Annotated in this window: 49 protein-coding genes and 1 tRNA gene (1 of these 50 running past the window's edge); 43 read left to right on the top strand and 7 right to left on the bottom strand. The window is 67.0% G+C overall.

Annotated elements, in window-relative coordinates; genetic code table 11:
* Together BLR49_RS03235 and BLR49_RS03230 are read right to left on the bottom strand one after the other, a co-directional pair.
* Positions 1-292 carry the 5' portion of a hypothetical protein gene (locus tag BLR49_RS03235; RefSeq protein WP_143013685.1) on the bottom strand. The gene continues 239 nt to the left of window position 1, outside the view, so 292 of the gene's 531 nt are visible here — the first part of the coding sequence; its start codon is at positions 290-292; its stop codon lies off the left edge, out of view.
* Positions 277-708 carry a hypothetical protein gene (locus tag BLR49_RS03230; RefSeq protein WP_092533152.1) on the bottom strand — a complete coding sequence of 144 codons (432 nt, stop codon included), beginning with the start codon at positions 706-708 and terminating at the stop codon, positions 277-279. Before BLR49_RS03230 ends, BLR49_RS03235 begins: the two co-directional genes overlap by 16 nt.
* A 204-nt stretch (positions 709-912) precedes the next feature.
* On the opposite strand from BLR49_RS03230, the gene BLR49_RS03225 reads away from it, so the two are divergent.
* Positions 913-1,545 carry a TetR/AcrR family transcriptional regulator gene (locus BLR49_RS03225; RefSeq protein WP_092533149.1) on the top strand — a complete coding sequence of 211 codons (633 nt, stop codon included), beginning with the start codon at positions 913-915 and terminating at the stop codon, positions 1,543-1,545.
* On the opposite strand, the gene BLR49_RS03220 is transcribed toward BLR49_RS03225, so the two are convergent.
* Positions 1,535-2,881, bottom strand: a complete 1,347-nt coding sequence (locus BLR49_RS03220; protein WP_245690378.1) for a TrkH family potassium uptake protein — start codon at positions 2,879-2,881, stop codon at positions 1,535-1,537. The genes BLR49_RS03225 and BLR49_RS03220 overlap by 11 nt on opposite strands.
* A 373-nt stretch (positions 2,882-3,254) precedes the next feature.
* Here BLR49_RS03220 and BLR49_RS03215 point away from each other — a divergent pair, with 373 nt between their 5' ends.
* The 3 genes from BLR49_RS03215 to BLR49_RS03205 all read left to right on the top strand — a co-directional run bounded on the left by BLR49_RS03215 (position 3,255) and on the right by BLR49_RS03205 (position 5,157).
* Positions 3,255-3,497 carry a helix-turn-helix domain-containing protein gene (locus BLR49_RS03215; protein ID WP_092533143.1) on the top strand — a complete coding sequence of 81 codons (243 nt, stop codon included), beginning with the start codon at positions 3,255-3,257 and terminating at the stop codon, positions 3,495-3,497.
* A gap of 191 nt (positions 3,498-3,688) precedes the next feature.
* Positions 3,689-3,787: a 30S ribosomal protein bS22 gene (locus BLR49_RS03210; protein WP_003792170.1), complete on the top strand. Its 99-nt coding sequence runs from the start codon at positions 3,689-3,691 to the stop codon at positions 3,785-3,787.
* Positions 3,788-3,864: 77 nt separating this feature from the next.
* Positions 3,865-5,157: a UDP-N-acetylmuramate dehydrogenase gene (locus BLR49_RS03205; protein WP_092533140.1), complete on the top strand. Its 1,293-nt coding sequence runs from the start codon at positions 3,865-3,867 to the stop codon at positions 5,155-5,157.
* Positions 5,158-5,165: 8 nt separating this feature from the next.
* Here the strand turns inward: BLR49_RS03205 and BLR49_RS03200 are convergent, their stop codons facing one another.
* Complete coding sequence (locus BLR49_RS03200) at positions 5,166-6,185, bottom strand: adenosine deaminase (RefSeq protein WP_092533137.1); 1,020 nt, start codon at positions 6,183-6,185, stop codon at positions 5,166-5,168.
* Between the two features lie 159 nt (positions 6,186-6,344).
* Between BLR49_RS03200 and BLR49_RS03195 the strand changes: the two genes are divergently transcribed.
* Positions 6,345-7,592 carry a protein kinase family protein gene (locus BLR49_RS03195; protein ID WP_092533134.1) on the top strand — a complete coding sequence of 416 codons (1,248 nt, stop codon included), beginning with the start codon at positions 6,345-6,347 and terminating at the stop codon, positions 7,590-7,592.
* Between the two features lie 146 nt (positions 7,593-7,738).
* Positions 7,739-9,193 carry an alanine/glycine:cation symporter family protein gene (locus BLR49_RS03190; RefSeq protein WP_425425748.1) on the top strand — a complete coding sequence of 485 codons (1,455 nt, stop codon included), beginning with the start codon at positions 7,739-7,741 and terminating at the stop codon, positions 9,191-9,193.
* Between the two features lie 722 nt (positions 9,194-9,915).
* Here the strand turns inward: BLR49_RS03190 and BLR49_RS03185 are convergent.
* Positions 9,916-11,130, bottom strand: a complete 1,215-nt coding sequence (locus BLR49_RS03185; RefSeq protein WP_092533128.1) for a pyridoxal phosphate-dependent aminotransferase — start codon at positions 11,128-11,130, stop codon at positions 9,916-9,918.
* A 174-nt stretch (positions 11,131-11,304) separates the two neighbouring features.
* On the opposite strand from BLR49_RS03185, the gene BLR49_RS03180 reads away from it, so the two are divergent.
* From BLR49_RS03180 to BLR49_RS03155, 6 genes are all read left to right on the top strand, one after another.
* Positions 11,305-11,377: transfer RNA gene (locus tag BLR49_RS03180), tRNA-Trp, on the top strand.
* 94 nt (positions 11,378-11,471) lie between these two features.
* Positions 11,472-11,708, top strand: a complete 237-nt coding sequence (gene secE, locus BLR49_RS03175) for a preprotein translocase subunit SecE (RefSeq protein ID WP_092533125.1) — start codon at positions 11,472-11,474, stop codon at positions 11,706-11,708.
* 73 nt (positions 11,709-11,781) lie between these two features.
* Complete coding sequence (gene nusG, locus BLR49_RS03170) at positions 11,782-12,513, top strand: transcription termination/antitermination protein NusG (RefSeq protein ID WP_092533123.1); 732 nt, start codon at positions 11,782-11,784, stop codon at positions 12,511-12,513.
* Between the two features lie 201 nt (positions 12,514-12,714).
* A complete protein-coding gene (gene rplK / locus BLR49_RS03165; protein WP_092533120.1) occupies positions 12,715-13,146 on the top strand; it encodes a 50S ribosomal protein L11 in 432 nt (143 codons plus the stop codon).
* An 82-nt stretch (positions 13,147-13,228) separates the two neighbouring features.
* Positions 13,229-13,918 carry a 50S ribosomal protein L1 gene (gene rplA, locus BLR49_RS03160; RefSeq protein ID WP_092533118.1) on the top strand — a complete coding sequence of 230 codons (690 nt, stop codon included), beginning with the start codon at positions 13,229-13,231 and terminating at the stop codon, positions 13,916-13,918.
* Between the two features lie 249 nt (positions 13,919-14,167).
* Positions 14,168-16,606, top strand: coding sequence for a serine/threonine-protein kinase (locus tag BLR49_RS03155; RefSeq protein ID WP_092533115.1), 2,439 nt, complete (start codon positions 14,168-14,170; stop codon positions 16,604-16,606).
* A gap of 14 nt (positions 16,607-16,620) precedes the next feature.
* Here the strand turns inward: BLR49_RS03155 and BLR49_RS03150 are convergent, their stop codons facing one another.
* Positions 16,621-18,210, bottom strand: a complete 1,590-nt coding sequence (locus BLR49_RS03150) for an OmpA family protein (RefSeq protein WP_245690345.1) — start codon at positions 18,208-18,210, stop codon at positions 16,621-16,623.
* Positions 18,211-18,681: 471 nt separating this feature from the next.
* Between BLR49_RS03150 and BLR49_RS03145 the strand changes: the two genes are divergently transcribed.
* From BLR49_RS03145 to BLR49_RS03045, 24 genes are all read left to right on the top strand, one after another.
* A complete protein-coding gene (locus tag BLR49_RS03145; protein WP_092533112.1) occupies positions 18,682-19,137 on the top strand; it encodes a hypothetical protein in 456 nt (151 codons plus the stop codon).
* A 147-nt stretch (positions 19,138-19,284) separates the two neighbouring features.
* A complete protein-coding gene (locus tag BLR49_RS12950; protein ID WP_143013684.1) occupies positions 19,285-20,061 on the top strand; it encodes a hypothetical protein in 777 nt (258 codons plus the stop codon).
* Positions 20,058-20,816, top strand: a complete 759-nt coding sequence (cpaB, locus tag BLR49_RS03140) for a Flp pilus assembly protein CpaB (protein ID WP_092533109.1) — start codon at positions 20,058-20,060, stop codon at positions 20,814-20,816. The genes BLR49_RS12950 and cpaB overlap by 4 nt, the downstream gene beginning before the upstream one ends.
* Positions 20,813-22,507, top strand: a complete 1,695-nt coding sequence (locus BLR49_RS13835) for a CpaE/TadZ family protein (protein ID WP_092533106.1) — start codon at positions 20,813-20,815, stop codon at positions 22,505-22,507. The genes cpaB and BLR49_RS13835 overlap by 4 nt, the downstream gene beginning before the upstream one ends.
* A 5-nt stretch (positions 22,508-22,512) precedes the next feature.
* Entirely contained in the window at positions 22,513-22,917 is a 405-nt protein-coding gene (locus BLR49_RS03130; protein ID WP_245690343.1) for a TadE/TadG family type IV pilus assembly protein, read from the top strand.
* Entirely contained in the window at positions 22,908-24,191 is a 1,284-nt protein-coding gene (locus tag BLR49_RS03125; RefSeq protein WP_092533100.1) for a TadA family conjugal transfer-associated ATPase, read from the top strand. Before BLR49_RS03130 ends, BLR49_RS03125 begins: the two co-directional genes overlap by 10 nt.
* On the top strand, positions 24,188-25,114 hold the full coding sequence (locus BLR49_RS03120; RefSeq protein ID WP_245690341.1) for a type II secretion system F family protein: 927 nt from the start codon (positions 24,188-24,190) through the stop codon (positions 25,112-25,114). The genes BLR49_RS03125 and BLR49_RS03120 overlap by 4 nt, the downstream gene beginning before the upstream one ends.
* 2 nt (positions 25,115-25,116) lie before the next feature.
* A complete protein-coding gene (locus tag BLR49_RS03115) occupies positions 25,117-26,010 on the top strand; it encodes a type II secretion system F family protein (protein ID WP_092533097.1) in 894 nt (297 codons plus the stop codon).
* Positions 26,011-26,074: 64 nt separating this feature from the next.
* The gene (locus tag BLR49_RS03110; protein ID WP_176765747.1) at positions 26,075-27,211 is read left to right on the top strand and encodes a sensor histidine kinase; all 1,137 of its coding nucleotides are present in this window, start codon (positions 26,075-26,077) and stop codon (positions 27,209-27,211) included.
* Positions 27,208-27,846 carry a response regulator transcription factor gene (locus tag BLR49_RS03105; protein ID WP_092533093.1) on the top strand — a complete coding sequence of 213 codons (639 nt, stop codon included), beginning with the start codon at positions 27,208-27,210 and terminating at the stop codon, positions 27,844-27,846. Before BLR49_RS03110 ends, BLR49_RS03105 begins: the two co-directional genes overlap by 4 nt.
* Positions 27,847-28,011: 165 nt before the next feature.
* Positions 28,012-28,230, top strand: a complete 219-nt coding sequence (locus tag BLR49_RS03100) for a hypothetical protein (protein ID WP_092533090.1) — start codon at positions 28,012-28,014, stop codon at positions 28,228-28,230.
* A 116-nt stretch (positions 28,231-28,346) separates the two neighbouring features.
* Entirely contained in the window at positions 28,347-29,903 is a 1,557-nt protein-coding gene (locus BLR49_RS13570; protein ID WP_245690339.1) for an OmpA family protein, read from the top strand.
* Between the two features lie 37 nt (positions 29,904-29,940).
* Positions 29,941-30,636 (top strand): hypothetical protein, encoded by a 696-nt coding sequence (locus BLR49_RS03090; protein WP_143013683.1) that lies wholly within the window; start codon positions 29,941-29,943, stop codon positions 30,634-30,636.
* A gap of 74 nt (positions 30,637-30,710) precedes the next feature.
* A complete protein-coding gene (locus BLR49_RS03085; protein WP_092533084.1) occupies positions 30,711-31,778 on the top strand; it encodes a hypothetical protein in 1,068 nt (355 codons plus the stop codon).
* Positions 31,775-32,470, top strand: a complete 696-nt coding sequence (locus tag BLR49_RS03080) for a hypothetical protein (RefSeq protein ID WP_143013682.1) — start codon at positions 31,775-31,777, stop codon at positions 32,468-32,470. Before BLR49_RS03085 ends, BLR49_RS03080 begins: the two co-directional genes overlap by 4 nt.
* The gene (locus BLR49_RS03075) at positions 32,467-33,486 is read left to right on the top strand and encodes a hypothetical protein (protein ID WP_143013681.1); all 1,020 of its coding nucleotides are present in this window, start codon (positions 32,467-32,469) and stop codon (positions 33,484-33,486) included. Before BLR49_RS03080 ends, BLR49_RS03075 begins: the two co-directional genes overlap by 4 nt.
* Positions 33,462-34,175 carry a hypothetical protein gene (locus BLR49_RS03070; RefSeq protein ID WP_143013680.1) on the top strand — a complete coding sequence of 238 codons (714 nt, stop codon included), beginning with the start codon at positions 33,462-33,464 and terminating at the stop codon, positions 34,173-34,175. Before BLR49_RS03075 ends, BLR49_RS03070 begins: the two co-directional genes overlap by 25 nt.
* A 99-nt stretch (positions 34,176-34,274) precedes the next feature.
* A complete protein-coding gene (locus tag BLR49_RS12945) occupies positions 34,275-35,711 on the top strand; it encodes a Flp family type IVb pilin (protein ID WP_143013679.1) in 1,437 nt (478 codons plus the stop codon).
* Entirely contained in the window at positions 35,708-36,358 is a 651-nt protein-coding gene (locus BLR49_RS12940) for a hypothetical protein (RefSeq protein WP_143013678.1), read from the top strand. The genes BLR49_RS12945 and BLR49_RS12940 overlap by 4 nt, the downstream gene beginning before the upstream one ends.
* Positions 36,358-36,966: a hypothetical protein gene (locus tag BLR49_RS03065; protein WP_143013677.1), complete on the top strand. Its 609-nt coding sequence runs from the start codon at positions 36,358-36,360 to the stop codon at positions 36,964-36,966. The genes BLR49_RS12940 and BLR49_RS03065 overlap by 1 nt, the downstream gene beginning before the upstream one ends.
* Before the next feature lie 95 nt (positions 36,967-37,061).
* Entirely contained in the window at positions 37,062-37,985 is a 924-nt protein-coding gene (locus tag BLR49_RS03060; protein WP_092533069.1) for a hypothetical protein, read from the top strand.
* Positions 37,986-38,791: 806 nt separating this feature from the next.
* Positions 38,792-39,250 (top strand): hypothetical protein, encoded by a 459-nt coding sequence (locus tag BLR49_RS03055; protein WP_143013676.1) that lies wholly within the window; start codon positions 38,792-38,794, stop codon positions 39,248-39,250.
* Positions 39,251-40,305: 1,055 nt separating this feature from the next.
* A complete protein-coding gene (locus BLR49_RS03050; RefSeq protein WP_143013675.1) occupies positions 40,306-40,677 on the top strand; it encodes a hypothetical protein in 372 nt (123 codons plus the stop codon).
* Positions 40,670-41,110, top strand: a complete 441-nt coding sequence (locus BLR49_RS03045; RefSeq protein ID WP_092533060.1) for a hypothetical protein — start codon at positions 40,670-40,672, stop codon at positions 41,108-41,110. The genes BLR49_RS03050 and BLR49_RS03045 overlap by 8 nt, the downstream gene beginning before the upstream one ends.
* A 324-nt stretch (positions 41,111-41,434) precedes the next feature.
* Here BLR49_RS03045 and BLR49_RS03040 read toward each other — a convergent pair whose 3' ends face one another.
* The gene (locus tag BLR49_RS03040) at positions 41,435-41,812 is read right to left on the bottom strand and encodes a DUF192 domain-containing protein (RefSeq protein WP_092533057.1); all 378 of its coding nucleotides are present in this window, start codon (positions 41,810-41,812) and stop codon (positions 41,435-41,437) included.
* A 165-nt stretch (positions 41,813-41,977) separates the two neighbouring features.
* Between BLR49_RS03040 and BLR49_RS03035 the strand changes: the two genes are divergently transcribed.
* From BLR49_RS03035 to BLR49_RS03005, 7 genes are all read left to right on the top strand, one after another.
* Complete coding sequence (locus BLR49_RS03035) at positions 41,978-43,549, top strand: OmpA family protein (RefSeq protein WP_245690337.1); 1,572 nt, start codon at positions 41,978-41,980, stop codon at positions 43,547-43,549.
* Positions 43,550-43,837: 288 nt separating this feature from the next.
* Complete coding sequence (rplJ, locus tag BLR49_RS03030; protein WP_092533054.1) at positions 43,838-44,359, top strand: 50S ribosomal protein L10; 522 nt, start codon at positions 43,838-43,840, stop codon at positions 44,357-44,359.
* Between the two features lie 100 nt (positions 44,360-44,459).
* Positions 44,460-44,846, top strand: coding sequence for a 50S ribosomal protein L7/L12 (gene rplL / locus BLR49_RS03025; protein ID WP_092533051.1), 387 nt, complete (start codon positions 44,460-44,462; stop codon positions 44,844-44,846).
* 1,058 nt (positions 44,847-45,904) lie between these two features.
* Positions 45,905-49,423 carry a DNA-directed RNA polymerase subunit beta gene (gene rpoB, locus BLR49_RS03020; RefSeq protein ID WP_092533048.1) on the top strand — a complete coding sequence of 1,173 codons (3,519 nt, stop codon included), beginning with the start codon at positions 45,905-45,907 and terminating at the stop codon, positions 49,421-49,423.
* Between the two features lie 132 nt (positions 49,424-49,555).
* A complete protein-coding gene (locus BLR49_RS03015; RefSeq protein WP_092533045.1) occupies positions 49,556-53,521 on the top strand; it encodes a DNA-directed RNA polymerase subunit beta' in 3,966 nt (1,321 codons plus the stop codon).
* Between the two features lie 198 nt (positions 53,522-53,719).
* Positions 53,720-56,488: a hypothetical protein gene (locus BLR49_RS03010; RefSeq protein WP_176765746.1), complete on the top strand. Its 2,769-nt coding sequence runs from the start codon at positions 53,720-53,722 to the stop codon at positions 56,486-56,488.
* Between the two features lie 129 nt (positions 56,489-56,617).
* A complete protein-coding gene (locus BLR49_RS03005; RefSeq protein ID WP_092533039.1) occupies positions 56,618-57,514 on the top strand; it encodes a hypothetical protein in 897 nt (298 codons plus the stop codon).
* Positions 57,515-57,671: the final 157 nt, after the last annotated feature.

Genomic DNA, 57,671 nt, shown 5'->3' with positions numbered 1-57,671 from the left:
AGTGGTCCTGTGCTCCGGCGAGCAGCAGAACGTCGGCGCGCACCTTGGCGGACACCTCCCGGGTGTGCAGCCGCCCAGCGAACCGTAGGAATTGTGCCGGTGAATCGGTGCCGGTCACCCGCATCCCCTGTTCCAATCCCCATTGGAGGACGGGCCGCCTGCTGGCGACTGCGAGCGTCCGGTTCATCAGACGGCGCGGAGATCCGGCGAAGATCCGGCTTGCGCGCGGAGGCGTCGGCACCGCCTGCCGCACGACGACGTCGAGGAAGTCATCGATCACGTCCCAGGCCACGACCCGCCCGCCCCGAGCCCCCGAGCGGGCAGGTCGTATGCGGGCAGGGCGGCGCCGTCGCAGGGCACACGGACGGGGGACAGGTCGAAGCGCTGCCGCATGAGCTCCACGAAGCGCTCGCGGATGGGGAGTTGGCGCGGGTCGTCGCCGGGCATGAGGAACTGGGCTGCGCGCTCATAGACGACGGCGTCGAACTCCTTGCCCGCCGCCCGGGCGCCGCGCGCCAGGTGCAGGTACGCCCCGACCCAGCCGGAATTCGTGTGCGACAGCGGCGAAAGGGTACGGATCTCCTCAATCGCCCGCGGGCCTATCAGTTCCGCCCAACGGGTGGCCTGAAAGGCCTGGTCGGTGGGGGCCGGGAATCCCGGCGCGCCCACGGGTGTGCCATCAGGGTCGAATGCGTGGGAGGTGGTCATCGACTCTCTCCTGTCGAAAACAATCGCTGCTATTTGCCCGGGGGTGTCAGGGGTGGAGGGGAGGTGTGTCAAAACAGTCGTTGCGATTTAAGGTGTCGACTCGTGCTCGGGCAGGCCGGCGTCGTCGCGCCGTATCCGGCTCTTCCGGTTCGGGGCGTGACAGCGGGGCAGCCCCGAGCCGGACGCTCCGCATATCCTGGCCGCATGCCGCGCGTCACCCAGTCCTATCGAGACCGTCAAACCGCCCGCATCGTGGCCGCGGCGGAGGCATGCTTCGCCAGGCGCGGCTTCGACGGTGCCTCAATGGATGAGATCATCGCCGAGGCCGGCATGTCCTCCAGCACCGTCTACCGCTACTTCCCCGAGGGGAAGCGGTCCTTGATCCGTGCGGTGCTCGGCCAGGCCGTCGATCCCGTGGTCGAGTGGGTGACGCAGCTGTCCGCGGCGGAGGAACTCCCACCGTTCGAAGCGGCCTTCGTGGACGCCGTCGAGCAGGCCTGGAAGTACAAGCAGGGCGAGGCCGGTCGCGCCGAGCTCCAAGTCGCCATCTGGGCGGAGCTGGTGCAGCAGCCGGACCTGCGGGCCATCAACGCCGAGCGCTACGCCCGCGTGCGCGCCGAGATCGCCGGAATCCTCGGGCGCTGGCAGGAGCGCGGCGACATCGCGCCGGGTGTAGACCTGGGGGCGGCCGCCGCCGTCGTGCACAACGCGGCCATGGGCCTGCTGGTCCAGCAGATCGTCACGGGCGAGTCGGGGCGGTTCGACGACGACGTAGCCGCCACCGCGCGCGCTCTGACCGACCTGCTTGGCGGCCGAGGAGAGCCCCTCAGCCGATGAGGGGGCGCTCGGCGGGCATGCGGATCACCCGGCGGCGCTCGCGCAGCGCCAAGGCCGAGGCCGCGGTCATGGTGCCCACGCGTCCGATGAACATCAGCACGATGATGACGTACTTGGCCCCCGGCGGCAGGATGGGGGTGATGCCGGTGGACAGGCCCACGGTGGCGAAGGCGCTGATCGCCTCGAACAGGATGCGATCCAGGGTGAGATCGGTCAGCTCCAGCAGCGCCAGCGAGGCCACTCCGACGATGCTCGCCCCGATGAACGCCACGGCCACGCTCAGTCGCACGGTGGACAGGGTGATGCGGCGGCCGAAGGCCTCAATGTCCTGATCGCCGCGGGCCTCTGCCAGGATCGCCAGCACCAGCACCGCGAAGGTGGACACCTTGATGCCGCCCGCCGTGGATGCGGAGCCGCCCCCGATGAACATCAGCGCGTCCTGCAGCAGCCAGGTCGACTCGTGCATGTGCTCAGGGGCGATCGTGGACAGACCCGAGGAGCGGGCGTTGACGGAGTTGACCAGGGCGGTCAGGATGCGCCCGCCCGTCGACAGCGCCCCGTAGGTGTTGGGGTTGTTCCACTCGAAGGCACCGATCGCCACCGCCGAGAACGCGCTGAGCGCGGTGTAGGTGGTCAGGGTGAGCTTGCTGTGCAGCGTCAGCTGCCGGGGCCGGCGGCGATTGCGGAAGACGTCGCGGATCACCGGGAAGCCGATCGCCCCCAGGAAGGTGCCCAGCACGATCGGCAGTCCCACCCACCAGTCGCTGGCGTATGGGGACAGCCCCTCCGGCATGACCACGAATCCGGCGTTGTTGAAGATCGACAGCGCCATGAAGAACGCGTACCAGGCGGCATGCCCCAGGTCGAGTCCGAGAGTGAGGAAGCGGGGCAGGAGCACCAGCATGAGCACCGCCTCGACGCCGAAGGCCGTGTAGGCGACGGCGCGCAGCAGCGACATGACATCGCCCATTCCGGACATCTTCTCCGACGCCGCCAGCATGCGCTGGGTCAGCCCCAGATGCCGGGACACGGCGAATGACAACAGCGAGGCGAGCGTCATAATGCCCAGGCCGCCAATCCCAGCGCCCAGGATGATCACCAGTTGCCCGAAGGGCGACCAGTAGGTGGCCGTGTCCACGGTGGTCAGCCCGGTGACGCACACCGCCGAGGTGGCGGTGAACAGGGCGTCCACGAAGGGGGCGCGCTCGCCGCTCGCGGTCGCTACCGGCAGGCTGAGCAGGGCGGCGATGCCGGCGACGATGATCGCGAACACGGTGAGCGCCAGGCGTGCGGGCGAGAAGCGCGCCACCCGCTCGAAACGGCTGCGGAGCCCCATGCGGGCCAGCAGGCGGCGTATCGCGGAGGACTCCTCCTGAGCGGCCAGCTCACGTGCGAGGTCGTCCGGGCGGTCCGGATCCAGCGGGTCGGTGGGTTCGGCGGTTCCCATCATGGCGGCATTGGACACAGAGCCATTGTGGGCCATGGTGAGCCATGACGTGTACTGCGACGAGCTGTGCAGCCCCCGGCGTCGCCCGCCCGGGCGCGACGGATGTGTGAGATGCGGCGCGCGTGACAAATGGGGGAGGAAATAGCCTGTGCGACAGTTGGGACACAGGTTATATTGGACCCGTTCCAAAGCCGCGCGGGGTCGTGTACGGTCCGGCCCCCTCTTCGCGTCCACTCCGACCTGACGACAGGACACCACAGCCATGGCATCGGGCACCTCGACCCCACCCAGCGCCTCGGGCGCCCCCAGCTTCCTCACTGTGGCCGAGGTCGCAGCCATGCTGCGCGTATCGAAGATGACCGTGTACCGCATGGTCCACTCCGGCGACCTGCCCGCCATGCAGGTCGGGCGCTCCTTCCGCGTCCCCGAGCGTGCGGTGCAGCAGTACCTGGCGGCAGGCCTGGGTGACTGGGGCCACGAGGACTCCGCGTCGACCGGATCCTGAGACCCGCTACAATCCCACCGTCACCCGTGTGGTTGGGCACTGCCCGTCGTCGCTCCGGCTGACCGCCAGCACTGGCGGGCGGCCCCGTGAGTGCCGACGCATCCGGCGCCCGGCCACCACGCTCGTCCAACTACGCGCCGGCGCCGCCGGCCGCGCGAGCAGGCCGGCACGAACAATAACGAGGAGCCTCAATGGGATCTGTCATTAAGAAGCGTCGCAAGCGCATGGCCAAGAAGAAGCACCGCAAGCTGCTGCGTAAGACGCGCCACCAGCGCCGCAACAAGAAGTGAAGTGATCTGTGCCCGGGGCCCGTTCCCCGGGCACGCACGTTGTCGGCCCGGGCAGCCGACTTTTGAGCGGAGCACACATGCAACTACCCCCCGACGTCGGCCGCTTCGGCCTGAGCACCCCAGCGCCGCTGTCCGGCACCGAGGCGTGCACAACGCCGATCTCCGTGCACGCCGACCCCGCCGACTGGCCCGCACCAGTCCCGGCGCTCGCCCGCCCGCTGGGTGAGGAGGCTCCGGCCGGGCGGGCACCGGCGCTGGCCGAGCTGACGACCCTGCGCGTGGGCGGCCCGGTAGGCAGATACGTCGAGGCCCACACCGAGGCCGAGCTGATCGACGCCGTCCGCCAGGCCGACGCCGTCGGCACCCCCCTGCTGGTGATCGGGGGCGGCTCCAACATCCTGGCCGCCGACGCGGGTTTCCCCGGGGTAGTCGTGCGCGACGCCCGTCGGCAGGTCACCCTGTCCGCCGACGACCGCTGCGGGGGAGTGGAGTTCACCGCCACCGCCGGCACCACCTGGGACGACCTGGTACGCGAGGCCATCGCCAACCAGTGGGGCGGCTTCGCGCCCCTGTCCGGGATCCCCGGCACCGTCGGCGCCGCCCCCGTGCAGAACATCGGCGCCTACGGTGCGGAGGTCGCCGAGCTGCTCGCCTCTGTGCGCGTCTGGGACCGGGCCGAAGGGCGGCCCGTCCAGCTCCCGCTGGCCCGCCTGCGCCTGGGCTACCGCGACTCCGACCTCAAACGGTCCCTGACCGACGCCGACATCGGCGGCGGACGCACCTGGGGCCCCACCGGCCGCTGGGTGGTGCTGTCGGTTACCTTCTCGGTGCGGGCCGCATCCCTGTCCGCACCCATCGCCTACGCCCAACTGGCCCGCACCCTGGGAGTCGAGGTGGGCGAGAGGGTGGACGCCCGGGCGGTGCGCGATGCCGTCCTCGAGTTGCGCCGCTCCAAGGGCATGGTGCTGGACGACGCCGACCACGACACCTGGTCCGCGGGCTCCTTCTTCACCAACCCCATCCTGACCAGCGAGCAGGCGGAGGCCCTGCCCGCCGCCGCCCCCCGCTTCCCGGTGACCGACCACTCCCGGGCGGTGGCGGGCACCCGGCAGGCGCCCGTGGTCGAGGGCCTGGTCAAGACCTCAGCAGCCTGGCTCATCGACCATGCCGGATTCGGCAAGGGCTTCGCCCTGCCGGAGGCCGGAGCCGACCCCGCCGCCGGCCTGTCCACCAAGCACGTGCTGGCCCTGACCAACCGCGGAGGCGCTCGCGCCGCCGACCTGACCGCGCTGCGCGACGCCGTCGTCGCCGGGGTGCACGAGCGCTTCGGCGTCACGCTCGTGCCCGAGCCGGTACACGTCGGCTTCTAGCCGCCCGCTCAGGCGTCCGCGGCCAGCCAGGCGTCCACCTGTGCCAGCCAGGCCTGCTTGGAGGAGGGCGAGGCCAGCGAGGCGCGGATGGAGCCGCGCGCGAGTTCCGCCAGGGCGGCGTCGTCCAGCCCGAGCCCGCGGGCGATCTCGTACTGGTTGACCAGCCGGGACTGGAACAGCAGCGGGTCGTCGGCGCCCAGCGCCACCTGGGCGCCGTGCTCAAGCAGCGTGCGCAGCGGCACGTCGCCAGGCTCCCGGTACACGCCCAGGCACACGTTCGACGCCGGGCACACCTCCAGGCTCACGCCCGCCGCGACGACGGCGTCCAGCAGGCCGGGGTCCTCACTGGTGCGGATCCCATGGCCGATCCGGGTGGGGCCGAGGGCGGAGACGACGTCGCGCACGTGCTCGGGTCCCAGCAGCTCCCCGCCGTGGGGGAGGGAGGCCAGCCCGGCCCGACGGGCGATCGCGAATGCCGGCCCCCAAGCCGAGGTCTGGCCCGCCCGCTCGTCATTGGACAGTCCGAAGCCGACGACGGTGCCGGGCTCATCCCCCGCGTAACGGGCCGCCAACCGGGCCAGCGTGCGGGCGTCCAGGGGGTGACGGATACGGGAGGCGGCCACAATCACCGCCACCTCGACCCCGGACAGGATGGTGGCCTGCCTGGCGGCGTCGAGGATGATCTCCAATGCGGGGGTGATACCGCCGACGAAGGGCGCGTAGGAGGTCGGGTCGACCTGAATCTCCAGGCGCCGCGAGCCCTCGGCGGCATCGTCCAGCGCCGCCTCCAGCACGATGCGGCGCATGATCTCCTCGGTGACCACCAGGTGACGGGCGGTGTCGTAGGCCCGCTGGAAACGGAACCAGCCGCGGTGGTCCGCGGGCACATGCAGCGGATCGCCCTCCAGGAAGGAGGCCGGCAGCCGAGCGCCTGCCGAGGATGCCAGCTCGATCAGCGTCTCCAGGCGCATGGAGCCCGTGAAGTGCAGATGCAGGTGTGCCTTGGGCAGGGCGGCGAGGTCGCGCATGGCGGGATTGTGCCACCACCCGCGCAGACACCGGCGCGTGCACGCTCCCAGGCGCGGCAGGCCGCGGCGCCTTGGCGACGGCAGTTGCGGGCCGAACGCTGACCGGATCGAGTTGTGCTTTCGGCCGGTCGGGGGAGGCCGGTGGGGCAGACTGTTCCCATGAGCACCGTCATGGCCGGTCATGAACCCGAGGAGGTCGCCCTGCTCACCGGGGGGCGTGCCGCCTCCGTGCTGGCGGCGGCGCTGGCTCCGGTAGGCCAGCAGCTCATGAGCTGGGAGGTCCACTCGGTGCACCACCGGCCGGGTGCCGGGGTCTCGGTCGGGTACACCGCCGTCGTCGCCCGCCCGGACGGCGCTCGCGCCACCGAGTATCTGTGCGCCACCACGGCGCGTCTGTCAAACCCGCAGGCAGCGGGCCTGACGCGCGTGGCCCCCACCGGCGGGAACGGGCCGATCGTGCACGTCTGGCGGCATCCGGCAGATCCGGAGCTGCCCGCGCTCGCGGTGGCCTGCACGCCTTCGCTGCTGTCTCAGCGCCTGGGCACCCCGGTCAAGGCCACCATGGTCGCCTACCGGCCCACCCGCCGCGCCGTGGTGCGGGTGACCTACCCGGACTCCTCAACCGCCTACGCCAAGGTGCTGCGTCCCAGCCAGTCCGCGGCCTTCGCCGAGCGGCACCGGATGCTGCGCGCGGCGGGCGTACCCGCGCCGGACGTGCTGCGCGATGACCGGGACGGCCTGGTGCTGCTGTCCACCGGCCGGGGCGTGGCCCTGTCCGGGCTGCTCTCACGCGGCATGGATGAGTCACAGGCGGTGCGCGTGTTCAACGGGCTGTCCGGGCTGCTGGACTCCCTGCCCGCCGCCGCCCTCCAGCTGACCGCCCACCCGGCTTGGGCCGAACGCGCGCGTCACTATGCGCACGCCGCCGCCACCGTCCTGCCCGAGCACATGGCCCGCGCCCGCGCCATCGCCGAGGGCGTCGAGCAGTTGATGGCCGCGTCAGACCCGGGGCCGGTCGTCCCGGTCCACGGCGACTTCTACGAGGCGAACGTGCTCATGGAGGGGGAGCGGGTCGCCAGCCTCCTGGACGTCGACTCCCTCGGGCCCGGCCGCCGCGTGGACGACCTGGCCTGCCTGCTCGGGCACGTCAGCGTCCTGGACCACCTGGCGCCGGCGTCCTACCCGCATCTGCGGCCGGTGCTGGAGACCTGGACCCGTCTGGCGGAGCGGCAAGTGGACCCGGTTGCGCTGCGCGCTCGCTGCGCCGGCGTGGTGCTGTCCCTGGTGGCCGGTGCTCGCCGAGAGGACGGCGGTCCGTGGCGCGCCGACGCCGAGGGCCGTCTGGCTCGGGCCGAGTCCTGGCTGGCACAGGCGCGGGAGATCCAGGCGCGCCGCGGCGCCCACTGATCCGAGGACGGCGGGGTGGGGGCCACGTTGTGGACAGTCACATGCTCGTAACTGCGCACCTGCTTAACCTGTGTGCGCCGGTGCTCGCCGGCGGAAAGGCAGATCCCGTGCTCACTTCCCCCACTCCCGTACTGTCACTCGCCACTGTGACCGCGGCGCCGGCGTCGGCCCTGCGCCCGGCCGGGTTCAGCGAGGCCCTGTCCGCAGCCGACGACTTCCTATGGGGTCCGTGGCTGCTGATCCCGCTGCTGCTGGGCACCGGGATCTGGCTGACCCTCAGACTGCGCGCCGTCCAGCTGCGCAAGCTCTTCCCCGCGCTGCGCTTCGCCTTCGTGGACCGCAGCGACGGCGAGGTGGACACGGCCGAGGGCGACATCTCCCACTACCAGGCGCTGACCACGGCGCTGGCCGCGACCGTCGGCGTCGGCAACATCATCGGCGTGGCCACCGCCATCCACCTGGGCGGTCCCGGCGCCCTGTTCTGGATGTGGGTGACCGCCTTCTTCGGCATGGCTTCGAAGTACTCCGAGGCCTTCCTCGCCGTCCGCTTCCGCACCACCGACGCCAACGGCCAGAAGTCCGGCGGCCCCCAGTACTACCTGCAGCACGCGATCAAGGGGCGCCTGGGCACCGCGCTGTCGGTGTTCTTCGCCGTCGCCACGCTGTTGGCCTGCTTCGGCATCGGCTCGATGACCCAGTCCAACTCGGTCGCAGCCCAGCTGCAGCACTCCTTCGGGGCTGATCCGGCGCTGGTGGGCATCATCATGGCGATCGCCATCGGCGGCGTGCTCCTGGGCGGGATCGAGTCCATCGGCCGCGTCACGGCGGCCTTCGTGCCGATGATGATCGTCTTCTACGTGGGCGGCTGCTTCTACATCCTGGCCGTCAACATCACGGCGATCCCGGCAGCGCTCGCGATGGTGTTCGCCGACGCCTTCACCGGGCACGGCGCCGTCGGCGGCTTCGCCGGCTCGACCATGCTCATGGCGTTGAAGTACGGGATGGCCCGCGGCATCTTCTCCAACGAGTCCGGCATGGGATCGGCTGCCATCGCCGCCGCTGCGGCCAAGACCAACCACCCGGCTCGTCAGGGTCTGGTGTCCATGACCCAGACCTTCATCGACACCTTCGTGGTGGTCACCTGCACCGGCCTGGTGGTGCTGTCGACCGGTGCCTGGACGGGCGCCGACCCGGCCACCATGACCGCGAATGCCTTCACCACCGGGCTGCCTGGAGAGTGGGGGCACTACATCGTGTCGGTCTCGCTCATCTTCCTGGGGTGCTCGACGATCCTGGGCTGGGCCTACTACGGCGAGCGCTGCATCGTGCGGCTGGTGGGCGTGCATGGGGTGCTGCCCTTCCGCCTGTTCTTCACGGTCCTGATCTTCCTGGGCACCGTCACCAGCCTGGATGACGTGTGGACCTTCGCGGACATTGCCAACGGGCTCATGGCCATCCCCAACCTGATCGGCCTGGTGCTGCTGTCCGGCCTGATCGCCCGCGAGACCAAGGCCTACCTCGCCCAGGATCCGCACCTGCGCCGCCCCGGGGAAGAGTTCACCTCCGTCCCGGAGCATGCGGAGGCGATTGTCGAGGCCTGAGCGGCGGACTCGCCCATGTATGGCTGTCAGCCCCCGGGGCTTGACAATTCAAGCCGCCACCGCCCTACACACCTGGCCCGCCCGCATCAGCGAACTCGAACGCGGCAAACACCACGACCGCCACCTCGCCACCACCTACGACCAATACCTCACCACCGCTTGACACACATAGGAGCATCACTTTGGGCGTCCGCGTGTTGGTGTATGCCCCGCCATGCATACGACCACACCTCCAAGCCGAAAGAGCCTGACGGCCCCAAAACGCGTCAGGGTGTGGAAGCGGAGGCTGGATCGCCCCGTTGTGCCGTGGCGTCTGCGACGGGCGACTCGGGGCACTGGACGGCGATGAGCGCCCAACTGGATGCGGAACCTGCGCCCCGGCCTCGCGGCCTTTCGGGGTGTGACTCCAAGACGGTGATGGTGCAACCGAGTACTTCGGCGGATGAACCGACATCTATCTGTGTGTGTGGAACTGCTTCACCTCCCCTGGTGAAATGGACCCACACGGCTTCGGCGTTTGTGGCTCCGAGAACTAGAGACCAGTCATTTCCTCTTCCGGGTTGGTTCTCCACGTAGCCCGTGGCCTGGCTGCGCAGCGCCTCTACCTCGGGGGCAAGCTCCGGGGCGCCCTGGGGTAGTGGCCACCAGAACATGTAAACCACCGCCGCGGCGATGACGGCCAGTATGCCGATCGCCGCGGCCAGTAGCCGTTTGCGTAGCACTCAGTCGACCTCGGCCAGCAGCTCCTGCATGCGGGTGACGCCCTCGGTGATGGCGTCGTCGCTCATGGCGTAGGACATGCGCAGGAAGCCGGAGGGGCCGAAGGCCTCACCGGGCACCACGGCCACCTCGGCGTACTCCAGCAGCAGCTCGGCCAGTGTGGCGGAGGAGTCGATCACGTGCCCGCGCAGCGACTTGCCGATCAGCGCCTCCACGCTCGGGTAGGCGTAGAAGGCGCCCTTGGGCGTGGGGACCTTCACCCCGTCGATCTCGCCGAGCATGGACACGATCAGCTGACGCCGCCGGTCGAAGGCGGCGCGCATGTGCTCCACCGCGGAGAGATCGCCGCCCACGGCGGCGAGGGCCGCGCGCTGGGAGACGTTGGCCACGTTGCTGGACAGGTGCGACTGGAAGTTGGCGGCCGCCCGGATGACGTCGGTGGGGCCCATCATCCAGCCCACGCGCCAGCCGGTCATCGCATAGGTCTTGGCGACCCCGTTGAGCACCACCGTCTGGTCGGCCAGTTCGGGCACCAGCGCCACGATGTGGGCGGGCTTGGCGTCGTCGTAGAGCAGGTGCTCGTAGATCTCATCGGTGACCACCCAGATGCCGTGCTCCAGCGCCCACTGGCCGATGTGGGTCAGCTCGGCGGTGGTGTAGACGGCGCCGGTGGGGTTGGACGGCGAGCACAGCAGCAGCACCTTGGTGCGCTCGGTCCGGGCGGCCTCCAACTGCTCGAGCGTGACCTTGTAGTCCTGCTCCGCGCCGGCGAACACCTCCACGGTGGTGCCGCCGGCCAGGGCCACTACCTCCGGGTAGGTGGTCCAGATGGGGGTGGGCATCAGCACCTCGTCGCCCGGGTCCACCAGTGCGGCGAAGGCCTGGAAGACGGCCTGCTTGCCGCCATTGGTGACCAGGATGTCCTCCGGCGAGACCAGGTAGCCGGAGTCCCGCAGCGTCTTGGCGGAGATGGCCTCGCGCAGTTCGGGCAGCCCCTTGGCGGGGGAGTACTTGTGGTTGACCGGGTCCTGGGCCGCGGCCACGGCGGCGGCGACGATGTAGTCCGGGGTGGCGAAGTCCGGCTCGCCCGCGCCGAAGCCGATGACCGGCCGGCCCGCGGCGCGCAGGGCCTTGGCCTTGGCGTCGACAGCGAGGGTTGCCGACGGGGAGATGGCGGCCAGACGGGCGGATACACGACTCCTGGGTGCAGTACTCACGGGCAGATAGTCTCATGCTCCCACCGGAGGGCGGCACCGCTGTCCCGCTATGCGGCGTGAGGTGGCGAGGCTCTCAGGTGTTGCAGTCCGGACACCGCGCCGCGGACGTGGCGCAGCCCACTGAGCTGGAGTTCGGTATTCGCCGCGCAATGTGGCAAGATGGGTGGCCGCTGAAGGGCAGTGGCGCAATTGGTAGCGCACCGGTCTCCAAAACCGGCGGTTGTGGGTTCGAGTCCCGCCTGCCCTGCTGAGAACGGCGGATCTGTCGGGAGATCCCGTCGGCTCCGTCTTCTCGCCCGTCAGGGCGTGACCGGACCGTCGACCCCGAGGATCACGAGAGCATGAGCAACACTGCCAGCGCCGCGAAGGGCGTGCGGAAGCAGAGGCGCGGCCCCTTCTCCCGCATCTCCCTGTACTTCCGGCAGGTGATCGACGAGCTCCGCAAGGTGGTCTGGCCCACCCGGAACGAGCTGTGGACCTATTTCGCAGTGGTGGTCGTGTTCATCCTGGCGATCATGCTGTTCACCGGGGTTCTCGACGCCGTCTTCGACCGGCTCGTCATGTGGGTCTTCGCCTGACCGCCCGATCCACTTCCCGCCTAAAGTCAGTCGCCGCCGTCGTCATATTCCAGTCCGAGGAGAGAGAAACACCGTGTCCGAGGAGAACATCCCCGAGGAGCCCGCCGTCGACCAGGCGGAGGCCGCCGCGCCGCAGGACCAGCCTGCCGAGATCGACCCGGTCGAGGAGTTCCGCAAGCAGATGTCCTCGCTGCCGGGCGAGTGGTACGTGCTGCACACCTACTCCGGCTATGAGCGGCGCGTCGCCGCGGACATCATGGCGCGCGCGGAGAACTTCGAGCTGGAGGACTATGTCTTCGACGCCGTCGCCCCCATGGAGACGGTCATCGAGATCAAGAACGGCAACAAGAAGAAGGAGGTCTCGCGGGTCCGCATCCCCGGCTACGTGTTCGTGCGTATGGACCTGGATGACCCGGAGACCTCCGAGCAGGTGTGGCGCACCATCAAGGACACCCCTGCCGTCACCGGCTTCGTCGGCGATCGCTACGACCCGGTGCCGCTGACCTTCGAGGAGGTCGTCTCCCAGCTCGGCCCCACTCCCGAGGAGGTCGCCGCCAAGCGCGCCGCGGCCGCCACCGCCGCCCCCGAGGAGGGCGCCGGCACCCAGGTCGCCGCCGACGGTCAGGTCTACGAGGTCGCCTTCTCCGTGGGCGAGTCCGTCATCGTCACCGATGGTCCCTTCGAGTCGCTGCCCGCCACGATCTCGGAGATTCACCCCGACACCCAGAAGCTGCAGGTGCTCATCTCCCTGTTCGGCCGCGACACCCCGGCCGAGCTCGCCTTCAACCAGGTCGCCAAGATCTGACCGCCGCTCCCGCCCCGGCCGTCCCGGTCGACGGCGGGATGCGGCGGCCCATGCATGTGAGACCGCCCACCGGGTGTCTCGCAGGTGTGCGCGCGGGTCTAAGATGGGCGCTCGCGTGCCCGGTACGCGCCCGCGTACCAACGCAACCACTCGCTGCACGGCAGGTGTGCAGCAATCCGGACAAGAAAGACCAAGTTACCCATGGCTCCTAAGAAGAAGGTCGCCGGGCTGATCAAGCTCCAGATTCAGGCCGGCCAGGCCAACCCCGCCCCGCCGATCGGCCCCGCGCTCGGTCAGCACGGCGTCAACATCATGGAGTTCTGCAAGGCCTACAACGCTGCGACCGAGTCCCAGCGCGGCAACGTCGTCCCGGTGGAGATCACGGTTTACGAGGACCGCTCCTTCACCTTTGTGACGAAGACTCCGCCGGCCGCCGAACTCATCAAGAAGGCCGCAGGCGTATCCAAGGGCTCCGCCAGCCCGCACGCGGACAAGGTCGGCTCGCTGACCCAGGCCCAGCTGCGTGAGATCGCCGAGACCAAGATGCGCGACCTGAACGCCAACGACGTCGACTCCGCCGCCAAGATCATTGCCGGCACCGCCCGCTCCATGGGCATCACCGTCGAGGCCTGAGACCAGTCCCTCGACTCCTCTAATCCATTATGCGTGGAAGGGCCTGCGCGGCCCGTTCACCACGACTGCTAAGGAGAAGCAGATGACTAAGCGCAGCAAGGCTTACCGCGCCGCCGCGGAGAAGATCCAGTCCGGGATCCTCTACACCCCGGCGGAGGCTGTGAAGCTGGCCAAGGAAACGTCCGTGACGAAGTTCGACTCCACCGTGGACGTCGTGTTCCGCCTGGGCGTTGACCCCCGCAAGGCCGACCAGATGGTGCGTGGCACCGTGTCCCTGCCGCACGGTACCGGCAAGACCGCCCGCGTGGTCGTCTTCGCCCAGGGTGAGCGGGCCGAGCAGGCCCTCGCCGCCGGCGCCGACGAGGTTGGCGGCGACGAGCTCATTGCCAAGGTCGCCGGAGGCTACACCGACTTCGACGCCGCCGTCGCCACCCCCGACCTCATGGGGAAGGTCGGTCGCCTGGGCCGGGTGCTCGGCCCCCGCGGCCTGATGCCCAACCCCAAGACCGGCACCGTGACCATGGACGTGGCCAAGGCCGTGTCCGACATCAAGGGCGGTCGTATCGAGTTCCGCGTCGACCGCGCGGGCAACCTCAACTTCATCATCGGCAAGTCCTCCTTCACCGAGGAGCAGCTGGCCGAGAACTTCCAGGCCGCGCTGGAGGAGGTGCTGCGGCTCAAGCCGTCTGCCTCCAAGGGCCGCTACATCCTTAAGGCGACCATGGCGACGACGATGGGCCCCGGCATCCCCATGGATGTCGCCAAGCTCTGAATGCTCTGAGCGCTAGCGCGCACTGAGTCGGCGGGTCGGCTCCCCACGCGGGGGTCGGCCCGCTGTCTTCGCGTCCCCGGAACCGGCCGCACCCCTCGCCGAGATCGGTAGAAGTCACGTGCCGAGTTCGGTAGATATGGTTCCGGACTGATCGTCATCCGAACGAGACTTTCCGTTTAGGATGTCCCACAGGCGGCAGGACCGAGGAGTCCGCCCCGCCCCGCTTCCCCCACCCTCGAGGAGACGCCCATGCCCCCGACCGACGATGCCGCCCAACGCCTCGGCAGCTCCTATGTGCTGGATACGCGCATAGGCGCGGGCGCGCAGGGGGAGGTCTGGCTGGCCCACCGCACCGACGCTCCCGGCAGCCCCCTGGCGGTCAAGCTGCTGCGCGCCGATCTGCTGGAGGACGCCGGCGTCGTCGAGCGCTTCATCCGGGAGCGCGCCACCCTGATGCGCGTGTCCTCCCCCTACGTGGTCGGCGTGCAGGACATGGTGGTCGAGGGCAGCCGCTTCGCCATCGTCATGGACTACGTGGGCGGCGGCAACCTGCGGAGCCTCCTTAACGAGCGGGGCGTGCTGCCGCCCGCCGAGGTGGCCCGGGTCGGGGCAATGCTGGCTCTGGGACTGGCTACCGTGCACGATGCGGGCATCGTTCACCGCGACATCAAGCCCGCCAACGTGCTCATCGCGGCCGGCTCGGGGGAGGCCGCGGGGGAGTGGACGCCCCGGTTGGCCGACTTCGGCGTCGCCCGCATCTGCGACACGGTCGCCTCCTCCCACGCCACCGGCGCCATCGGCACCCCGCTGTACATGGCGCCGGAGATCCTTGACCCCGCCGCCCCCACGCCCGCCGCCGACGTCTACTCCCTCGGTGTGCTGCTGTACGAGGCGGCCTGCGGCATCACCCCGTTCGTGGGTGCCCCCACCCAGGTGCTCGCCCAGCACGCCCGGCGGGCCCCCGGCCGCCCCGACGGCGTGCCCGACGCCCTGTGGGGCGTGCTGGAGCACATGCTCGCCAAGCAGCCCGCCGCCCGCCCCGGTGCCCGCGAGGTCGCCGCCATGCTGGAGGCCGCCGTCCCCGAGTTGGTCGGTGCGGCGGCGGCACCGCGACGATCCACTCCACCGCCGTCGGCGCCGGCTCCCGTTCCCTATGTGTGGGCCGACGACGGCACCCTGCCAGACACAGCGCCGGCGCCTCTCAGCGCGGGTGGGCCCGGTGCAGGGACGCCGCCGACCGCGCCGCTGGCGGTGGCCCCGACCGTGGTCGCGGCCCACGAGCCCGCCAGGCTTGCCGACGTACCGGCGCCCAACGAGGCCGATGTGCGGACCCGGATCACCGGTGCACCGCAGCCGGCCTCTCCCATGCCCCCGTCGTCGCCATCGGCCGACTGGGCCCCGCCGGATACGGCGGGCGGCGCAGGCCATGGGAGTCGTGCGGGAAAGGGCGGCCGTCGTGGGGGGCGAGGCGTGCTGATCGGCGTGATCAGCGCCGTCGTCGTGGTCGCGCTGGCAGTGGGCGGGCTGCTCATCTGGCGACACCGTGCTGCGGCCGCACCGGCGACCGCCGTCGCCGCCCTGCCCGCCCAGGCGGACCCGGTCGAGCTGCAGCGGCTGACTGACGTCAATGACTACCGCATCTCTCCCGACCACGGCGCGCTGGCGGCGCAGACCAGCTACCGCTACTGGTCGCTGTACGACCTGGACGCCGCGAATCAGGCCCCGGTCTGGTCAGGCGACTGCGACTCGGCGGGCTTCTGGACCAGCAACAGCTTCCTGTGCGTCCAGGATGAGACCGTGCACCTGGTCGGCCTGGACGGAGCAGATACCGGTGACGCCATCTCGCTCGAGGACCGCACCTGGCTGGGAACCAGCGGAAGCGCCGCCATCGTGGTTGACGGTTACTACTCCGGCTCGCTCGTGGCCCTGGATGCCAGCGGTGAGCAGCTGTGGCGCCGTGACGGCGGATTCCGCAAGGCACGCGTAAGCGCGGGCTTCGTGCTGACCTACGAGACCGGTTCGGGGCGGCTGCTGGTGCTGTCCGCCGAAACCGGCGAAGTGCTGCTGTCCGAGGCGGCCGAGGACGCCCCCGACTTTGACTCCTTCCTACCCGGCGGCATCGGCACCGACGTCGGCACGCAGGCCTTCTACAAGGTGGAAGGCAATGCGACTACCGTCTACGACGCCACCGGCACCGAGGTCGGCACCGTGGACGGGGCCGACACTCGCTCGGACTGGGTGGTCTCCGGCGAGGTGAGTGCGGAGGAGCTCGTGGCCTTGTTGCGTAGCGTGGTGGATGAGGGCGGCGTGCGCTTGCGCGGCTCCGGCGTGGAGGCGGGGATCAACGTCAATACGGTCGCCTGTACGGCCACCGGCCCCGGTGGGGTCGCCTACGCCGTGCCCGAGCGCACCGAAGGAGAGGCCTGCATCATCGCCCCGAAGGGTCTCATCGGCAAGGACGAGGGCGTGCTGTTCACCATGGGACAGCCCTCTTCGCGCAAGGACGCCACCGGCGACAACGTGATCGCCTACGACCTCGACGGCGGCGAGCAGCTCTGGCAGGTGGCGGGCACCCTGGTGGGGGTGCTCCCGCCGTCGGACAACGCAGCCGGCAAGGCCGCGGGCGTCCCGCGCATCCTGGTGGCCGAGGGGGCCGACCTGGTCGTACACGGGCTCGTCAAGCAGTGAGACGCCGGGCCCGCTCAGGCCTGGGCGACCGGGATGTCGGTCAGGCGCGCGGCCAGGTTCTTGCCGGGCAGGTCCAGGGTTACGGTGTCGGCACCCGGGTAGGGCCAGACGACCGGCAGGCGCATGGCCTCGCCGGGAACGATGTTGCGCACCCGCCGGTTGGTCACCGGGACGTACTCGCTCTCGGCATCCAGATAGTTGGCCGCCAGGTAACGTGCGCCGCCCGCCAGCAGCGTCGGATTGTGGGCTGCGGTGAAGGAGGCCGGCCAGTGCAGGATCTGCAGTTCATTGGGCAGGGCGAACAGATTCACCGTGATGGACACATCCTCCTGCGCGCTCAGTAGGAGCGATCCGGTCACATAGTCGCCCACGCGCGTCACGCTCTCCATCGACAAATGCACCGTCTGATCACTTATGCGCACGTCCACGCCGTCGGCGCCCGTGCCCGCCGGGCCGACGGAGCGGGGCATCTGCCCCGGTGACGCGTCGGCCTGGTCGGCCGGGGGAGTAGCTGCCGTCGACAGGGCGCTCGCCTCCGCGGGGTTCTTCGGAGTCATCAACACTTCGACTCTCCGGTTGGCGGCGCGCGCCTCGTCCGAGGTGCCCTCGGCCCGGGGCTCGGACTCGCCCTTGCCCGTGACACTGGTGTCCCAGCTGGACAGGTCCGTCAGCTCGCCCAATCGGTCGGCGACCGCCTGGGCGCGCTGCTCAGAAAGGGTCCGGTTGTAGTCCTCCTCGTCGACGTCGTCGGTGTGACCCGTGACCGACAGCTTCCCGCCGGACGGGTAGCGAGTCAGCTGCTCGACCACCTTCGCCAGGACCTCGTCCGCCTGTGCCGACAACTCGGTCGAGTCGGAACCGAAGGTCACGTCGCCGGAAACCGTCACGGTCGTCGACTCCTCGTCGACGTCGGTGTCGTAGGAGCCGTCGGTGGCGACCACCAGCGAACTGAGCCGGTAGGGACCGGGATCGGCCTCACGGTCGATCTCCGCCACGCTGAGCACCTCGCCCGCTTCGAAGCCGGCGTCCTCGGGGCTCACCACGGGGACGCCCACCGCCACGCCGACGCTCGGGAGGAACAGCTCAACGGTTTCGACGTCGTCGCCGACCGCCTCGAAGACCGGGAACACCTCCACCGAGGACAGCCGGGAGATGGTGTCGAACAACCCGTCCGAACGGTCCCCGAGCTCGGGGAAGACTAGAGACTGGCGCAGCGACAGCAGCCGCATTCCACGCATCGTGTAGGGGGAGGATCCGCTGAAGGCCGAGGAGAGGGTGAACTCCTCGTCGGAGTCGGTGGACACCTCCACGCGCACAAGCGTGTAACCGTCCTGCACCGTGGCGGGGCCGACTCGGAAGGTCGCCGCCACGCCGTCGAGCGCGGAGTACAGGGCGACGGCGCCGGCGGCGTCGGCGGTCGGCACCGGGGGCGCGCTCACCGCCGGGGAGGCCGTGAGGCCGGCAGGATCGTCTGTCGACTCCGCCACGCGCTGAAGAGGACTGCCGGCGCAGGCGGCCAGGCCGGTGCCGGCTGCGCCCAGCGACAGGAGGGACAGCATGGTGCGGCGGGTCAGGCCATTGGGAGTGAGGGTTGAGGAGTGCATGAATGCGCCTTTCTGAAGTCGTCTGAACTCGAATGAGCTGACGCGAAGACGTTATTGCCGAACCGCCCCTGCCGCGATGGGCAGAAGTCAACGTCTCCCCGGGTATATCCGGGTGTGCCCGGGTGGTCCCCGGTTGTCCCCGGGCAGATGGGCAGTGCTCCCCATGGCGGTCGCGTGACACAGGCGTTACGTTCAACGTGTTCCTGTTCCCGACCGAAAGGCGCGCATCGTGTCGACGAGTCCCGTCCGTGCGGCCGTCGTGCCGTGTGCGGCCTCGAACGCGGAGGCGCATGTGAATGGGCGCGTTTCGGGGCGAAGCCGGGGCGCATCCAGGGGCGCGCGCCTCTGGGCGACGGCGTTGCGCCTGCCTAGCCTGGCGTCCGGCGTGCCGATCCCTGGTCTCCCTGGCCCAGGGCGCGCGCCCGGGGAGGACCCGCGAAGGCCCTCCTCGCACCCGCATGGGAGGAAGGCATGGGACACGACACCACGCTGGTGCCCGGCAACCTGGTTGCGGTGGCGGCGCTCGGAACGGCAGGAATCGTTGCGCTACCCCACCTGCCCCTGCCCCTGGACGGCTCGATTCACCTGGGCTCGTTGCTCGCGGTGCGCGTCCTACTGTTCGCCGATGCCGCTTGGGCGTTCGTGGCAAGCATCATCGGGATGGCACTGCTTGAACGACGAGGAGGCATCGATCGTGGGCTCGCGGTCGCCCATGTGGTTGCCTACGCCTTCTTCATCCCCGCGGGCGTCGTCTGCGTGCATGTGTTCGGTGGCCATGCCTTCGACGCCGCGTTGGTTGAGACCCTCGTCGCGGGAGTCGTCGGTGTGCTCGCGTCGCTGGCCCGGGGCGGGACCAGCACCATGCCGCAGGGCGGCCGCAGCTGGGGTGACCAGGGTGAGAAGCTCGGCGGTGGCCTGCGCTACTAGCCTCCGGTGTTCGATGTGGCAACCATCTCGTGACGATTCCTTTACGTGGGGGTCGTGAGGTGACTACGGTGGCTCTCGTGCCCGTTGCACGGTCGTGACGCGGCACGCCCTTGTTCCTGCCCTAGCACACCCCGAGGGGGCCCAGCCTTGATTTTCGTCTCTGCCGTCACCGTTGGTGATCCGGTACCCGAGGGCTGCCTGGTAACGCCATCGCTCGACGACGCCGTCGACGCCATCTGCGCCAACAACGAGGACTCTCTGCTCGTGTGCTCGCGGGAGGCCGCGGCGAGGCCTTCGCTGGTGGCCCGGGAGGTGCTGGCCCGAGGAGATGTCGCGCTGGTGACGCTGACCGGCTCTCCCACGCAGCAGGCACTGATGCTCAGGGCGCTGCACCTGTTGCTTCCCTCCACCTACGGTCTCTCCCAGTCCGTGGTCAATGCTGTGCGAGCCCAGTGCCGTACCAGGGTGGCCCTGTCTTCCGTTGCCCGGCTGTCTCAGGCTCGACCGAGTCTGATGCAGCACGTGCGCAGCTTGTTCCCCGGTGCCTCCTTCGATGTTGATCTGGTCAGCGGCGATGTCCACTCCGCCAAGCCCATCGAATGGAATGTGCAGGGGGCGAGGGATATCTGTTGGGCGGGCTGCCCGGATATGGGATCCCTACAGGTCTCTCTTGCAGGTGGTCGGCCGACAGTGGTACTGCCGCCGTCCGCTGAGTCCCCATACGGGGCGCGCAACTGGGCCGAGGTGTCCGCCATTGACGACTTGGAGCTGGCGGTCAGTCGCGCGTTGACCACTGTTCCCACCATGAGCTGTCGCGGATGCGGCAGAACCACCCCGATGGTGGGGTGCCCGTTTTGCGGGACCTGGATCCGATCGACCGTCCCCGCCGTTCAAACCCCTATTGCTGAGAGGCGAATCTCATGAACCCACGCCAGCGGCGAGGAGTGCTGCTGCTCCTGGTGACCCTACTCGGTGCCGCCCTGACCTTTGTCGGCGTCGCCGCCTACGTCAGCTCGGTCTCCTCGCAGGTCGGGCCGATGACCCAGGTACTCGAACTGACCACGGACGTCGAGGCCATGCACAAGATCACCGAGAGTGATGTGGAAGTGGTCGAGGTGCCGAAACGCTGGGCGCCGGACAATGCGGTCTCCTCATACGGACAAGTGGAGGGGCTCGTCACCGTGGGCGCCTACACCACCGGCTCGGTCCTGCAGACGGGGATGCTCACGGATCCGCCTGGGCTGTCCGAGGGCAACCGCGAGGTGGCGATCATGGTTGACGCCGAGACGGGTGTCGCCGGCCGCATCTCCTCGGGCGACTACGTGGACATCATTGCCACGGTGGAGGATGAGAACACCAAGGAGCGCACCGCGCAGGTGGTGGTGCAGAACGCACTCATCATCAACGTGGGTGTGACCACGACGGTCGAGTCGGAGGACTCCTCCGGTGCCTTCTCCGAGAGCCAGGCAGTGCCCGTCACCTTCGCCCTGTCCACCACTGACAGCCTCAAGGTCGCCTATGCGGAGAGCTTCGCGATCAAGCTCCGGCTGGCACTGCGCGGAACCGGCGACAATGCGCCGCTGACCGACGACCAGTCCGTCTACAGCGCCCCGGGGGCAGCACCCGCTGACCCGGCGACGGAACCCAACTCCTCCGCCTTTGAAGGGAACCAGTCATGACCCAGGCGCTTCTGATCAGTTCGGACCAGCAGACTCCTGCGGCTGTGACGGCCGTGCTGGCGGAGCTGGAGGGGTTCTCAACACCGATTGTGCTTGCCTCCGCGGCCCAGGCTCGGCTGGAGTTTCAGCGCCGGGACATCGACCTGGTGCTGGTGGACGAATCCGTGGAGGACGGGCAGGGACTCGCGGTGATGCGTGAGATGGCGGTGCTGGAGCCGCTCGTCCCGGTCTGCCTGCTGACCACTCGCATGGACGCCGATTCCGTGCTGCGGGCCGTGGATGCCGGCGCTCGGGCGGTGCTGCCGCTGCCACCGTCGGTGGAACGCTATGCGGAGCGCTTGCGGTCGCTGTCGGCCTGGTCCCGTGCCGCTCACGGATACGTGGAGGAGGAGCGGGAGTCGTTGGGACGTCCCGTGGGCCGCGTGGTGGCACTCATCGGGGCGAAGGGCGGTGTGGGCACGTCCATGATCGCCCTGGCGGCGGCCAAGGCCGCCGCGGGCAGGGGACGCACGGTCTTACTGGACCTGGATCTGCGCGGAGGCGACTTGGCCTCATACTGCGGCATCCGGGTACGGCACTCGGTGGTAGACCTGGTTTCCGTGGCAGCGGAGATCGGAGGACGCGAAGTGTCCGAGGTCGCCTATCCGGTCAGGTCCGGTGTGGAGCTACTGCCCGCGCCGGAGCACGGCGAGATGGGCGAGGAGATGACCGAGGCCGCCGCCCGGCAGATCGTTCAGGCGCTGCGCTATCAGTACGACCACGTGGTGATCGACTGCGGCTCGCGGTTGGACGAGGGCACCGCCGGTGCGATGGAGCTGGCCGACACGATCGTGGTGGTGGCCACCCCGGAGGTGCCCGCGCTGCGCGCAGTACGCCGCTTCAAGGAGACGCTGGAGCGACTCGAACTGGCTCGCAGCACGCCGCTGCAGGTGGTGCTCAACCGCACCTCCCGGCACAACGAGATCCAACCGGCGGGCGCAGCCAAGCTCATTGACGCTCCCCTGCTGGGGACGCTGCCGGAGAGCGCACAGCGCCTGGAGCCCGTGTTGAACGCCGGCACCCTGCTGGACCTGGACCTGCCGGTGCTGACGGAGATTGGCCGGGCAGTTGCGGAACTGCTCACCCCGGTGACTGCGGTCACGGCTCCTGCCGCCCCCGCAGCACCGGGTACGAGTGCGGAGCTGCCTCCGGCATTTGCGCCCGGGGGCGCACCGCCGACGCCGGCCCCTGCTCCACCACCGTCGGTGGCGGCCCCCGCGCCGCAGGGGCGCCGCGCCAGGCGGGCGGCAGAGCGGACCGACGACGGCGGATCGGGCAAGCGACTGCCGTTCTTCGGCGGACGCCGTCGTGCGGCCGTGGACTCCGCCGAGCGGGGCGCAACCGCAGTGGAGTTCGCCGGCGCATTCATCATCGCCCTGGGCGTGTTCTTCCTGTGCTTCGAGCTGCTGCTGTTCGGGGGAGTGTCCCTCGTGGCGCACAACTCCGCGCAGGAGGCGGCACGCAACTACGCCGTCGGAATGTCCCATCAACAGGTGGTTGCGGCGGTGTCGGAGCGCATGCCGGGATCGCTCGCCTCCGGTCTGAGTGTGTCCACCTCCGGATCCGATGTGCGGGTCAGCATCGAGATTCCCGGAATGATCCCCGGCATTGGCCCGGCAGTAGGCACCGCGCACGTGGAACGGGAGAGGTGATATCGGTGACGGCAGCAGCAAGACCACGCCGGAGCGCGCAGGCGATTCGGCGGTTGTGGCGCCGCGATGAGGGGCAGTCCGCGCTTGAGCTCGCGGCCTTCATCCCCATCGTGCTGATCGTTCTGCTTCTTCTCAGTCAGGGGATCGCGGCGATGATGGCGGCCTCGCATGTGCGCGACGCCGCCAGGGACGGCGCCCGCGCCGCCGAGCGGGGCGACTCGGTGTACGGCGCCGTAACCGCGTCCATGCCCGACTGGATCGAGCTCGACTCGGTCACCGCCTGCGGCAGGGGTTGTGTGCGGGTCGCCGGAAGGGCGCCCATCGGCATCCCCGGGGTGGTAGAGGTCACCCACGTACAGCTCAGTTCCGAGACCACCTTCCGGCAGCGGGAGGGATCCTCATGGCGCTGAGAGACCGCGTGGCTCCCGAGGCCCTTACCGATGAGAACACCGAGCTCGTCAAGCGCTTCCGTGCCCGGCTCCTTGAGGAGATCAACATCGAGGAGGTCACCAGCCTGGAGATGCCGCAGAAGCGGGCACGCCTGGAGCGCGTGCTCGCCCGCATCCTCTCGGTTGAGGGCCCGGTCATGTCCACCCGGAACCGTGCCCGCCTCATTCAGCGCATTGTCGACGACACGGTGGGGCTGGGCGTGCTCGAACCGCTGATCGCGGACGACTCGATCACCGAGATCATGGTCAACGGCGTCCACGACCTGTTCGTGGAGCGCAACGGGCGCATCGAGCGGATTCCGGCGGCCTTCACTTCCGAGGAGGAGCTGTACCAGGCGATCGACCGGATCGTCTCCACGGTCAACCGGCGTGTGGACGAGTCCAGCCCCATGGTGGATGCCCGCCTGGTGGGTGGCGAACGTGTGAACGTGATCATTCCGCCGCTGGCGCTGGACGGACCGACGATGACGATCCGGCGCTTCCCCCGACCCTTCCGCATGCCCGACCTGGTGTCCCGGTCATCGCTGCCTCAGGAGGCGGCCGAACTGCTGAACATGATGGTGCGCGCACGCCTGAACATCCTGGTCTCAGGCGGTACCGGCACCGGTAAGACCACCTTCCTCAACGCCTTGTCAGGGCTCATCCCGGACCGGGAACGCATCATCACGATCGAGGACTCCGCCGAGCTGTCCCTCCAGCAGAGCCACGTGGTCAGGCTGGAGGCGCGTCCGGCCAACTCCGAGGGCAAGGGGCAGGTCACCATCCGCGATCTGGTGCGCAACTCGCTGCGTATGCGGCCGGACCGGATCGTGGTTGGCGAGGTCCGCGGCGGTGAGACCATGGACATGCTCCAGGCCATGAACACCGGCCATGAGGGGTCCCTCACCACTGTGCACGCCAACTCCGCACGCGACGCGCTGAGCCGCCTGGAGACCCTGGCCAGCATGTCCGATCTGGAACTGCCCGTGGAGACGGTTCGGGACCAGATCAACAGCGCCATCGACGTGATCATCCAGTTGGAGCGGGATACCTCCGGTGTGCGCCGGGTGCGGCAGATCGAGGTGGTCACCTCCGAGCACCGGGACAACTACGCCACTCAGCCGATCATGCGCTACACCGAGACCCGATCCCAGGGCGGCGTCTTCCGCTTCCACGCCCTTCCCGAGGCGACGGCGTCCCGCCTGGCCCTGCTGGGCGAGCCCCTGCCAGAGTCATTCGCCGGAGGCGCGGTATGACGCCCTCGGTGCGAGTCATTCTACTGACGCTGCTCATTTCCCTGGCGTTCGGCGTATGGGGTATCACGGTGCTCCTGGACGAGTCCGGGCGCCGCCGCGCCTTGTGGGAGGAGACGGTTGGCGCGCGTGCAACGGGCTCGGAGCGGATCAAGCTGATGGAGCGGCGGCTGACCGGACGCGGCCCGCTGGGGGCTCTGGCCCGGCGGATGACCACCGCGGGTGTGGGTTGGTCACCGTTGTCAACGGTTACGGCGATTGCCGGCGCGATGCTGGTGGTGATGATCGGCGGGCGTCCGCTACTGGGACGAGTCGCCAGCACCATACTTGCGCTCATGCTGCCGCTGGTGTTCTGGCAGTGGCTCAGCCGGCGGCGGGCCAAGCGCAAGGAGAACTTCATTGCGCAGCTGCCTGAGCTGGCGCGAGTGGTCGCCAATGGCAACTCGGCGGGCTTGTCGATCGGACGCTGCCTGGCCATGGCTGGGCGCGAGCTTGCCGAGCCCGCCGGCGCGGAGATGCGGCAGGTGGCCCAGCGCCTGGACCTGGGGGTGAACCTTGATCGGGCGCTGCACGAACTGGCCGAGCGATTGCCGTCGCGGGAGATCGACGTGCTGGTACGCACAATCGTCATTCAGTCCCGCACCGGAGGTGCACTGAGCGATGCGCTGACCGATATCTCCCAGACGCTGGAGGACCGCAAGGAGCTGCGCCGTGAGGTGAGCACGGTGATCCTCGGTGCCTCGGTTGCCGGGTACGCGGTGATGGGGATCGGCATGGGAGCCATTGTGCTGCTGAACATGATCCAGCCCGGCCTGCTTGATGAGATGGCGGGAAGCATGGTGGGGCGGATCATCATGCTGGTGGCGGCCGCCTTCTTCGCGGTGGGGTTCGTGCTCATGCGGGCCGTATCCAAGGTGGAGGTGTAGGCATGGCCGCACTGTTCGGAATGCTCGCTGCCTGCATGGTGCTGCTGGGCGCGCAGGGGGTGCGCATGGTGCGTGCGTCCCTGGTGGATGACCTGCTGGCCACCGGTGACCAGGTCGCAGCGGAGGCGGCTCAGCGCACGGGGCCGTTCACCCGGATCGTGGACCTGCTGGGCCGCATGACCCAGAGCATGCTGCTCGATCTCTACGGTGCGGAGCGGATCAAGCGCCTGGCCTGGCAGCTGCGCGCCGCGGGCCAGCCCGCGGAGGTGACGGCGCAGACCTTCATCCAGCGCGAGGCCGGCTTCGCCAGCCTGGGACTAGTGCTCATGGTGCTGGCCGCACTCAATGGGCAGACGTTCATGGGTGTGGTCCTGGGCGTGCTCTTCGTTTGCTGGATGCACGCCTGGCTGCTGCTCACCTTGCGGCGGCGCCAGGAGCAGATCGAACGGGACCTGCCTGATTTCCTGGATGTGTTCGCCGTGACGGTGTCGGCTGGTCTGCCCTTCCGGGTCGCGTTGCAACGCGTGTCCGAGCAGCACAGCGGGGCGCTGGCGGAGGAACTGCGTCTGACTCTGCGCGAGATGCAACTCGGGGTGCCCCGTCGTCAGGCGCTTGAGGGGCTGCGTGAGCGTACGCGTTCGGAGAACGTGTCTTCGTTCGTAACCGCGCTGCTGCAGTCGGAGGAACTGGGTACTCCGCTGGAAGAGGCCCTGCGACAGATCTCCAAGGAGGTGCGACGCGAACGCGGTCAGCAGGTACGCAGGCAGGCGTCCAAGTCGCAGCCCAAGGTGTCCCTGGTGGTAACGATGTGCATTGTTCCGGGCGCCATTGTACTTATTGTCGGGGGCATGATTATTGGTAATCTCGATGCGATTTCAGGGCTGTTCAATGGGTGAGGGAAAGGTGTTTGCGGAAGCAGCGTTGGCGCCCACCGTGCGAGTGCTCAGCGACATTAGGCTCGTGCTGCTGTTGCTAGTCGCGGTGGTTTGCTCGTTCGATTGGGTGGTGGTATTGACCGTAGCCTGTGCAGTCCCGTGCAGTTGTGTGTTGTTGTTCCGGTGGGGCAGAGCTACTCGTCGTATTGTCGGTAGTTTGCATTTCGTCGCTTGGGATGGGGGTGCGGCGCTTATATTGCTGGCATTTGGCTTTGCCTATGGAGGCGCGGCGGCGCCGCTGTCGCTTGGCTACCTACAAGTTTCGGCGTTGTTGATGGGAATGGTTGCCGGTGATCGTGTCCTGGCGGTTTGGTGTGCGCTAGTTACGGTAAGTGCGTTTGAGCTCGTTCAGTTCTCGCCCAGTCTTTCGGCGATGATGATCGTCACGGTGGGTGCCGCGCTGACGCTCGCTTGGCTTGGGCGCAGGCAGACGCAGCAGGTTGGCAGAGTCGAGGTTCTGGCCGCGGACGCGGTGGAGGCACGGTCTCGCCAGTCTGCCGCGGAAGAACGTTTGGTGCTGGCTCGCGATCTGCATGACACGGTAGCGAAGTCGGCTGCAGGGGTACGTATGCTGGCGGAGGCGCTGTCAGCGGATCTGAGGCGCCAAGAATCAGAATATGCTCGTGACGCCAGTGATTTGTTCGATGCCGCAGACGCGCTGAGCGCCGAGGCGCGCTCGGTCTTGGACGAGTTGCGTTCTGGGCCTGCGGGAGATCTGCGTGAGCAGCTGCGCGAGGACGCCGAGACCTGGGCGAGCCGTGTAGGGACGGACGTGTCGTTAGACGTGTCCGGTGAGGAGATGGTTGCTGACGCAGAGCTGAAGTGGCAGGTTCAAAGGATTCTGGGCGAATTGCTGGCCAATGTGGAAAAGCACGCCAAGGCCACCGCGGTCAGTGTCCGGATTGAAGGTGGGCACATGCTCCAGCTCACGGTTGAAGACAACGGTGTCGGTTTGCCCCGGAGGATTTTGGAGGATCAGTCCAACCTGCGCGGTTCGGGGCACTATGGGCTCTGCGGGGTACGGGAGCGTCTCGCGGCGATTGGCGGCCAGCTCACTCTCGCAGCGAGTCCGGGTGGCGGGACGCGCGCCATGGCGCAGATCCCAAGGGCGACCTCATCAAACAAGAAGAACTCACTGACAACGGCAAGGATGACAGCATGAAGGTGCTAGTGGTTGATGACAACATGATAGTTCGCATGGGACTCAGGCGCGTGCTCGAGCAAGTCCGTGACGTCGAGGAAGTGGAAGAGGCGGCGGACGGCGTGGAGGCGATCGAAGTGGCGCGTAGCTTCGAACCCGATATCGTGCTGCTCGATGTGCGCATGCCGCGCATGGGCGGGCTGGAGGCTCTGCCCACGCTTGCGGGGCACGCCAGCGTGATCATGATGACCTCGGCTGACGACGCTGAGACGATAGCCGCGGCAATGGAAAGTGGTGCCAAGGGTTATCTCATACACGCGCGCCTGGGCGTGGAAGAGGTTGCCGGTGCGATCGCAGCATGCCGGGGCGGAGGTATGGTGCTCGGACCAGGTGTTGGCGACAAGCTCAGCCTCCAAGCCGCGTCCGTGTCCACCAAGAGCGAGCCGCGCGCTAACCTGTTGGCTGAGCGACTGACCGAGCGTGAGGCCGAGGTTCTGGAGGCGGCCGCGCGGGGCATGAGCAACCAGGACATCGCCGCGGAACAGTTCCTGTCTGCTCGCACGGTCAAGAACTACATCAACTCCGCGTACGTCAAGCTGGGCGTCCACAGCCGAGCGGAGGCGATCCTGCTGTGGAAGGAGGCAGAAGGCTCGTGAGCGGGGGGGGCGAGCGCAGGGGCGAAGGTCGGGGCGCAGGTTAGGGCGTACGCCCCTACGCGTGGGCCGGTCAGTATCCGTAATGTTGAAATCGTCAACGGGAACGAACCCCGGAGTCAACCATCCGAGTCAGTGACTCGGAACTCATAAACAGGAGGAAGCATCATGTCGAACTCAGTTCTTGCCGCTCAGGTCCGTGCTCGCATGTGGCTTGATGACATCAAGAACCGCGCGACTGAGGACGGGCAGGGCGCGGTTGAGTACGCAGGTCTGATCGTGATTGTCGCACTGGTAGTGGGCTTGGTTTACGCCGCGTTCAACAATGTGGACCTTCAGGGTGCTGTCGAGGAGCGTATTGACAAGGTCTTGAACCCTGGTCACTAGTCTGTGTACCGCCTGATGATTGGGCGGCGCGTATGAGGCGCGCCGCCCAATCTCGCGTTCATGGGATAGCACGTGACTTCGCTTGCATCCTGTAGCGCATGTGGTAATGTGACACCATGGAAACACTTACTCGACGTCTTTTTTTGTCAGGCGTTGCTTTGATGCCGGCGGGTGCGGTTTTGGCTGCTTGCTCGGATGGCGGCGGACGCACGGAAACTCCGTCAGACAGTTCTTCTGGCGGGGCCATTGAGGCGACGACTGCGTCAGCGTCAACGAGTTCCGGTCCGGTGGTGTTGGAATCGGTGTGGAAGGGTGCCGCATTGACGACGCGCGTTGGGCCTGCGGTGGTGCAAGGCGGATATACAGTGGTGAAGCTGAGCATGTCTACGGATTCTGCTGAGCGAATTCCTGTTAATACAATGTTGGGTGCCGGTGTGGATATGTTCACGATGGCGGCCGCCAGGTTGATTTCGCTTCGCGATAAAGTGGCGTATATTGATGTTCAATCGCGCGTCGATGGGCTTGCTAGTCCACTTGACGGGGGGTCTTCCCGGGAATTGTTTGCGGTGTTTGGCGGGCTGCCGGATGGTACGGAGTCGGTCGAGATGTTTTTGCCGAATGTGGGTGTAGCTTTGGGTGTACCAGTGGTGGACGCAGCCTCTGCTGGTTTTGATGTGACCGCGGCGATTGCTGATGCGAAGATCGATGAGGATATTCATTCTGGGCCGTTTGAGTTGAATTCGCTGGTGGTGGCAGCGGATCGTTCGTCTGACACGGAGAAGGATGATGTGTCCACGACGGTGAACGTGTCGGGGGATGTGTTGTTTGCGACGGATTCGGCGGAGCTGTCCGGTAAGGCCGATGAGATGTTGGGATTGGTGGTGGAGCAGCTCGAGCTTTACTCCTCGGGTGGCGAGTTGGCGATTACTGGTCACACAGATGACGTGGCTGACGACGCGTATAACCAGGGTTTGTCGGAGCGTCGCGCCAAGGCGGTGTCCGACCGTCTGGGTGAGTTGACTGCGCTGTCGGGTTGGGAGACGACCGTGTCGGGGAAGGGCGAGTCTGAGCCGCGGGTGGCGAATGACTCCGATGAGAACCGGCAGCTGAACCGGCGGGTGGAGATCGTGTTGACCCCCACGGATCCCAGTGAAGCCAGCCCCACGACGCCGGACGCGGGCTCGGCTGGTGGGTCGGGTGATATGCCCGAGCCCAAGGGGCCGGTTGGGCGTGGGCCGGACGGTGTGGAGATCGAGATCGACGGGGTCTTGGCCCGTATCTCCCTTGACAGCGTCACCAGGTATGAGGGATACCTGATCGGTACGGTTAAGATCTCCTCTGATCAAGAGGTGCGCGTTCCGTTGTTCTTGCTGCAGATCCCTGATGATTTGCTTTTTGATAGGATGTGGTCGTCTTATGCGGCCACGGGCTGCACGCTTTTGAAGGGGAAGTCTCGGTACTTGGTTGTTGACTTCACGGACTCCAACGAAGAGCACAGGGTATTGGGGGGCCTGCTCCATGATAACTTGACGGCGAATGATGTTCGTAGCGTTCCGGTGGTGTGGCCGGATACCGGTGAGGATACGGTAACCATGGACATGATCGGTGAGGATGACACGTTTGGGCAGCACCTGGCGGTACGCCTTACCGACATCCCCGTAAGTGAAGTGTAATCTCTGGTTTGTTCTCTATATGAAGGATGTATATTCCGTGTTCGCTGTCCACAGTATCGGTTCTCGTCGGCTACGGCGCTTAGACAGTCGGCTTCGTGATGGAGAGCGCGGAGCGGTCAATATCTTCCTGGTCAGTGTGCTCGTTGCGCTGCTGACGGTCGGAATGATCATCATCATTCCATTGGGTGACGCGATTGCGGATCGCCGGAACGCCAACACGGCGTCCGACGCGGCGGCGCTGGCGGCGGCCGGCTACTGTGCTGACCGGCTCGAGGATGTGTATGAGGACGCCCTGGAGGCCACAGACGCCGAGACGTTCTGGAGCTACTTCGGCAAGCCGGTCTTCTCGTACTGCTCGGGCGCCTCCACACAGGCCACGCGGTACGCGAGCAGTAACGACGCGACGCTGACGTCCTACAGCCAGCTCTCGGGACTGCGATTCCAGGTCTCCGTGCGGATGGACGACGAGATCGCCGAAACGGGCCTGCAATCGACGTCCACGGCCACGGCCAAGATGACCTTTGAGCAAGGCGTGTGCGTGTCCCGGGGCCTGCTCGGCGTATCGGTGAACGGCTCGTGCTACACGGCCCCGGGGGTCGGCTTCGGACAGGACACATCCACTCAGAAGGAGGAGGGCACCGGCTCCGAAGGTGAAGAGGACGCCGAGGAGGAGTCGTTCGATCTCACGGACGGGCTGCCCGACTCGGCCACAGTCAAAACCAGACTCGTCTGATCCAGATGAAGCGCCTTCTCCCAAGGCGTCCCCGGCGCCACCGCGCGGAGCGAGGCCTGCGCGGGTACCGGGGCATGATCGCGGTCATTGTCATGATCGCGCTCGTCGCCGTGCTCGCCCTGACCGGAACCTTCCGGCGTGGACTCTGCGCTCTTGACCCGGACTCGTGCACAACCACCCCATCCGGCGGCGCCAGCCCCACCTACTTCGGCACCGGCGCACTGCCCGCCGCGTCCGACGAACGCGCCGTTGCCACGGGGGCAGGACTCGATGCGGTACCTCCCGGCCGCCACAAGACCGCAGTGGGAAAGGCACCCGCGCTCACGGCCGGCTCGGCGGCGTCGCTCGAGCAGTTGTGGACGCCGCTCACCGGTGTAGAGCAGGCCGGGTTGACGGACACTACGGTGCTCATCCCGCTGGAGGATATGGCCTGCGGCACTTCCGTCACCGGGCCCTGCGACACCTGGGAGGGGCTTCAGAGCGACTCCACGGCAGAGCACACGCAGGGAGCCGATCGGCTCTCACTGCTCGGGCTCGACCCCTTCGTCGGGATCGAGTCCGAGACCAGCACGCTCGACCTGACGCTGGCCAACAGCCCCCTGCGGCAAGGCGGTTCCGGCAGCTCGGCAATCCTGTACCGCCACTCTCAACGCCTGCGCGACGGCGCCACAACCGAGACGTGGGCGTGGCAGGCGTCCCCGGAGACCGTTGCCCTGGTAAGCGTCGAGCGCCTGCGGGGCGGCCTGCTCCACTCCGTGAAGATAATCGGCGCGACCACGGGGGCCGACAACCAGGTGATATGGACCACAATACGTATTCCGGTCACCGACTCCAGTCGGGAGGCGCTGGACCAGTGGGTATCCGCATTCACCGTGGACGGCCCGGCACTGTCAGACGATCTGTGGGAACCCACCGCCGCCGTCGGCCCAGACGACGACGTCCTGCTCCGCCTAGTCCACGCAACCGGCCAGGTCACGCGCGAAACCCTCTCCACCGGCGACGGATTCCCGGGAATCACCCCTCAGGTGCTCCGCGACGATCCTGAGCACGTCGGCGCCGGCCTGGCGGTCACCAGCACCGAGACTCTCGGCGAGCCCGACGCACTCGGCCGCCGCGAGCTCAAAGCCGAGGAGGACAAATGAAGGCGTGTGCTGCAAGGCAACGGCGCTTGGCGCGGCTCGCCTGCCTCGGGGCGCTGCTGGCGGCTCTGGGCGCATGCTCCGCGGGCGGATCCGCGCTGCCGGCCACGACTCCCATCCCGGCCGCGACGGTGCAGACCAAGACCGCTGACGCGAACGGCATCACCCTGCAAGTTCCCAGCACGTGGGTATCCCACCCGCATACGGTGGCGACGGCGGGCAACGGCACGGACGACGATCCCTGGTCGCTCCACATGACCGACCCCGACGGAGACGCCGCGCCGGTGCTGGCCATCAGCGACGTGCTGCGCACCGCCAGCGGCGAGCAGGCATACCAGGCGGCGTCGGCACTGCTGTCGTCCAGCATCACCGGCTATCGCCTGACCGGTGCCTTCAGCTTCCCCACGCCCGCCCACTCCGACGCCCCACAGGTACCGACGCCGACGAGCACGCAGGAGACGGCTGCTGTGCCGGATGACGCAGCCGAGCCGACACCGTCGTCTTCCGCTGCGCCAGCTCCTATGGCGGAGACGGTCGCGCGGATTGCCTTCGCTTATGAGCGAGGCGAGGTCCATACGAGTGGAACCGCCTGGATCGTGCCTGCCGAGGAGGGCTACGTCGTCGTCGTGCTGCTGGACGACGACGACTCGATCCGCACGGCGATCGAGGCCTCACTGACGGGAGGCGGAACATGAGCGGCAGCCCGCATCGCGCAGGGATCAGCCGTCGCCGCGCCGTCGGGCTATTCGGTGTCGTACCGCTGATTGGCATGACCGCCTGCTCCGGTTCCTCGGTCATGCCTGCGGGCTGGGATCGCGCCGTTGTCTCAGGGGCCTATGTACCGGTGCGCAGCGACTGGCAGCACATGGCGGCCCCCGGGGGCATCGGCCTGTTCTCCGACATGTGGCAGGAGGCGGCTTCGCCCTCACATGTACTTGCTGTCGGCAGCCCCTCCGCAGGGCTCGACCTCCAGGGCATGCTGGCCGAGACCGAGGACGCCTTGCGCAGCAGCCTGCCCGGATTCCGGGTGACCAGCCAGCAGGCGGCGGCCGAGCGCTCCGGCGGGCAGCTCCTGTACGAGGACTTCACCACCACGTTCACCGGTGCGACCAGCGGGCGAATCTGGCTGCTGACGAATGAGAAGTCGGCGATCGCCGTCGTCCTGATGGCGGAGAATCTCGATGAGAGCTATCGCGACGTCGTAGACGCGGAGCTCTCATTGCAGTCCTCTGACCTGCCTGCCGTCGATTCCGGCTGGACCAGGGTCGGGCGGGGTACCACCAGCTTCGCCGTGCCGGGCACCTGGGCGGTCACCGGCGCTCCCACGAAGTCCGAACGCTGGACCGACAGCTGGGCAGACGCAGACATGGACGGCGCCGCGCGGGCGAGGGTACTGCTCGCGCCCGACACCGGGGAACCAGGTGTGGTGGACGCGCTCGCCCAAATCGAGTCCGACGCCGTCGCCGGCGCCCTGTCCCGGTACGTACGGCTGTCGGAGCCCGTGGAGCTGGAGCTCGACGGACAGGAGAACGCTTCCGGCATTCGGGTCTACTTCGCCTATGGGAACGGCAGAGCCGCGCAGGGAGCTCTGTGGGTGCTGGGCATCGCGGGAACCGTCAGCGCAATTCAACTGTCCTTCTCCGGACCCGCCGACCAGGGCATTGTCTCAAGGATGGAGCGGAGCATATGGCTTACAGCCCCCGACCAATAGCCGTAGGCACGCCGCGCCGCCGTCTGCTGGGGCTCATTGCCGGCTCCTCCGCCGTCGCGGCGGCGGGAATGCTCGCCGCCTGCTCGCCCAATGAGCCGTCAGAAGACGCAGGCGGGGCGGAAGGCCGAACCACGCGGGACAGCGACGCAGGCTCCGCAGACGCGCCGGATGTCAAGGCAGCTCCCCTAGCGGTCACCGGTCAGGCGGTTCAGCCCGTGACCGGCATACAGCTGACGCTGCCCGGGGACGTGCAGGCACTGACTCCCGAGCGAGTCGGAGAAGGCCGAACTCAGGTCACCTACGTATGGGCCGACGGTGACGACTGGGGATACCTGGTCGTCGAGGGGCCGAACTCATACGCCGCGGACGAGCAGTCAGCCGCCATGATCGCGGCGAATGCCGAGCGGCAGCGCCTGATAGCTGCGCTCATCACCCCCTCCGAGCCCCGAAAGCTCGAGTGGGAGGGCTTCGCCCAATGCGTGCAGCTGACCTGGAGCCAGCGCACCGTGCCGCCGGGCTGGTCGCAGGAGACGCCGGTGGATGCCCTCGCGCTGCTCTGCGTTGCGGAGGGCGGCCGGGCGTACACGGTGGTGGCGTACGGGCCAAGGAACACGCTCGAGAAGACGTATGCCTACGCGGCGCTGTGCAGCGCAACGGCGATGGACAGCGCTGAGAGCTCACAGGGGTAGCCAGGGGGCGAGGTTTGGGGCGTTCGCCCCTAGGTGCGAAGCAATAGCCAAACGTAGGCTACCCGCTAGTTGTATGGAATACCCATGTGAGGAAGCACCATGACCGCATTGCGTCAAAGGATCAGGCAGAGCGCAGAAGTAGGGGCGACCGCTGCCGAGTACGCCGGTGTCATCATCGCCGCCGCGATCCTGGTACTGGCGCTCATTGTGGCTGCGACTCCAATTGGAGACAGGATCGCATGCGAGGTCGGCTCCGCTATCGATAAGATCACCGGCGGAGAAGGATACGCATGTGAACCCGCAACAGCGACTAATAACCAGTACGAAGTTGATCCGTCAGAAGTCTCTAAAACGTCCAATGAGAGATCTCAATCCACCAGTGCCGGCGTAGGAGGGAAGGTAGGTCCGGGGGACCTGACTGTCTCTGGCACAGATGGCGTAACGGCAACCCAAACCGAGAATTACGACGGATCTGGGACGAGGGCGGTGCGAACCTCGCAAGGAATTGACGTCGAATACTCTGTCAAGACGGACAAGGGAGACAAGGGCAGCGAGAACAAAGATCCAAACCCCTTCGGTGCGGAACTTGAAGCGAGCGGCGCCATTGGCTTAAGCCAGACCGAAGAAAAGACGTGGAACTGCGGTGGTGATGACGAACGGTCTTGTGAGGACTTTGATGAAGCGAATGAAGATGCAATTCAAGACCAGTTGAACAAAAACGGCTTTGGGCGGATCGGAAACCACGGAAGGGAAATTGACGAGGAGCCAGACTCTGTTTCCAATTCGAAGAGTGCGAAGCTCACCGTCGAGGCGGGGGCAGGAATCTCGAACGGCCGGAGTGTGGGGATATCCGGAGAAATCGGATACACTTTCACTGACAAGGTAGTCAAAGACGGTGATGGTGAAGGCGATGATCGAAGGGAGACGTCGCATCAATTCAGCTATAAAGGCGAACTAAGTCGCGGGGGTGCGCAGACTAGCGAGGTGTTTGGGCTTGAGAAAAATGGTTCCGCTAGTTACGCCGGAAAATATAAAGTGACCTATGACGAAAATGGGAGGCTCAAAGCTATCACGTTCACGAGCGTAGCTGAGGGGAGTCAGTCGGCTAGCGCTAAAGGCGCGGCGAAGAACGGAGACAAGAACGGTATAACTGCGAGTGCTAGCGGAAAGGAAACGGTCACATCGACCGTCACTACGACGCTTGATGTTGCGTCGTTGAGCGACGCTGATCGTAAGATCGCCGAGGAGTATGTGAGTTCTTCGCTGACCAATGGAGCTCTGCTTGTGTCGGAGTCCGTCTTGAATCCAAGCACGCCTTCCGATGACGCATTCGAGAACCTTCTGTATGAACAGGGTAAAGTTACACGTATAATCACGGAGGGAACAACTATCACAGACAGTGGAGGTATCGATGCGTGGGTGCTAAAGTATGAGGAAACCGAGCAGACAACTAGCACTGAGACCAAGAGCGTTGAGGTTCTAGGTGAGCCAGGCAGTGATGGGACTCGTGCTTACAAGGAGAGTGATCTTCCGTGAACCAGGCTGGACGACGTAGAGTTGTGACCGTGATGTCGGCAGCGTCAATAGTGTCGCTGGTATTTGGGCTATCCTGCTGCTCGGCAGGAAATGGGAATGAGCGGGCGGACGAACGCATGAGTGATGTTGCGTCATCATCATCTCCGACGGCGGACGTTGAACCTGATGACGTAATGGTGGCGGATGTGGCGCCTGGCTTGACGTTAGAGGTCTCTGCGGATGCGGCAGTAAGAATGCCGCAACAGGACTATGATGGCCGCTGGGTTACGAGCTACGATGTAGCCGACGAACGTGCGCCATACACGGTTATCGTCGAGTATTATGAACCCGGTGTAAAGAATGCCAGCGAAGTGTTAGCGACGGAGCTCGAGACATTTGAGTTACAGGGGGCTTCGGAAGGGGACATTGCGCAAACGACGGTGCAGGTATCTGGTAGCTACGAGGCGTATCGATTGGACTGGACGCAGCGTGCGGAGGTGCCTTGGTCTGCAGAAGATACAACCGAGATCGAGGTGGAATGCGCAGCTATTATCTTTGATGGCCAGGACGGTTACACCTATGCTGTATATACGGCGGGTGATTCGACTAGCGAGGCGTCGCTTACTGCCGTTGCATCCGTAATCGAATCGATCGAGGTGGGCCAGTAGTGAGGCGGCGTGCGGCGATCACCCGGGTTGTGCTGCCCGCGATTCTGGTGCTGTCTGCATGCAGTCATGATGAGAGTGCAGAGGCAGCGGACTCCGCGACCCCGGTTGAGGACGTTCCTCAGCCTGCGACGCCGATGGCGGCACCGACAGAGGAACCTTCGGCGTGGGTGGGCATCGAGCTAACCGAAGGCTTGAAACTTGCCATCCCGACTGCCTTTGAGGGGCCGACGACACACGATGACTGGGGGTGGTACACGGATTCGTATGACCTGAATGACGCTTCCGGTGCTATGGTGCAGCGGCTCATGCTCGGCGTGCTCAGTGAGACGTCGAGCGCCGAAGGCATGCGACGCACGGCGACCTTCACCAACAAGTTGCTTATTTCCGGTTATCAAGAGCTCGACCGGGTGAGTTGGGAACAGGACGAGGATATGGCGATTGAGCGGGTTACTTTCAAATGGGGCGACGACGCTGCAGGAGCGGGGACGTGCTGGTTGGCGGCTAGTAATGGCGTGGTGGCCTTCGTGACGTTGTACGGAGACTACTTCGACGACGGGCTTCGCAACGGTATCGAGGAGTCGCTCGCTTTCGATCAGGGGCGGTCATGAAACGGGCGGTTCGGCGCCGTGCTGGGTTGAGGGCGGCCTGCCTGGCGGGAGCTGTAACGTTGCTGGTTGCGTGTTCTAAGGATGAGCCGAACGTCATGCAGAACTGGGAGAGCGCGGAAGTAGATGGACTCTCTTTGCTCGTCCGTTCCGATTGGACGCGCAAGGATCTTGAAGACGGGGCCTGGACGGCGCGGTGGGACAGCGACGACGAACAGAACCGGCTACTGGTTGCCAGCGACCTGGAGGCGGACGATGCCTATGCTGCTATCGATATAGCGATGGATGCGGCGCGTGCGGTTACCCGGGGGTATGCGCCTGTCGGGGTACGTACCGCTGCACGCATTGGTGATTTACTCGTCATCCGCCAGGACTACCGTACCTCCTGGCCGCTGAATGCTGATGGGACGCTTTGGTGCATCAGCTCAGGCGCCAGGCACGCGCTGGTAGACCTGACGGGAGTAGACGTCTCCTCAGAGGAGCGGGAAGGCGTCGGCGCGAGCTTTGAGGTAGGCGACTCGTTTGCGCAGGCGGCGAGCGCCGTACCAACGTCTGCGGCGCCTCTGGTCGCACCCGAAGGCACGGCACTGCTTGAGCGCTCGGGCGTAAGGCTAGCGGTGCCCTTGGGGTGGTATGACACCGAAGGCATCGAGGGATCCCAGCGCTGGACGGTGGGTTGGGCGATGATTGATGACGATGAGATTGTCAAAGCGCGTCTGCTGGTCGCTCCGAGCATGCCACAAGAATCGGTGTCCGAGGCGCTGGCTCAGATAGAAGTTGACCATCAGGGCGGCTCGTTGGATGGCTACACAATGCGTTCCAGGAACCCACTGACATTGGAGGGAATGACGGAGGCAGTTCGTACTGACTTCGTCTCGGGCAAGGCGGGTGAAGACCAGGGCTGTTTGTGGGTGTTCTCCAATGGTTCGACCGTGGCGGCTGCTCAGTACAACTGCGCCGGTCAGCTTGATACGTCTGTTCGCGATGCGATCGAAGGCACATTGGCCTTCGTGGCCGCGTGACCAGTGGACTTGATTTGCGATGTCACTGAGCGCGTCGGTGAAGCCTGTCCGATGGACAAGAGGTGTTCATGTATTGTGCGGTGCCGAATGGCCCGTGGTGCATGCGCCGTTAGCCAGAAACGAGGGCAGTGTTTTGAAGCGTAGAGCGTTTACTCTTACTCTTGGTGCGGCGCTGCTTGGCGCCATAAGCGTGTCCGCTGGCTGCTCGAGGTTCGGGTATTCGACCCCGGACGTGTGGTATAGAGCTACGCACGGGTGGGGCGCGTTAGATACCGCCGCAAGGACCATCCAGAGAGAGGATCCGTACGCTGACTTTATACAAGAGGCGAAGAATAACGGAGTGTCCGTGCGGAGAGATCTTATCTCGAAGAATGGCTCGACAAGCCTGGCCATAGAGGCGACGGGGAAATTCGAAGGCATTAATGTCGGTGGCGGTTACAAGGATGAGAGCGCGTCTACAGAGTATGGAAATGGGGAGTACTGGAATGGTAGCAAATGGGTCGACTGGGGAGGATGCTGAGATGGGTCGCGTCATGCTCGTAAACAATGTTGGGCGGCGCGCTGCCTGCATAGGAGGAATGACGACTCTGCTGGCAGCGTTGACGGCGTGCTCGGGTGGTGTCGACAGGTCTGCCGGTAGCGCCTCGTCCCGTGGCCAGGGGACCGATAGTGTGACTGCGTCCGCTGAGCCCACGGCCACGCCTACGGTGCCGCAGTGGCGCCCCCCGTCGGAGATCTCGCAGACGCCGGACCTGCCGACGAGGGGAATCCAACCGGTGTCGGGTGCATCAGGTAAGCAGGTGGAGATGTACGGACTCACGCTGACAGTTCCAGAGGAGTCGAGCATACGGGAATGGACTAACGACCGGGGCTCGCCGATGACATCGGTGATGCTTGCCGGAGCGGATGAGGAGTTCCCGTATCTAGTAGTGAGCCACGTTGACAGCTCGGGTAATACGTTGGAGCAGGAGTCTTACCTTCAGGAGACCCTGCTCGCCGGTCCTGGGAGAGAGGACACATATGTGGCGCGTACGCCGGAGACGTGGCCCGTAGGTTCGGAGATGGCGGATGCGTACATGCTGACGTGGACCCACGACGAACCGCAGGCAGATGGGACCAGCGTGACGACGGATCGCGCTGCGCTGTTGGTCGCGGATGGGCCTACCGGAAGGTGGCGGATCATTGCAGCAGCGCAGCCCGGAGAGCTGACTGAGGACAGCATCGCTTGGCAGGCCATGCTCACCGCCACAATTGACCGGCCATGAAAGGATGATTGTGGAGTCTTTGCGTAGACTACGCAATATAGTCGGAGGTTGCTTGGCGGGGTTCGTCACCGCTCTTGTGATGGCCGTTGTTGTCATGTTGGTTCCAGGGCTGGTTTCCGCCACAGGGGCGTAGTCTACGAGTTTGGTGACCCCGTATGTGTTCTTGGAAAGTTTGCGGCAACTGGTCGTGAGTTGTGCCATGCTAATGGTGTTGGCTCCGGCGGTGGGTTGCGAAACTGGACTCAGGGCCTCGCTCATGCATGTGCGTATGCCATCGGAGCTTCTCTGTTGGTGCTGTTGTTCCAGTTGGCGACGCTTGGCCAAACCGGAATGCCCATGTTGGTCGAAGCTGTGGCTTTGCTTGTTGGTTCGCTCATAGCTGCTGCTGTGGTACGTCCTAATTCTGGAGAGAACGTGCCGACGTCACCGGGGGTGAAATCCTACACGGGTTAGGGGTGCCAGGGCTGCGTTCTTGTTGCGGCTATGCACGATGCTGAGTTGCGCGGTGACTCCGTTAGCAGAGTCGATGCGGGGCGGTCGTGACCGCCGCCACGCGCCCCTGTGCCCGACATGCGCGATACTGAAGACGTAGCGAGCGTAGTGCTGTCGCGGATGTGTGCCCATGTCAGGCATTATGGTTTAGATGTCGGTACCGAAGTCGCGCTCGGCGTCAAGGTTGGAGGAGGGTTCGGCATGAGTCGTGAGGAATCTGTTACGGTCTCGTCGCAGTATTTTGCGTCGCCCTCGGTGCCGGGTGCGCAAAGGCAATTGAAGGAGAATGAGTTGTGCTTTGACGACTAGGGTGAGGCTGTGATGTTGGTGATATTATGCTTGAGTGTAAGGATATGGTTGTGAGGCGTAGAACGTTTTCTCTTACTCTTGGTGCGGCGCTGCTTGGCGCTCTAAGTGTGTCCGCTGGCTGCTCGAGGTCCGGGCATTCGACCCCGGACGGGTGGTATAGAGCTACGCACGGGTGTGGCGCGTTCGATCTGCGGAATGATTGGCATGAGGTTGAGATTCCCGCGGATGCTAACCTTCTTGGTTGGGACTACATCGTGCAGGATGCTGCTGAATTCGGTGACCCGGATACGCAGGTGCGGTTCGGTGCCATGACGAACGGCGGGTACAACGAGTATTTGGTGTATCCGCCGGAGTCTGCGGAAGACCTCGCGAGTGACATGGCCGGCTTTGCGCTGTTCAATGACTACAAGGCCAAGTCTGTGCATGCGGTTCGAATGGAAGGGGTGGCGGACGAGATTTGGAGGATCGACTACCCCAATGACGATCCCGTGACGCTGTCTTACCTGTTGACCGCTAAAGATGATGACTATGACGAAATGCTCGTAGTCGGTTTGACGGGGCCTGGTGTCGATGAGAATCTGCTGGAGACGGTCGCGGCTGGTATAGAGGTGGTTCATCGTGGCTGAGCGGAATGGTAAGGCGAAGCGGCCCACGGCGCTGATTTTGCTCGTGGCTTGGATCGTAGGCATTCTCCTGTGGTGGTTGTTGCGGACCGGGCTTCGCGTGCTCGGCGGCGCAACGCAGGGCGGCGTACTGGCTTTGGTCCTGAATGTGAGCCCGTCGGTTTTGATGCCGGCTGTCGTGGCGTTCGTGGTCGCTTTGACGCTGCCGCGACAGCGGGTCCGCGAATGGGGTCTGCTTGCTGCGGCTGTCTTTCCTGTGCCGGTGTTCTGGGGGATACAGACTCGGATCGGATTGCCCGACTATGTCCCGACGTACGTGCCGGTGGCTACGTTTGTCTTGACGCTGATCGGCGCCACCATTGGTGCGCTCATTGGACGCGCATGCTGGGGCGTCGGTGAAACGCAGAGACCGTCTTGGCGGCCTTCGGATAGATGAGTGTACGTCGGCCGGAGGTGTGGCCGCTTGGCCGGGCGACGGTGGATGCACATGATGACGTGGACCCATCAGGCTAAGGTTCAAGACTGGGGTCGCGTCACCACAGACGAAGCGGCGTTCTTCATCGCGGATGGTGCGACGGGCAGTTGGCGGATCAGTGCACGCGCGCAGCCTGGGGAACCGGTGGAGGATCTCGCCTCCTGGCAGCCCGTGCTCACGACCGGTAGACGGATCGTGAAGGAAGCAGGTGCGCCACGGCTACCGCTCTGACTTCTGAACTCGGGTGGAAGTCACTGATGCTCGGCACTGGGCTACGCGTCGCAGTCAAATGCGAGGCGTCGTGTCGATGATGGTTCCGCGCACTATGTTGAGCTGTGCGGCCGTGCCTGTGGGCATCTCTATGGTGGCGTGCGCGTTCAAGCGGGGTAGGCAGAGTCGACGCGGCGGGGCTGTGGTGACGGCGACTACACGGCCGTGGCGTCCGACGTATACGAGGTCGAGGGCGTAACGCATACCGAAGGTGTGCACCCAGTTGCATGCCTTGATCCACAGTGCGCCGTCGAGCCCGTCCGTGCCCAGTAGGCCCGTGTTTCGCTGCTTGCGAGTGCGGGCAATCCACGTTCTCACGGAGGTCGGCGCGCCGTCCACAACCAGCACTCGCTCGGGGGCGTCGGCGGCCCAGACGGGACGGGAAGTACTCATGGGGCCACCGTCTCATGCTCGGGGAGTGTTGTCACGGGTGGGTTGCAGGTTAGGGACGGCGAGGGGTGCCCGGGTATACCCGCGGAGTGGGGGTGGGCTCCCCATGGTGTGGGGTTGATCGTCTTGTTACGGTTGGCGGGTTCAAGATGCTGAGCACTTCGGTGTGTGCCCAAAGGGGTGGTTTTGGTGATGTTGTGTCGGCGTGAGGTGCTGACGGGTTCTGCGGCGGTAGCTGTGGCTGCGGCGCTTGCCGCCTGTGCGGACGACGGCGGTAGCGTGACCGATGCTTCGGTGGTCCCCTCGGGTAGTGCCAGCGGTGGGGTGACGGCGTCGGCGAACTCCGATCCGGTGGTGCTGAAATGGACGTGGAAGGGTCAGGCTCTGACCTCTCGTGTAGGCCCCGCGGTTGTTCAAAGCGGTTACACGATTGTGCGCGTGGTGGTGTCGGCGGACTCCGATGAGTCTTTTTCGCTGAGTGGCTGGTTGTTCGGGGGTGGGTTGGACGCTTATACAATGGCTGCAGTGAGACTGTTGTCCTTGCGGGACAAGATTGCGTTCCTCGAAGTAGGTCGGAGTAAGGAGGGCCTGACTGCTGACGTCGAGGCGGGGGCGTCGGTGGAGCTGTTTCCGGTGTTTGGCGCGGCACCGGAAGACATGAAGTCGGTGGACCTGCTGTTTCCGAACGCTGGTGTGGCATTGGGCGTGCCGGTGGTGGATGCCGGCGAGGCCGGATTTGACGTCACTGCGGCGATCGCTGGTTCGAAGATCGATGAGGATATTCATTCGGGTCCGTTCGAGCTGAGCTCGTTGGTGGTGGCTGCGGATCGTTCCGCGGATACGGAGAAGGACGATGTGTCGACGACGGTTAATGTGTCGGGCGATGTGTTGTTCGCGACGGACTCGGCGGAGCTTACTGACCGGGCCGATGAGTTGCTGGGCTCGGTGGTGGAGCAGCTGGAGCTGTACCCCTCGGGTGGTGAGTTGGCGATTACGGGGCATACCGACGATGTGGCTGACGATGCGTATAACCAGGGCTTGTCGGAGCGTCGTGCCAAGGCGGTGTCGGATCGATTGGGTGAGTTGACTGAGCTGTCTGCATGGGAGGTGTCGGTGTCGGGGAAGGGTGAGTCTGAGCCGCGGGTGGCGAATGACTCCGATGAGAACCGGCAACTGAACCGGCGGGTGGAGATCGTATTGACCCCCACGGATCCCAGCGAGGCCAGTGCCACGGCGCCTAACGCGGGCTCGGCTGGTGGGTCGGGTGACGTGCCCGAGCCCAAGGGGCCGGTTGGGCGTGGCCCGGACGGCGTGGATATCGAGATCGACGGGGTCCCGGCCCGTATCTCCCTCGATTCCGTCGTCAGGTATGAGGGTTACCTTATCGGCACGGTCAAGATCTCCCCTGAACAAGAGGTGAGCGTTCCGTTGTTCTTACTGCGGATTCCTGATGAGTTGCTTTATATCAGAATGTGGTCTTCCTATGCTGCCACTGGTTTCACCCTGCTCAAGGGGGAGTCCCGTCACCTCGTTGTTGACTTCACGGACTCCGGAGAAGATAATCGTATTCTCGCAAATCATGAAATGTCCAACCTCGTGGCGGGTGACACGCGTAGTCTCCCGGTAGTGTGGCCGGACACGGGCGAGGATACGGTAATCATGGATATGATCGGTGAGGATGACGCATTCGGGCAACACCTCGCGGTCCGGCTTACCGACATCCCCGTCGTCGAGCCCTGAGTGAGTCCCTGGTCGTCTGCCGCGGTCGGCGGTCGCGTGACCAAGAGCACCGCCGTCCGCCGTCGCCGGGCTTGCGCCGCAGGGCGGGCCCGCGTGTATGGTGGCGCCTGCCAAAGACCGCAGGTCTCCCGCACTAGCGGGGCCAAGTCCGCAGCAAGCGGAGCCGGCGCAGGTGAGAACGAGCCCGACCGCTGACTCGGATGTACGAGCGCGGCTGCGAGCCCCGTGCCCACCGGCGCGGGGCTTTTCTGGTGTCGGAGCCTGCGGCAGACCACGGAAGGAGGGCCCATGGCAAGGCCTGAGAAGGACGCGGCTGTTGCACAGCTGGCGGACAAATTCCGTGAGGCCAACGCCGTTCTGCTCACCGAGTACCGTGGGCTGAGCGTCGCCGACCTCAGGGAACTGCGCCGCTCGCTCGCCGGCAACGCCGAGTACACCGTGGCGAAGAACACGCTGGCCGCCATCGCCGCCCGCCGCGTCGGACTCGACGCGATCGTGGACGACCTCAAGGGCCCCACCGCTCTGACCTTCGTCACCGGTGAGCCGGTCGAGGCCGCCAAGGCGCTGCGTGACTTCGCCAAGGACAACAAGAACCTCATCGTCAAGGGTGGCGTCATGGACGGCAACGCCCTGAGCGCCGATGAGGTCGACAAGCTCGCCTCGCTCGAATCCCGCGAGGTCCTGCTGGCCAAGGCCGCGGGCGCTATGAAGGCGTCCCTGTCCAAGGCTGCATACCTGTTCGTCGCGCCCGCCTCCAAGGCGGTCCGCACCGTCGACGCCCTGCGCGAGAAGCAGGAGAGCGCGGCCTGAGCCGCGTGCGCCACCAACTTCAACCCATTGGCCTGCGCTCCAACACAGCAGCAACAGCAGAAGCAGTGCAGGACCCCTTTTCCAGGAAGGAACGCCCATCATGGCGAAGCTGACCACCGACGAGCTCATTGAGGCCTTCAAGGAGCTCTCCCTCATCGAGCTGTCCGAGTTCGTCAAGGCCTTCGAGGAGACCTTCGACGTGACCGCCGCCGCTCCGGCCGCCGCGGTCGTCGCCGCCGCCCCCGGTGCCGCAGCCCCGGCCGCCGAGGAGGAGAAGACCGAGTTCGACGTCGTTCTCGAGTCCGCCGGCGACAAGAAGATCCAGGTCATCAAGGAGGTGCGTGCCCTGACCTCCCTCGGCCTGAAGGAGGCCAAGGACCTCGTTGAGGCCGCCCCCAAGGCCATCCTCGAGGGCGCCGCCAAGGATGCCGCCGAGAAGGCCAAGGCTCAGCTCGAGGGCGCCGGCGCCACCGTCACCCTCAAGTGAGTCCGGCCCCTATGTCATATGCGTTTTGCTGACGGCTAGGGACTGTCTCAACTCCAGCGTCTCCCCAACCACCGGTGAGTGGTTGGGGAGACGTCATGTTTCGGGGGATGCGTGGGTACGAGCTGCGGGTCGCCGCCGGGTTGTCTGGTTATCGATGCGGAGGTTATCGGGTTATCGGGGGGTGCGCGGTTCGGGTGTGCTGTGGTGGTCGGTGGGGATGGTGGTTCGTCAGGTACCGCGTCGGTTCGCGCGCCTACCCCGCGAACCGTCGCAACAAGCAGCGAAGCGCCGGCGCCAAGTGACGGACCGTCGTCGCAACACGCGAACCGCCGGGCGGCACGCGCCGGCCACTGGCGGGGACGCGCCGGCCTGCGCACGGATGGACCGCCTACGTGCCGATGGACCGCCTGCGTGCGGTTGGACCGCCTGAGACGCGTTCTCAGGCAGTCCAAGTGGAGTTACCCGGTCCAAGTGGAGTTACCCGGTCCAAGTGGAGTTACCCGGTCCAAGTGGAGTTTCCCGGTCCAAGTGGAGTTACCAGGCCGGCCGGGGGGCGCGGAGCCCGGCCTGGCCCGAACGATCCACCCGCCGGCACCAGTGCCCACGAGGATCGCGTGGAGCCCACCGCCACCAAGAACGTTGACGAATCCGACAAGCCCCAGCCTCCAGGCGCGCCGTGACCCAGAAAAGACTGTGGTCCCTGAGCCGGGCCGCTCCGCGCCCACAACCCACCCACAACCGACCTCGGCACGTAACTTCTACCGATCTCGGCACGTGACTTCTACCGATCTCGGCGTGGGGGAGGAGTACGCGGGGGAGCGGGGCAGTATGGAGGATTGTGGTGGGAATCGCAAGGAGGAACGCCGTCTCGGCGTGGAACCGGGCGTAGCGACCGTGTAGGCTAGCTCTTCGCGTACCTTGTGTGTACTGGCCTCAGTGGTGCTGCCCGTCAGCCGGCCCGACCGGCCGGCCGCCCCGCGAGGGGAGTGGGGGAGGCGTCCACCAGGCCCGCACCGCAGTGTACGCAGAGTGATCCCGAGATGAGGGAAGGATCCCCTTTGGCTGCCTCGCGCACCTCTGCACCAACTGCCGCTGACATCGCCGCGCGCACCGCGTCGCGTCGTATCAATTTCGCCAAGATCGCCGAGCCGATGCAGGCTCCGAACCTTCTCGGCCTGCAGACCGAGAGCTTCGACTGGCTCGTGGGCAACGAGAAGTGGCGCGCCCGGGTGGACGCCGCCAATGCCGCCCAGCCGGGCTCGCTGCCGGAGACCTCCGGGCTGGAGGAGATCTTCGACGAGATCTCACCGATCGAGGACTTCGGCCAGACCATGGCCCTGTCCTTCCACGACCACCGCTTCGAAGAGCCGAAGTACACCGCCGAGGAGTGCCAGGAGAAGGACCTGACCTACTCCGCGCCCCTTTACGTGGTGGCGGACTTCGAGAACTTCACCACCGGTGAGATCAAGTCCCAGACGGTCTTCATGGGTGACTTCCCGCTCATGACCGACAAGGGCACCTTCATCGTCAACGGCTCCGAGCGCGTCGTCGTCTCCCAGCTGGTCCGCTCCCCGGGCGTGTACTTCGAGCGCACCACCGAGAAGGCCTCGGACAAGTACGTGTACAACGTCAAGTTCATCCCCTCGCGCGGCGCCTGGCTGGAGTTCGAGGTCGACAAGAACGACCGCGTGGCCGTGCGCATCGACCGCAAGCGCAAGCAGGACATCGCCGTCTTCCTGCTCGCCCTGGGCCTGGACGAGGCCGAGATCCGCGAGGAGTTCAAGGACTACCCGGCGCTGACCACCGCCCTGGACGAGGACCGCAAGGTCACCGCCCAGGACGAGGCGCTGCTGGACATCTACAAGAAGATCCGCCCTGGTGAGCCGCCGAGCGTCGAGGCCGGCCGCACCCTGCTGGAGAACTTCTACTTCAACGCCAAGCGCTACGACCTGGCCAAGGTCGGCCGCTACAAGATCAACAAGAAGCTCGGTCTGGCCGCGGACCTGAACGAGTCGGTGCTGCGCATCGAGGACATCGTCGCCGCCGTCAAGTACCTGCTCGCCCTGCACGCCGGCGCCGAGACCATTGAGGGCGTGCGCGACGGCGAGATCGTCGACATCGCCGTCGAGTTCGACGACATCGACCACCTGGGCAACCGGCGCATCCGCGCCGTCGGTGAGCTCATCCAGGCGCAGGTGCGCACCGGCATGAGCCGCATGGAGCGGCAGGTGCGCGAGCGCATGACCACCCAGGACGTCGAGGCCATCACCCCGAACACCCTGATCAACATCCGGCCCGTCACCGCCGCGATCAAGGAGTTCTTCGGCACCAGCCAGCTGTCCCAGTTCATGGACCAGAACAACCCGCTGGCCGGCCTGACCCACAAGCGGCGCCTGTCCGCGCTCGGTCCCGGTGGTCTGTCGCGCGAGCGCGCCTCCATGGAGGTCCGCGACGTGCACACCTCCCACTACGGGCGCATGTGCCCCATCGAGTCCCCCGAGGGCCCGAACATCGGTCTGATCGGCTCGCTGGCCACCTTCGGGCGCATCAACCCCTTCGGCTTCATCGAGACCCCCTACCGCGTGGTGCGCGACGGCCAGGTCACCGACGAGACCCACTACCTCACGGCCGACGACGAGGACCGCCACGTCATCGCCCAGGCGAACGTCGAGCTCACCGCCGACGGTCACTTCGCCGAGGACCACGTGCTGTGCCGCGTGACCGGGGGCGAGCCCGCCCTGGTGCCGGCCTCGCAGGTGGACCTCATGGACGTGTCCCCGCGGCAGATGGTCTCCGTGGGCACCTCGCTGATCCCCTTCCTCGAGCACGACGACGCAAACCGTGCGCTCATGGGCGCCAACATGCAGCGGCAGGCGGTCCCGCTCATCCGTCCCGACGCCCCGCTCGTGGGCACCGGCATGGAGCGGCGCACCGCCGTCGACGCCGGTGACGTGCTGGTCGCCTCCAAGGGCGGTGTGGTCACCGAGGTGTGCGCCGACTTCGTGCGCGTGGCCAACGACGACGGCACCGAGACCGTCTACAAGGTCGCCAAGTTCCGCCGCTCCAACCAGGGCAACTGCTACAACCAGCGCGTGGTCGCCTCCGAGGGCGAGCGCGTCGAGGTCGGCTCCGTGCTGGCGGACGGCCCGGCCACCGCCGACGGCGACCTGGCCCTGGGGCAGAACCTCCTGGTCGCCTTCATGACCTGGGAGGGCCTGAACTACGAGGACGCCATCATCGTCTCCCAGCGCGTGGTCGCCGAGGACATCCTGACCTCGATCCACATCGAGGAGCACGAGGTCGACGCCCGCGACACCAAGCTCGGCGCCGAGGAGATCACCCGCGACATCCCCAACGTCTCCGAGGAGGCGCTGGCGAACCTGGACGAGCGCGGCATCATCCGCATCGGCGCCGAGGTCCGCAGCGGCGACATCCTGGTGGGCAAGGTCACCCCCAAGGGAGAGACCGAGCTGACCAGCGAGGAGCGGCTGCTGCGCGCGATCTTCGGCGAGAAGGCCCGCGAGGTGCGCGACACCTCCCTGCGCGTCCCCCACGGCGAGTACGGCATCGTCACCGGCGTGCGCGAGTTCGACGCCTCCTCCGAGGACGCCGAGTTGCCCGCCGGCGTCAACCGGATGGTGCGCGTGTACATCGCCCAGCGCCGCAAGATCACCGTGGGTGACAAGCTCTCCGGCCGCCACGGCAACAAGGGCGTCATCTCCAAGATCCTGCCCGTGGAGGACATGCCCTTCCTCGCCGACGGCACCCCGGTGGACGTCATCCTCAACCCGTTGGGCGTGCCCAGCCGCATGAACGTTGGCCAGGTACTCGAGCTGCACCTGGGCTGGGTGGCCTCCCGCGGTTGGGACGCCTCCGCCGCCCGCGAGGCCGGCGAGGAGTGGGCTCGGCGCCTGCCCGAGAACGGCGTGGTGGCCGAGCCCCGCACGCCCGTGGCCACCCCGGTGTTCGACGGCGTGCGCGACGACGAGCTGATGGGTCTGCTGGACTCCGCGCTGCCGGGCCGGGACGGCGTCCAGCTGATGCAGCCCAACGGCAAGGCGCGCCTGTTCGACGGCCGCTCGGGCGAGCCCTTCCCGTACCCGATCTCGGTCGGCTACATGTACATCCTCAAGCTCCACCACCTGGTGGACGACAAGATCCACGCCCGCTCCACCGGCCCGTACTCGATGATCACCCAGCAGCCGCTGGGCGGTAAGGCGCAGTTCGGCGGTCAGCGCTTCGGCGAGATGGAGGTGTGGGCCATGGAGGCGTACGGCGCCGCCCACGCCCTCCAGGAGCTGCTCACCGTCAAGTCCGACGATGTGTCGGGCCGCGTGAAGGTCTACGAGGCCATTGTCAAGGGCGAGGACATCCCCGAGCCCGGCATCCCCGAGTCCTTCAAGGTGCTCATGAAGGAGATGCAGTCGCTGTGCCTGAACGTCGAGGCCCTGGACGCCGAGGGCAACGCCATCGGCCTGGATGACACCGACGACGACGGTCGGCGCGCCTCCGAGGAACTCGGCTTCGACCTGGGTCGCCGCCCCGGCGGAAACGCCGTGACGGTGGACGAGATCTGACCGCAACGGCCCCGGGAGGGGCGCCGCCGAGCGCCCCTCCCGGAGGCCAACGGGCTCCGTGCCGCCGTGGAACCGCAGCACCGGGGACCCCACAACTTTTGAGCTGACCACTCTGATTCGGAAGTAGGAACTGTGCTCGACGCCAACGTGTTCGACAGGATCCAGCTCGGCCTTGCCACTGCCGAGGACATCAAGTCCTGGTCGCATGGCGAGGTCAAGAAGCCCGAGACCATCAACTACCGCACCCTCAAGCCGGAGAAGGACGGACTCTTCTGCGAGAAGATCTTCGGCCCCACCCGGGACTGGGAGTGCGCCTGCGGCAAGTACAAGCGTGTGCGTTACAAGGGCATCGTGTGCGAGCGCTGTGGCGTGGAGGTCACCCGCTCCAAGGTGCGCCGTGAGCGCATGGCCCACATCAAGCTGGCCGCGCCCGTCACCCACATCTGGTACTTCAAGGGCGTGCCCTCCCGCCTGGGCTACCTGCTCAACCTGGCCCCCAAGGACCTGGAGAAGGTCATCTACTTCGCCGCCCACATGGTGACCGAGGTTGACGAGGAGGCCCGCCACGACGACCTGCCCTCGCTGCGCAACGAGTTCGAGGTCAAGAAGCAGCACGTCGAGGAGGCCGGCCAGGCCGACATCGAGGCCCGCCAGCGGCGCCTCGAGGAGGACCTCGCCCAGCTCGAGGCCGAGGGCGCCGAGCAGGCGCAGCGGGACAAGGCCCGCAAGACCGCCGAGCGGGAGATGGCCTCCCTGCGCCGCAAGAACACCCGCACCCTGGAGCACATGGACAAGGTGTGGGACCGCTTCGTGTCCCTCAAGGTCGGCGACCTCGAGGGCGATGAGGTCCTCTACCGCGACATGGCCGCCGACTACGGCATCTACTTCAAGGGCGCCATGGGGGCGGAGGCAATTCAGGACCGCCTGCGCACCTTCGACCTGGAGGCCGAGGCCGCCACGCTGACCGAGATCGTTGAGAACGGCACCGGCCAGCGCAAGACCCGCGCCATCAAGCGGCTGAAGGTCATCAACGCCTTCCGCATGACCGGCACCGCCCCCGAGGCGATGGTGCTGGACAGCATTCCGGTGATCCCCCCGGATCTGCGCCCCATGGTGCAGCTGGACGGTGGCCGCTTCGCCACCTCCGACCTCAACGACCTGTACCGCCGCGTCATCAACCGCAACAACCGCCTCAAGCGGCTGATGGACCTGGGCGCCCCGACGATCATCGTCAACAACGAGAAGCGCATGCTGCAGGACGCCGTCGACGCCCTGTTCGACAACGGCCGCCGCGGCCGCCCGGTCACGGGCGTGGGCAACCGCCCGCTGAAGTCGCTGTCCGACATGCTCAAGGGCAAGCAGGGGCGGTTCCGGCAGAACCTGCTGGGCAAGCGCGTGGACTACTCGGGCCGGTCCGTCATCGTCGTCGGCCCGCAGCTCAAGCTGCACCAGTGCGGTCTGCCCAGCCAGATGGCCCTGGAGCTGTTCAAGCCCTTCGTGATGAAGCGCCTCGTGGAGCTCAAGGAGGCGCAGAACGTCAAGGCCGCCAAGCGGATGGTCGAGCGGGCCAACCCGAAGGTCTGGGACGTGCTGGCCGAGGTCATCCGGGAGCACCCGGTGCTGCTCAACCGCGCCCCCACGCTGCACCGCCTGGGTATCCAGGCCTTCGAGCCGCAGCTGATCGAGGGCAAGGCCATCCAGCTGCACCCGCTGGTGTGCGGTGCCTTCAACGCCGACTTCGACGGCGACCAGATGGCCGTGCACCTGCCGCTGGGCGCCGAGGCGCAGGCCGAGGCGCGCATCCTCATGCTCTCCTCCAACAACATCCTCAAGCCCTCCGACGGCCGCCCGGTGACCATGCCCTCCCAGGACATGATCATCGGCACGTACTACCTCACCCAGGAGCCGGACCCGGCCGTGGAGGTCGACACGGACGAGCACGGTGAGCCGATCATCCCGTCCTTCTCCTCCTACGCGGAGGCCGTCATGGCCTACGACTTCGGCAAGCTCGATGTCAACGCCGCGTGCGACATCCGCTTCGAGGAGGGCATCGCCGCGCCCGAGGACTGGCAGGCCCCCGAGAACTGGACCGAGGGCGACCCGATCACCCTGCGCACCTCCTTCGGCCGCGCCCTGTTCAACACGGCGCTGCCCGAGACCTTCCCCTACGTCAACTACACCGTTGACAAGAAGAAGCTCGGCAACATCATCAACACGCTGGCAGAGGCCTACCCGCGCGTCGAGGTGGCCGCCTGCCTGGACGCGCTCAAGGCCAACGGCTTCCACTGGTCCACCTGGTCCGGCATCACCGTGGCCTTCGCCGACGTCGTGTCCCCGCCGGCCAAGCCGGAGATCCTCGCCCGCTACGAGGCTCAGGCCGCCGAGATCGAGGACCAGTTCGCGCTCGGCGCCCTCACCGAGGACGACCGCTACAAGTCGCTGATCGACATCTGGACCAAGGCCACCGACGAGGTCGCCGAGGCCATGCGCGCCAACTTCCCCGAGCGCAACACCGTCTACCAGATGGTGGCGTCCGGCGGTCGTGGTAACTGGGACCAGATCCGCCAGCTCGCCGGCATGCGCGGCCTGGTGGCCGACCCCAAGCAGCGCCTGATCGAGCGCCCCATCAAGGCCAACTACCGCGAGGGCCTGTCCGTCCTGGAGTACTTCATCGCCACCCACGGCGCCCGCAAGGGCCTGGCCGACACGGCTCTGCGCACCGCCGACTCCGGCTACCTGACGCGCCGTCTGGTCGACGTCTCCCAGGACGTGATCGTCCGCGAGGAGGACTGCGGCACCCGCAAGGGCCTGACCAAGCGGCTGTTCACCTGGCGGGAGGTCGGCGGCGAGCGCGTCAAGGAGGTCTCCGACATCCTGGAGACCACCGTCTTCGGCACGACGCTGGCCCGTGACGCCGTGGACGCCGACGGCAACGTGGTGATCGAGGCGGGCACCGACCTCGGCGACGCCAGCATCCGCGCGGCCATCGACGCCGGCATCGAGGAGGTCGTGTGCCGGTCCGTGCTGACCTGCGACTCCGCCGTCGGCACCTGCGCCGCCTGCTACGGCCGCTCACTGGCCACCGGCAAGCGCGTCGACATCGGGGAGGCGGTCGGCATCATCGCCGCCCAGTCCATCGGTGAGCCCGGCACGCAGCTGACCATGCGCACCTTCCACACCGGTGGTGCGGCCGGCGCCGCCGACATCACCCAGGGTCTGCCCCGCGTCCAGGAGCTGTTCGAGGCCCGCACCCCGAAGGGCGAGGCCGCCGTGGCCGATGCCGCCGGCACCCTCAAGATCGAGGACGACGCCGACGGCAAGCGCCTGGTCATCACCCGTGACGACGGCGAGGAGGACCTGGTGGTCCCCGTCTCCCGCCGCCAGCGGCTGCTGGTCGTCGACGGCGACCACGTCGAGCCGGGCGACGCCCTCACCGAGGGCCCGATCGACCCCAAGAAGATCCTGCGCCTGCGCAGCGTCGGCGCCACCCAGCGCCACCTGGTGGACGAGGTTCAGGAGGTCTACCGCTCCCAGGGCGTGGACATCCACTCCAAGCACATCGAGGTCATCGTGCGGCAGATGCTGCGCCGCGTGACCGTGCTGGACACCGGCGACACCAACCTCCTCCAGGGCGACCTGGTGGACGTCTCCCGCTACCGCGAGGAGAACCGCCGGGTCATGGCGGAGGGCGGCAAGACCGCGTCCGCCCGCACCGAGCTCATGGGCATCACCAAGGCCTCGCTCGCGACCGACTCGTGGCTGAGCGCCGCCTCCTTCCAGGAGACCACGCGCGTGCTCACCGAGGCCGCCATGAGCGGCAAGTCGGACCCGCTGCTGGGCCTGAAGGAGAACGTCATCCTGGGCAAGCTGATCCCCGCCGGCACTGGTCTGGCCCGCTACTCGGACATCGAGGTGGAGCCGACCGAGGAGGTCAAGGCGGAGGTCTTCTCCCGCGCCGGCTACGCCGGCGGCGACACCTTCAGCATGGGCGACTCGGTGGCGCTGGACGACTTCTCCTTCGGTGGCGACTTCCGCGCGGACTTCTCCGATGACTTCCGCACCGGGTTCAACGCCTCCTCGGAGGACTTCCAGTTCTGAGGCGTGCGCGCTAACGGGCGCCGCCAAGCCGCTGCACCGCGGAGACCCGTAGATCGGCCCCGGCGAGCTACAGTGCTCGCCGGGGTCGGCGTCGTCGCCCGGGGGCGCCGTCTCATCTGTCGCACGTGAATTGCGACACCGGGGGCGTCGTGTAACGATGAGGCATCGTCAACCGTTACTCGCCCACTTAGGGATCTCATGAGCGACACCCCGATTCCTCCCGACTCCGCGCCCGGTGTCGGATCCGTGCCCGGCCCCGACACGGCGCCCACCGCCGGCGCGTACCCGGCCTCCCCGTACCCGGACTATGGCGCCGCGCCGTCGGCCGCACCGCCGCCGGCCGCACCGCCTTCGCCCCCGGAGGCGCCGCCGCCGGCCGCACCGGGAGCGGCGGCAGCACCGGCCCAGCCGGCGGTCCCCGGCGTCGTCAACGCCGCCCTGATGCCGCTGACTCGTGGGCCTGCGCTCGCGACCGTGGGACTAACGGCGCTGGTGGTACTCGGCACCGCGCTGGTGTCGGCGGCCCTGTTGCTGGCTGGACTCAGCATGACGGGGGAGGAGGACCTGTCCGTCTCCGCGAGCATGCTGCCCGTGATGATGGGGTTCAGCCTCAGCGGGCAGCTGCAAATGGCTGCCGCCGCGTTCGGCGTCTCGCTCGCAGCGGGCATCACCCTGCTGCCCCTGGGGACACTGGTGGCCGTGGCCGTCGGCGTCTTCATCCTTGCAAGACGTAGGACGGCGACTGACCTCTCGGCCGGGCCCCTGGGCGCGGTCGCACTGCGCGCCGGAGTCGAGTCCGCCGCGGTCGCCGTGGTAACCTGCCTGCTGACCGGGCTGGGCTCCTTCAGGCTCGGTGACGCCGACGGGACGACCTTCAAGACGTCCCCGGGCTGGATCCTTTTCATGGTGTGGGTGATCGTCTTCGGCGCCCTGCTCCTGGCCCGGGCCGGCTCCCTGCTGGCCGCGCGAATGCCGCTCGGCCTGCGCCAGGTACTGCGGGAACTCGGCGCGCTGGTGGCCGTGGTCGGAGCCGGCCTCGGCGCGATCAGCGTCGTCGGGTGCGTGCTGGGCGCGCTCGCCAACGATGCGGTGGCGCTGATTCCCGTGATCCCGGTGCTGCTGGGGAACCTGATCATCTACCTGCTCACGCTGGGTACCTTCGGCGCCATCACCGGCTCGGGCTCCGCGCTGGGCGCCGAGATGGGCATCGACGACATTCCCGAGCTGTCCGGCGGCGTGTTCGCGTGGACTGCGCTGGGTCCCTGGGCGGTGCTGCTGTTCATCGCCACGGTGCTGGTTGCCGGTGCCGCGGCCGCCCGCATCGGCGTGCGCAGGCAGCGGCTGGCAGCCGCGGACCTGGGGCGTGCCTGGCAGCTGCCGGTCGTCGCCTTCGTCCTGAGCCTGGTGGTGCTGCACCTGCTGGTTCCTGTACGTGTCTCGGTGGCATTCCTGGGGCCACGGGCGTCGGCGAGCGCGGGCCCGGCGTGGTGGTCGAGTCTGACCCTCGCCGTCTTCGTGGCGGCAGTGTCCGTACTGGCGGAAGTGCTGCCGGCGTGGATGTACGCCAACACCGGCGGCCTGCTGCGGCTGTGCGCGGGAGCTCGGCCGGTCGACGACTGGATCGCGGGCCGGGCACAGCCAGCCCCTCCGGCAGCAACCCCGTCCCCGCTGGCGGCCACGACCACCCAACCGCCCGCCGCAGCATCGGCACCGAGCGCTTCGCCCGCCGGATACGGCGTCGCTGCGGAACCCGCCGCTACCGCGGGGTATGGGACGGCACCGAGCGTCGGCCCGACCGCATCCGCACCTCTACCGCCCGACTCGGCGGGCACGCCGGCGCCGCCTGCGGTCGCCGGGACTCCAGCGCCCGCCTACGCCGTGTCGGCCGAGTCCGCCGCGGCACCGCTGTCCGCCGACACGGCCGCGGCCGCCCCGCCGCCTCCGCTGCCCGAGCCCAAACCCATGACTGCGGCCGCCCGTCGGCGCATGAAGCTGATCGCGGGCGTCGTACTCGCCTGTGTGGTCGTCGTCGGAGCCGGCGCCATCGCGGTGCACGTGCTCAACTCCCGACGCGGCCCGGAGGGCGTCGTCGAGTCCTACCTGGGCCTGATCGCTGATGGCCATGCCGCCGACGCCACCGCCATGGTCGATCCCGGCGTCCCCAACGACCAGCGCCTGCTGCTCACCGACGAGGTGTTGGGAGCCGCCACCTCGCGCATCGAGGTGGTGGACGTGAAGGCTCCTGCAGACACGGACACGAGCGACGGCGACTCGGTCACCGTTACCGCGACGCTGTCGCTGGACGGCGAGCGCTTCGAGGTTCCCATCACGGTCAGGGCGGGGGACAAGGAGTACGGCCTGCTGAACACCTGGGAGGTGGAGACCTCGCTGATACAGGCTGTCACCCTGTACTCCTCCTCGCTCGATGCCGTCACGGTCGGCGGCACCGAGATCGCCCTGGAGGACTCCGAATACGGCGCTGCAACAGCGACGCAGTACGTCTACTACGGCGTCTACGGCCTCGGCGTCGGCGCGGATGTATCCGACTACCTGGAGCCCGACACGACCTCAATGGCGATCAAGCCCGTTTACGCATCCGAGGTGGCGGTTGAGGGCGAGGCGACCGAGACGCTGGAGACCCTCGTGCTCGACGCGGTCAATGCGCAGGCGACCGACTGCGTCACCCCGCCCGGAAACATGGACGAGGTGTGCCCTTACGCGCTGCAGTCCACGGAACTGGACTCCTTGAAGGTGACCGCCGAGGCCACGGAGGTGACGGTGGACGGCGACTCCTTCAAGAGCGGCTCGATCACCTTCACCACCCGCAACAATCCGACCAGCTGGAACAAGAATCCCAAGGATCAGGAGTGGAATTACACCTTCTCGGGCACGATCGAATGGCCGGAGGATGGTGACGACGAACCCACCATCACCGTCACCGACTCATACGTGTACTACGGATACTGAGGCCGGCGCACGGCGGCGCGGGCGTGATCCACGAGCCCGGGACCGTGTCCAAGCGCACGCCCGCGCCGTCGCGGCGCGTCGGTACGGTTGAGGGCGTACCTGTCCGCGCCGTCGGTAAGGAGAACACCCATGACCACGTCATCCGCACCCGAGCACCAGCCCGATCGGCACCCTGCGGGCGGCGCCACCCGGCGCGTGAGCGTGTTCGGCCGCAATGGCCGGGACGGGCGGCTCGACCGTGACGCGGCCGAAGCCGAGTGGCAGGACGCCCAGGCCACCCAGGCGGTCAGTACCGGTGCCGCACTCAGCGACGTCGCTGCGACCACCGCGCTGCCGGAGTCGTACGCTCCCGCTGATTACGCAGATGCCGGTTACGCGGACACCGACTATGTGTCTGCCGATGCGGGCTCGCCTCCCACCAGGGCCATGCCTGTCGACCCCAACTACGCAGCGTCGCCGGACCGGCCGACATACGCGCCCGGTGATGGGCGCGCGCAGTCGGCCGCTCAGGCCGCCCGGTCCGCGCCCGTGCGCCTGCCCGCGCCTCCGGCCCGCCGCCATACGGCCGCCACCCCGCTGGGCACGATCCTGGTGCTTGTCGCCTCCGCGCTGCTCGGCTGGGGCATTTACACGTTGCTCACCTCAGTGGACGTGTTCGCGGTGGTCCAGAGCGGCGATCTGCACATCGATACGACGGCCGCAGCGGCCTTTGTCGGTGGGGGAGTACTCGCCTTCGTCGCCTTCGTCGTTGCCGGGGTAGCCGTGGCGCGGGCGCGCCCGAAGACGGCTGCGGCGCTTCTGCTGCTGGCCTCGCTCGTGCTGCCGACGGCGGCCACGGTGGGCGGCGCCTACTACGGGGCCACAGCACTTAAGGAGCGGACCAGTGCGCAGGCCCAGGCCTACGTCGGCGCGATCGATGTCGACCGGGTCGACGCCGTCATTACCGAGGTCGAGTCGTGGGGGGTGGACATTCCCGGCAAGGAGAAGATCCTGGACATCCTCCGCGCCGCCAAGGGCGAGGGCTAGTCGGCTTCCGGTCCCTGACGGTTAGCGGGGCTTGGCCCCGGCCTGCGACCGGGGCGGCGCGGGTGGTACTTCTGGGGGCATTGCGCTCCAGGAAGAGGCGGGCGCCCGCGGCTGAGCCAAGGACTTCGCCGCCTTGTGCCTGTTGTTCCGCGAAGCT

The sequence above is a fragment of the Actinomyces ruminicola genome, assembly GCF_900103885.1.
In the GTDB taxonomy this organism is placed as follows: domain Bacteria; phylum Actinomycetota; class Actinomycetes; order Actinomycetales; family Actinomycetaceae; genus Actinomyces; species Actinomyces ruminicola.
This window is presented reverse-complemented; position numbering and strand designations above follow the sequence as displayed.

Bases quoted from the DNA above. Each gene is read 5' to 3' on its own strand.
- BLR49_RS03040 (WP_092533057.1), bottom strand. From the start codon at position 41,812: ATGAGTACTTCCCGTCCCGTCTGGGCCGCCGACGCCCCCGAGCGAGTG.
- BLR49_RS03010 (WP_176765746.1), top strand. From the start codon at position 53,720: ATGAGCGACACCCCGATTCCTCCCGACTCCGCGCCCGGTGTCGGATCC.
- BLR49_RS03200 (WP_092533137.1), bottom strand. From the start codon at position 6,185: ATGCGCGACCTCGCCGCCCTGCCCAAGGCACACCTGCATCTGCACTTC.
- BLR49_RS03060 (WP_092533069.1), top strand. From the start codon at position 37,062: ATGCAGAACTGGGAGAGCGCGGAAGTAGATGGACTCTCTTTGCTCGTC.
- BLR49_RS03055 (WP_143013676.1), top strand. From the start codon at position 38,792: ATGTACGGACTCACGCTGACAGTTCCAGAGGAGTCGAGCATACGGGAA.
- BLR49_RS03005 (WP_092533039.1), top strand. From the start codon at position 56,618: ATGACCACGTCATCCGCACCCGAGCACCAGCCCGATCGGCACCCTGCG.
- BLR49_RS03080 (WP_143013682.1), top strand. From the start codon at position 31,775: ATGAAGGCGTGTGCTGCAAGGCAACGGCGCTTGGCGCGGCTCGCCTGC.
- BLR49_RS03205 (WP_092533140.1), top strand. From the start codon at position 3,865: ATGCAACTACCCCCCGACGTCGGCCGCTTCGGCCTGAGCACCCCAGCG.
- BLR49_RS03220 (WP_245690378.1), bottom strand. From the start codon at position 2,881: ATGGGGCTCCGCAGCCGTTTCGAGCGGGTGGCGCGCTTCTCGCCCGCA.
- BLR49_RS03210 (WP_003792170.1), top strand. From the start codon at position 3,689: ATGGGATCTGTCATTAAGAAGCGTCGCAAGCGCATGGCCAAGAAGAAG.
- BLR49_RS03145 (WP_092533112.1), top strand. From the start codon at position 18,682: ATGGGACACGACACCACGCTGGTGCCCGGCAACCTGGTTGCGGTGGCG.
- secE (WP_092533125.1), top strand. From the start codon at position 11,472: ATGAGCAACACTGCCAGCGCCGCGAAGGGCGTGCGGAAGCAGAGGCGC.
- BLR49_RS13835 (WP_092533106.1), top strand. From the start codon at position 20,813: ATGACCCAGGCGCTTCTGATCAGTTCGGACCAGCAGACTCCTGCGGCT.
- BLR49_RS03150 (WP_245690345.1), bottom strand. From the start codon at position 18,210: ATGCACTCCTCAACCCTCACTCCCAATGGCCTGACCCGCCGCACCATG.
- BLR49_RS03215 (WP_092533143.1), top strand. From the start codon at position 3,255: ATGGCATCGGGCACCTCGACCCCACCCAGCGCCTCGGGCGCCCCCAGC.
- rplK (WP_092533120.1), top strand. From the start codon at position 12,715: ATGGCTCCTAAGAAGAAGGTCGCCGGGCTGATCAAGCTCCAGATTCAG.
- BLR49_RS03070 (WP_143013680.1), top strand. From the start codon at position 33,462: ATGGCTTACAGCCCCCGACCAATAGCCGTAGGCACGCCGCGCCGCCGT.
- cpaB (WP_092533109.1), top strand. From the start codon at position 20,058: ATGAACCCACGCCAGCGGCGAGGAGTGCTGCTGCTCCTGGTGACCCTA.
- BLR49_RS03085 (WP_092533084.1), top strand. From the start codon at position 30,711: ATGATCGCGGTCATTGTCATGATCGCGCTCGTCGCCGTGCTCGCCCTG.
- BLR49_RS03195 (WP_092533134.1), top strand. From the start codon at position 6,345: ATGAGCACCGTCATGGCCGGTCATGAACCCGAGGAGGTCGCCCTGCTC.
- BLR49_RS03155 (WP_092533115.1), top strand. From the start codon at position 14,168: ATGCCCCCGACCGACGATGCCGCCCAACGCCTCGGCAGCTCCTATGTG.
- BLR49_RS13570 (WP_245690339.1), top strand. From the start codon at position 28,347: ATGGAAACACTTACTCGACGTCTTTTTTTGTCAGGCGTTGCTTTGATG.
- BLR49_RS03230 (WP_092533152.1), bottom strand. From the start codon at position 708: ATGACCACCTCCCACGCATTCGACCCTGATGGCACACCCGTGGGCGCG.
- BLR49_RS03120 (WP_245690341.1), top strand. From the start codon at position 24,188: ATGACGCCCTCGGTGCGAGTCATTCTACTGACGCTGCTCATTTCCCTG.
- BLR49_RS03115 (WP_092533097.1), top strand. From the start codon at position 25,117: ATGGCCGCACTGTTCGGAATGCTCGCTGCCTGCATGGTGCTGCTGGGC.
- rplL (WP_092533051.1), top strand. From the start codon at position 44,460: ATGGCGAAGCTGACCACCGACGAGCTCATTGAGGCCTTCAAGGAGCTC.
- BLR49_RS03075 (WP_143013681.1), top strand. From the start codon at position 32,467: ATGAGCGGCAGCCCGCATCGCGCAGGGATCAGCCGTCGCCGCGCCGTC.
- BLR49_RS03225 (WP_092533149.1), top strand. From the start codon at position 913: ATGCCGCGCGTCACCCAGTCCTATCGAGACCGTCAAACCGCCCGCATC.
- BLR49_RS12945 (WP_143013679.1), top strand. From the start codon at position 34,275: ATGACCGCATTGCGTCAAAGGATCAGGCAGAGCGCAGAAGTAGGGGCG.
- BLR49_RS03100 (WP_092533090.1), top strand. From the start codon at position 28,012: ATGTCGAACTCAGTTCTTGCCGCTCAGGTCCGTGCTCGCATGTGGCTT.
- rplJ (WP_092533054.1), top strand. From the start codon at position 43,838: ATGGCAAGGCCTGAGAAGGACGCGGCTGTTGCACAGCTGGCGGACAAA.
- rplA (WP_092533118.1), top strand. From the start codon at position 13,229: ATGACTAAGCGCAGCAAGGCTTACCGCGCCGCCGCGGAGAAGATCCAG.
- BLR49_RS03105 (WP_092533093.1), top strand. From the start codon at position 27,208: ATGAAGGTGCTAGTGGTTGATGACAACATGATAGTTCGCATGGGACTC.
- BLR49_RS03125 (WP_092533100.1), top strand. From the start codon at position 22,908: ATGGCGCTGAGAGACCGCGTGGCTCCCGAGGCCCTTACCGATGAGAAC.